The sequence below is a fragment of the Pseudomonas sp. FSL W5-0203 genome (assembly GCF_001896155.1).
Taxonomy (GTDB): Bacteria; Pseudomonadota; Gammaproteobacteria; order Pseudomonadales; family Pseudomonadaceae; genus Aquipseudomonas; species Aquipseudomonas paracarnis.
In genome coordinates this window covers 1-54,632 of the sequence record NZ_MPOR01000037.1, presented here as the reverse complement: position 1 = coordinate 54,632, position 54,632 = coordinate 1, and the positions used below count along the sequence as shown (strand labels likewise).

Annotated in this window: 48 protein-coding genes and 2 tRNA genes; 32 read left to right on the top strand and 18 right to left on the bottom strand. The window is 59.3% G+C overall.

The features are described from left to right. Positions 1-460, top strand: a 460-nt coding sequence (gene greA / locus BOP96_RS24065; RefSeq protein ID WP_073454207.1) for a transcription elongation factor GreA, incomplete at its 5' end; no start/stop codon positions are given. Positions 461-488: 28 nt separating this feature from the next. Continuing rightward, positions 489-893 (top strand): hypothetical protein, encoded by a 405-nt coding sequence (locus BOP96_RS24060; RefSeq protein WP_060768035.1) that lies wholly within the window; start codon positions 489-491, stop codon positions 891-893. 9 nt (positions 894-902) lie between these two features. On the opposite strand, the gene BOP96_RS24055 is transcribed toward BOP96_RS24060, so the two are convergent. Continuing rightward, complete coding sequence (locus BOP96_RS24055; protein WP_003176146.1) at positions 903-1,211, bottom strand: YhbY family RNA-binding protein; 309 nt, start codon at positions 1,209-1,211, stop codon at positions 903-905. A 107-nt stretch (positions 1,212-1,318) separates the two neighbouring features. Here BOP96_RS24055 and rlmE point away from each other — a divergent pair, with 107 nt between their 5' ends. The 16 genes from rlmE (at position 1,319) to BOP96_RS23975 (ending at position 17,534) form a co-directional block, all read left to right on the top strand. Continuing rightward, the gene (rlmE, locus tag BOP96_RS24050; RefSeq protein WP_014719954.1) at positions 1,319-1,969 is read left to right on the top strand and encodes a 23S rRNA (uridine(2552)-2'-O)-methyltransferase RlmE; all 651 of its coding nucleotides are present in this window, start codon (positions 1,319-1,321) and stop codon (positions 1,967-1,969) included. Positions 1,970-2,169: 200 nt separating this feature from the next. Continuing rightward, positions 2,170-4,080: an ATP-dependent zinc metalloprotease FtsH gene (ftsH, locus tag BOP96_RS24045; protein ID WP_019817951.1), complete on the top strand. Its 1,911-nt coding sequence runs from the start codon at positions 2,170-2,172 to the stop codon at positions 4,078-4,080. Between the two features lie 8 nt (positions 4,081-4,088). Beyond that, positions 4,089-4,940 carry a dihydropteroate synthase gene (gene folP / locus BOP96_RS24040; RefSeq protein ID WP_014719952.1) on the top strand — a complete coding sequence of 284 codons (852 nt, stop codon included), beginning with the start codon at positions 4,089-4,091 and terminating at the stop codon, positions 4,938-4,940. A gap of 16 nt (positions 4,941-4,956) precedes the next feature. Continuing rightward, entirely contained in the window at positions 4,957-6,294 is a 1,338-nt protein-coding gene (glmM, locus tag BOP96_RS24035; RefSeq protein WP_073454205.1) for a phosphoglucosamine mutase, read from the top strand. Positions 6,295-6,360: 66 nt separating this feature from the next. Continuing rightward, entirely contained in the window at positions 6,361-7,116 is a 756-nt protein-coding gene (tpiA, locus tag BOP96_RS24030; protein WP_003194193.1) for a triose-phosphate isomerase, read from the top strand. Between the two features lie 4 nt (positions 7,117-7,120). Further along, the gene (gene secG / locus BOP96_RS24025; RefSeq protein WP_003194191.1) at positions 7,121-7,504 is read left to right on the top strand and encodes a preprotein translocase subunit SecG; all 384 of its coding nucleotides are present in this window, start codon (positions 7,121-7,123) and stop codon (positions 7,502-7,504) included. 22 nt (positions 7,505-7,526) lie between these two features. Further along, positions 7,527-7,612 (top strand) — tRNA-Leu (locus BOP96_RS24020). 96 nt (positions 7,613-7,708) lie between these two features. Further along, positions 7,709-7,785 (top strand) — tRNA-Met (locus tag BOP96_RS24015). A 140-nt stretch (positions 7,786-7,925) separates the two neighbouring features. Further along, positions 7,926-8,384, top strand: coding sequence for a ribosome maturation factor RimP (rimP, locus tag BOP96_RS24010; RefSeq protein WP_032873230.1), 459 nt, complete (start codon positions 7,926-7,928; stop codon positions 8,382-8,384). A gap of 47 nt (positions 8,385-8,431) precedes the next feature. After that, entirely contained in the window at positions 8,432-9,913 is a 1,482-nt protein-coding gene (gene nusA, locus BOP96_RS24005) for a transcription termination factor NusA (RefSeq protein WP_003194187.1), read from the top strand. 27 nt (positions 9,914-9,940) lie between these two features. After that, positions 9,941-12,457, top strand: a complete 2,517-nt coding sequence (infB, locus tag BOP96_RS24000) for a translation initiation factor IF-2 (RefSeq protein WP_003194185.1) — start codon at positions 9,941-9,943, stop codon at positions 12,455-12,457. 159 nt (positions 12,458-12,616) lie between these two features. Continuing rightward, positions 12,617-13,012 carry a 30S ribosome-binding factor RbfA gene (gene rbfA, locus BOP96_RS23995; RefSeq protein ID WP_003176137.1) on the top strand — a complete coding sequence of 132 codons (396 nt, stop codon included), beginning with the start codon at positions 12,617-12,619 and terminating at the stop codon, positions 13,010-13,012. A gap of 3 nt (positions 13,013-13,015) precedes the next feature. Then, positions 13,016-13,933 carry a tRNA pseudouridine(55) synthase TruB gene (gene truB / locus BOP96_RS23990; RefSeq protein WP_014719950.1) on the top strand — a complete coding sequence of 306 codons (918 nt, stop codon included), beginning with the start codon at positions 13,016-13,018 and terminating at the stop codon, positions 13,931-13,933. 115 nt (positions 13,934-14,048) lie between these two features. Beyond that, complete coding sequence (gene rpsO, locus BOP96_RS23985; RefSeq protein WP_003177875.1) at positions 14,049-14,318, top strand: 30S ribosomal protein S15; 270 nt, start codon at positions 14,049-14,051, stop codon at positions 14,316-14,318. Positions 14,319-14,513: 195 nt separating this feature from the next. Further along, positions 14,514-16,619 (top strand): polyribonucleotide nucleotidyltransferase, encoded by a 2,106-nt coding sequence (pnp, locus tag BOP96_RS23980; protein ID WP_003194180.1) that lies wholly within the window; start codon positions 14,514-14,516, stop codon positions 16,617-16,619. Between the two features lie 294 nt (positions 16,620-16,913). Further along, a complete protein-coding gene (locus BOP96_RS23975) occupies positions 16,914-17,534 on the top strand; it encodes a BON domain-containing protein (protein ID WP_014719949.1) in 621 nt (206 codons plus the stop codon). Positions 17,535-17,818: 284 nt separating this feature from the next. Here the strand turns inward: BOP96_RS23975 and BOP96_RS23970 are convergent, their stop codons facing one another. The 13 genes from BOP96_RS23970 to dksA form a co-directional block, all read right to left on the bottom strand. Beyond that, positions 17,819-20,740, bottom strand: a complete 2,922-nt coding sequence (locus tag BOP96_RS23970; RefSeq protein WP_073454203.1) for a DUF748 domain-containing protein — start codon at positions 20,738-20,740, stop codon at positions 17,819-17,821. Positions 20,741-20,828: 88 nt separating this feature from the next. Beyond that, the gene (locus BOP96_RS23965) at positions 20,829-21,845 is read right to left on the bottom strand and encodes a class I SAM-dependent rRNA methyltransferase (RefSeq protein WP_014719947.1); all 1,017 of its coding nucleotides are present in this window, start codon (positions 21,843-21,845) and stop codon (positions 20,829-20,831) included. 92 nt (positions 21,846-21,937) lie between these two features. Continuing rightward, positions 21,938-23,875 (bottom strand): acetate--CoA ligase, encoded by a 1,938-nt coding sequence (gene acs, locus BOP96_RS23960; protein ID WP_073454201.1) that lies wholly within the window; start codon positions 23,873-23,875, stop codon positions 21,938-21,940. 105 nt (positions 23,876-23,980) lie between these two features. After that, positions 23,981-25,645, bottom strand: coding sequence for a glucose-6-phosphate isomerase (gene pgi, locus BOP96_RS23955; RefSeq protein ID WP_003194166.1), 1,665 nt, complete (start codon positions 25,643-25,645; stop codon positions 23,981-23,983). 223 nt (positions 25,646-25,868) lie between these two features. Next, positions 25,869-26,720 carry a pantoate--beta-alanine ligase gene (gene panC, locus BOP96_RS23950; RefSeq protein ID WP_014719945.1) on the bottom strand — a complete coding sequence of 284 codons (852 nt, stop codon included), beginning with the start codon at positions 26,718-26,720 and terminating at the stop codon, positions 25,869-25,871. After that, entirely contained in the window at positions 26,717-27,517 is an 801-nt protein-coding gene (panB, locus tag BOP96_RS23945; RefSeq protein WP_073454199.1) for a 3-methyl-2-oxobutanoate hydroxymethyltransferase, read from the bottom strand. The genes panC and panB overlap by 4 nt, the downstream gene beginning before the upstream one ends. A gap of 364 nt (positions 27,518-27,881) precedes the next feature. Continuing rightward, positions 27,882-28,367: a 2-amino-4-hydroxy-6-hydroxymethyldihydropteridine diphosphokinase gene (folK, locus tag BOP96_RS23940; RefSeq protein WP_014719943.1), complete on the bottom strand. Its 486-nt coding sequence runs from the start codon at positions 28,365-28,367 to the stop codon at positions 27,882-27,884. A 2-nt stretch (positions 28,368-28,369) separates the two neighbouring features. Then, entirely contained in the window at positions 28,370-29,773 is a 1,404-nt protein-coding gene (locus tag BOP96_RS23935) for a polynucleotide adenylyltransferase PcnB (protein ID WP_003194157.1), read from the bottom strand. 697 nt (positions 29,774-30,470) lie between these two features. Next, positions 30,471-31,907, bottom strand: a complete 1,437-nt coding sequence (locus BOP96_RS23930; protein WP_014719942.1) for a sigma-54-dependent transcriptional regulator — start codon at positions 31,905-31,907, stop codon at positions 30,471-30,473. A gap of 22 nt (positions 31,908-31,929) precedes the next feature. After that, the gene (locus BOP96_RS23925; RefSeq protein WP_003194154.1) at positions 31,930-34,884 is read right to left on the bottom strand and encodes a sensor histidine kinase; all 2,955 of its coding nucleotides are present in this window, start codon (positions 34,882-34,884) and stop codon (positions 31,930-31,932) included. After that, positions 34,868-35,044 carry a hypothetical protein gene (locus tag BOP96_RS29835; RefSeq protein ID WP_003176118.1) on the bottom strand — a complete coding sequence of 59 codons (177 nt, stop codon included), beginning with the start codon at positions 35,042-35,044 and terminating at the stop codon, positions 34,868-34,870. The genes BOP96_RS23925 and BOP96_RS29835 overlap by 17 nt, the downstream gene beginning before the upstream one ends. Positions 35,045-35,106: 62 nt before the next feature. After that, positions 35,107-35,994 (bottom strand): tRNA glutamyl-Q(34) synthetase GluQRS, encoded by an 888-nt coding sequence (gene gluQRS / locus BOP96_RS23920; RefSeq protein WP_073454197.1) that lies wholly within the window; start codon positions 35,992-35,994, stop codon positions 35,107-35,109. Between the two features lie 83 nt (positions 35,995-36,077). After that, positions 36,078-36,521, bottom strand: coding sequence for an RNA polymerase-binding protein DksA (gene dksA / locus BOP96_RS23915; RefSeq protein ID WP_003194150.1), 444 nt, complete (start codon positions 36,519-36,521; stop codon positions 36,078-36,080). 320 nt (positions 36,522-36,841) lie between these two features. On the opposite strand from dksA, the gene BOP96_RS23910 reads away from it, so the two are divergent. Together BOP96_RS23910 and sfsA are read left to right on the top strand one after the other, a co-directional pair. Continuing rightward, positions 36,842-38,014: a pyridoxal phosphate-dependent aminotransferase gene (locus tag BOP96_RS23910; protein WP_014719940.1), complete on the top strand. Its 1,173-nt coding sequence runs from the start codon at positions 36,842-36,844 to the stop codon at positions 38,012-38,014. After that, positions 38,014-38,727: a DNA/RNA nuclease SfsA gene (sfsA, locus tag BOP96_RS23905; protein WP_014719939.1), complete on the top strand. Its 714-nt coding sequence runs from the start codon at positions 38,014-38,016 to the stop codon at positions 38,725-38,727. Before BOP96_RS23910 ends, sfsA begins: the two co-directional genes overlap by 1 nt. Here the strand turns inward: sfsA and BOP96_RS23900 are convergent. After that, complete coding sequence (locus BOP96_RS23900; protein WP_014719938.1) at positions 38,724-39,041, bottom strand: Rieske (2Fe-2S) protein; 318 nt, start codon at positions 39,039-39,041, stop codon at positions 38,724-38,726. The genes sfsA and BOP96_RS23900 overlap by 4 nt on opposite strands. Before the next feature lie 156 nt (positions 39,042-39,197). On the opposite strand from BOP96_RS23900, the gene BOP96_RS23895 reads away from it, so the two are divergent. Genes BOP96_RS23895 through BOP96_RS23885 form a run of 3 tightly spaced genes read left to right on the top strand, consistent with a single transcriptional unit; the run spans position 39,198 to position 41,877 of the window. Beyond that, on the top strand, positions 39,198-40,076 hold the full coding sequence (locus BOP96_RS23895) for a heme/hemin ABC transporter substrate-binding protein (RefSeq protein WP_014719937.1): 879 nt from the start codon (positions 39,198-39,200) through the stop codon (positions 40,074-40,076). Next, positions 40,073-41,110 (top strand): FecCD family ABC transporter permease, encoded by a 1,038-nt coding sequence (locus BOP96_RS23890; protein WP_054898032.1) that lies wholly within the window; start codon positions 40,073-40,075, stop codon positions 41,108-41,110. Before BOP96_RS23895 ends, BOP96_RS23890 begins: the two co-directional genes overlap by 4 nt. Further along, positions 41,110-41,877 (top strand): heme ABC transporter ATP-binding protein, encoded by a 768-nt coding sequence (locus BOP96_RS23885; protein WP_073454195.1) that lies wholly within the window; start codon positions 41,110-41,112, stop codon positions 41,875-41,877. The genes BOP96_RS23890 and BOP96_RS23885 overlap by 1 nt, the downstream gene beginning before the upstream one ends. 243 nt (positions 41,878-42,120) lie before the next feature. On the opposite strand, the gene BOP96_RS23880 is transcribed toward BOP96_RS23885, so the two are convergent. The 3 genes from BOP96_RS23880 to BOP96_RS23870 form a co-directional block, all read right to left on the bottom strand. Then, the gene (locus tag BOP96_RS23880) at positions 42,121-42,393 is read right to left on the bottom strand and encodes a TfoX/Sxy family protein (protein WP_019817941.1); all 273 of its coding nucleotides are present in this window, start codon (positions 42,391-42,393) and stop codon (positions 42,121-42,123) included. Positions 42,394-42,597: 204 nt separating this feature from the next. Further along, entirely contained in the window at positions 42,598-42,942 is a 345-nt protein-coding gene (locus BOP96_RS23875; RefSeq protein WP_014719933.1) for a pentapeptide repeat-containing protein, read from the bottom strand. 92 nt (positions 42,943-43,034) lie between these two features. Continuing rightward, entirely contained in the window at positions 43,035-44,591 is a 1,557-nt protein-coding gene (locus tag BOP96_RS23870) for a bifunctional aminoglycoside phosphotransferase/ATP-binding protein (RefSeq protein WP_073454194.1), read from the bottom strand. A gap of 118 nt (positions 44,592-44,709) precedes the next feature. Here BOP96_RS23870 and mrcB point away from each other — a divergent pair, with 118 nt between their 5' ends. The 9 genes from mrcB to msrQ all read left to right on the top strand — a co-directional run bounded on the left by mrcB (position 44,710) and on the right by msrQ (position 54,528). After that, entirely contained in the window at positions 44,710-47,034 is a 2,325-nt protein-coding gene (gene mrcB, locus BOP96_RS23865) for a penicillin-binding protein 1B (protein WP_014719931.1), read from the top strand. A gap of 16 nt (positions 47,035-47,050) precedes the next feature. Then, positions 47,051-47,785 (top strand): tetratricopeptide repeat protein, encoded by a 735-nt coding sequence (locus BOP96_RS23860; RefSeq protein WP_032902681.1) that lies wholly within the window; start codon positions 47,051-47,053, stop codon positions 47,783-47,785. Continuing rightward, on the top strand, positions 47,785-48,114 hold the full coding sequence (locus BOP96_RS23855) for a YqcC family protein (RefSeq protein WP_014719929.1): 330 nt from the start codon (positions 47,785-47,787) through the stop codon (positions 48,112-48,114). Before BOP96_RS23860 ends, BOP96_RS23855 begins: the two co-directional genes overlap by 1 nt. A 432-nt stretch (positions 48,115-48,546) precedes the next feature. Then, positions 48,547-50,271, top strand: coding sequence for an acetolactate synthase 3 large subunit (locus BOP96_RS23850; RefSeq protein ID WP_014719928.1), 1,725 nt, complete (start codon positions 48,547-48,549; stop codon positions 50,269-50,271). Between the two features lie 2 nt (positions 50,272-50,273). Then, positions 50,274-50,765 (top strand): acetolactate synthase small subunit, encoded by a 492-nt coding sequence (gene ilvN / locus BOP96_RS23845; protein ID WP_003176102.1) that lies wholly within the window; start codon positions 50,274-50,276, stop codon positions 50,763-50,765. 47 nt (positions 50,766-50,812) lie between these two features. Beyond that, positions 50,813-51,829, top strand: a complete 1,017-nt coding sequence (gene ilvC, locus BOP96_RS23840) for a ketol-acid reductoisomerase (RefSeq protein WP_003194132.1) — start codon at positions 50,813-50,815, stop codon at positions 51,827-51,829. Positions 51,830-51,973: 144 nt separating this feature from the next. Next, complete coding sequence (pssA, locus tag BOP96_RS23835; protein ID WP_073454192.1) at positions 51,974-52,831, top strand: CDP-diacylglycerol--serine O-phosphatidyltransferase; 858 nt, start codon at positions 51,974-51,976, stop codon at positions 52,829-52,831. A 63-nt stretch (positions 52,832-52,894) separates the two neighbouring features. Then, the gene (msrP, locus tag BOP96_RS23830; RefSeq protein WP_014719926.1) at positions 52,895-53,908 is read left to right on the top strand and encodes a protein-methionine-sulfoxide reductase catalytic subunit MsrP; all 1,014 of its coding nucleotides are present in this window, start codon (positions 52,895-52,897) and stop codon (positions 53,906-53,908) included. Further along, entirely contained in the window at positions 53,908-54,528 is a 621-nt protein-coding gene (gene msrQ / locus BOP96_RS23825) for a protein-methionine-sulfoxide reductase heme-binding subunit MsrQ (RefSeq protein WP_073454190.1), read from the top strand. Before msrP ends, msrQ begins: the two co-directional genes overlap by 1 nt. Positions 54,529-54,632 lie beyond the last annotated feature (104 nt).

The following is a 54,632-nucleotide window of genomic DNA, read 5'->3' as shown; positions in this document are numbered from 1 at the left end:
CCTCTTCCAGGGCGCGCGCGCCCTGGAAGAGGAGCACGCCCATCTGACCAAGGTCGTACGTCCAAAGCTGAGCCAGGACATCGGTACGGCCCGCGAGCTGGGTGACTTGAAGGAAAACGCCGAATACCACGCTGCTCGCGAGCAGCAGGGTATGGTCGAGGCGCGGATTCGTGACATCGAAGGCCGTATGCAGAATGCGGTGATCATCGATGTCACCACCATCCCGCATACCGGCAAGGTAATTTTCGGCACGACCGTGGAAATCGCCAACGTCGAGACCGACGAAAGCGTGACTTACCAGATCGTGGGTGAGGATGAGGCTGACTTCAAGCAAGGCAAGATCTCTGTCGGCTCGCCGATTGCTCGCGCCTTGATTGCCAAGGAAGAAGGCGACGTGGTTGCCGTGAAAACGCCGAGCGGCGTCATTGAGTACGAGATTGTCGAAGTTCGTCACATCTGAAAGACGGCGCCCGCTGCGTGCGGGCGCCATGCTTTGGCAGCTCTCTCAGATGCTTTGGGTGGGCGGCCTATGGCTGTTACATATTGGTATGTTGCCGGCGTTGGGCCTGATTGGCCTGGCGCCGCTGCTGATCGATGAGATCGACGGATTGCTGAGTGCGCTGCTGGTGGGTTTTGCGGCGGCGTGCGTGACGCTTCAGGTGTTGGTGCTGATCAAGGCCGAAGGCCTGAAGAGTTTGTGGCGGGATATTCGCGGGCAACTGCTGTTGATGGCGCTGTATGCATGCGCAATGTTTTGCGTGGTGCATGTGTGGCTGCCGCAAGCGTTGCGCTGGCAGTTATTCAGCTATCTTGTGCTAGGGTTCTCTGGCCTGGTGCTGGTTATGCAGCCTGCGCCGGGATGGAGTGGCGGGGCGCGCGAAGCACGCCCTTGACCCTTTTCATCATTTGAAGCGATGAACGTTCGACAGTTGCTTGTTGACGCTGAAGTTCTTGCGATACAGCAGCGCCATCTTGCCGATGACCTGAACCAGGTCCGCTTTGCCGACCTTGCACAGTTCTGCAACGGCGGCCAGGCGCGCTTCGCGATCAAGGATGTTGACCTTGATCTTGATCAGTTCGTGATCGTTCAGTGCGCGCTCGAATTCGGCTAGCACACCCTCAGTCAAACCGTTGTCTGCCACAATCAGAACTGGTTTCAGATGGTGGCCAATGGATTTGTACTGTTTCTTCTGCTCTTGAGTGAGCGGCATAATCTGACCCCTGCGTCTGATCTTGTAAAAAGCGGCGGCCAGTTTACCCGAGCGAGTCCGGGACCGCCCAGTTAATCACGACCCGTTTTATTTTTTCGAGGTGGCCCGTGGCCCGTTCCAAAACCAGCCTTAAGTGGCTACAAGAACATTTCAATGATCCTTACGTCAAAAAGGCGCAAAAGGACGGCTACCGTTCCCGGGCCAGCTACAAGTTGCTGGAGATCCAGGACAAGGACAAATTGATTCGTCCAGGCATGAGCGTTATCGATCTCGGCGCGGCCCCCGGTGGCTGGTCCCAGGTGACCAGTCGTCTGATTGGTGGGCAAGGTCGATTGATCGCTTCGGACATCCTCGAGATGGACAGCATCCCGGACGTGACCTTTGTTCACGGCGATTTCACCGAGGACAAGGTATTGGCCGAGATCCTGGAGGCTGTGGGAAATTCGCAGGTAGACCTTGTGATTTCCGACATGGCCCCCAATATGAGTGGATTACCGGCTGTTGATATGCCGCGTGCCATGTTCCTGTGTGAACTGGCGCTGGATCTGGCAGGTCGGGTGTTGCGTCCGGGTGGCGATTTCCTGGTGAAGGTCTTCCAGGGCGAAGGTTTCGACGAGTACCACAAGAACATTCGCAAGTTGTTCGACAAGGTACAGACACGCAAGCCGGACTCATCCCGTGACCGGTCCAGGGAGCAGTATCTGCTGTGCCGTGGCTTCCGCGGTGTCGAAGGCGCTGCGAGCGAAGAGCGTTTTTGAGAAATTCGAGGAGGGCGATAGGTTTTTTTATATCGCTTTCGTCACGAAGCTTTACGAATATTGCGTAGTCAAAGTTTCACAAAGGGTTACAGACGGCGCCTGCCAGAGTTGTAGGTAATGTAGTAAGTTAGGCCGGTGAATATCATGCGAAGCGCGCGCCAGTAGCGGAGCTTGCTTCAGAGGGTAGTTAATTGAACGATATGGCAAAGAATCTGATCCTGTGGTTGATCATCGCGGCTGTCCTGGTGACGGTGATGAACAACTTCTCCAGCCCTAACGAGCCGCAGACCCTCAACTATTCCGACTTCATCCAGCAAGTTAAGGATGGCAAGGTCGAGCGCGTAGCGGTTGATGGCTACGTGATTACCGGTAAGCGCAACGATGGCGACAGCTTCAAGACCATTCGTCCTGCCATTCAGGACAACGGTCTCATCGGTGACCTGGTGGATAACAAGGTCGTTGTGGAAGGCAAGCAGCCTGAACAGCAAAGCATCTGGACCCAGCTCCTGGTTGCCAGCTTCCCGATCCTGGTGATTATCGCCGTGTTCATGTTCTTCATGCGCCAGATGCAAGGCGGTGCGGGAGGCAAGGGCGGGCCGATGAGCTTCGGCAAAAGCAAGGCGCGCCTGCTCTCCGAAGACCAGGTGAAGACCACCCTGGCTGACGTCGCAGGTTGCGACGAAGCCAAGGAAGAAGTCGGTGAGTTGGTCGAGTTCCTGCGTGATCCGGGCAAGTTCCAGCGCCTGGGTGGCCGTATTCCTCGCGGTGTGCTGATGGTGGGGCCTCCGGGTACCGGTAAAACCTTGCTGGCCAAGGCGATTGCCGGCGAAGCCAAGGTGCCTTTCTTCACGATTTCCGGTTCTGACTTCGTCGAGATGTTTGTCGGCGTCGGCGCCAGCCGTGTTCGCGATATGTTCGAGCAGGCCAAGAAGCACGCGCCATGCATCATCTTCATCGACGAAATCGATGCCGTCGGTCGCCATCGTGGCGCGGGCATGGGGGGTGGTCACGATGAGCGTGAGCAGACCCTCAACCAGTTGCTGGTAGAGATGGATGGTTTCGAGATGAATGACGGCATTATCGTCATCGCCGCAACCAACCGTCCCGACGTTCTCGACCCTGCGTTGCTGCGTCCGGGCCGTTTCGACCGCCAGGTTGTGGTCGGCCTGCCGGACATTCGTGGTCGTGAGCAGATCCTGAAAGTACACATGCGCAAGGTGCCAATGGGTGACGACGTGGCTCCGGCTGTGATCGCCCGTGGTACTCCCGGTTTCTCCGGTGCTGATCTGGCGAACCTGGTGAACGAGGCTTCGCTGTTCGCTGCCCGTACTGGCAAGCGCATCGTTGAGATGAAAGAGTTCGAATTGGCGAAAGACAAGATCATGATGGGCGCCGAGCGCAAATCCATGGTCATGTCCGAGAAAGAGAAGCAGAACACCGCTTATCACGAGGCAGGTCACGCCATTGTAGGTCGCGTTGTGCCTGAGCATGACCCCGTCTACAAAGTGTCGATCATTCCTCGTGGTCGGGCACTGGGTGTGACCATGTTCCTGCCGGAAGAAGATCGCTACAGCCTCTCCAAGCGTGCGCTGATCAGCCAGATCTGCTCGCTGTATGGTGGCCGTATTGCTGAAGAAATGACCCTTGGCTTCGACGGTGTGACCACTGGCGCCTCCAACGACATCATGCGTGCCAGCCAGATTGCGCGAAACATGGTGACCAAGTGGGGCTTGTCGGAAAAACTCGGCCCATTGATGTACGCCGAAGAAGAAGGCGAAGTGTTCCTGGGCCGTGGCGGCGGTGGGCAAAGCGCCAGCTTCTCGGGTGAGACAGCCAAGCTGATCGACTCCGAGGTTCGCAGCATCATTGACCAGTGCTACGGCACGGCCAAGCAGATCCTCACTGACAACCGTGACAAGCTGGACGCCATGGCTGATGCGTTGATGAAGTACGAAACCATCGATGCCGACCAGATCGACGACATCATGTCGGGCCGCACGCCGCGTGAGCCGCGCGACTGGGAAGGTGGTTCGGGTACTTCGGGCACTCCGCCTGTGGTGCAGAATGAGCGCCCTGAAACGCCTATCGGCGGCCCGGCAGCTGATCACTAAGGTTTGAAATGACTTCTGCTTTGTCCTCTACCCGGTTGCCTTGCGGCAACCGGGTTCTTGATTTGGCCCGGACGCATGTCATGGGCATCCTCAATGTAACCCCTGACTCCTTTTCCGATGGTGGCCGCTTCAGTCAGTTGGACGCCGCGTTGCGCCATGCCGAGGCGATGGTGGCTGCCGGTGCGACGCTGATTGATGTGGGTGGGGAATCGACCCGCCCCGGCGCCCGCGTTGTTTCTCCATTGGAGGAGCTGGAGCGGGTGGCACCGGTGGTTGAGCGCATAGCCCGCGAGCTGGATGTCATCATCTCGGTAGACACCTCCACCCCGGCAGTGATGCGCGAAACCGCGCGTCTGGGGGCTGGGTTGATCAACGACGTGCGCTCGCTTCAGCGCGACGGTGCTCTTGATGCGGCCGCTGCGACCGGCTTGCCCGTCTGCCTGATGCATATGTTGGGTGAGCCCGGCAACATGCAGGACAATCCGCATTACGACGACCTGGTTGGCGAGGTGGGTGGGTTTCTTGCTGAGAGGGTTGCCCAGTGTGTGGCTGTGGGTATTGCGCCCGAACAGATCATCCTCGATCCGGGGTTTGGCTTTGCCAAGACCCTGCAGCACAATCTAAGCCTGTTCAAACACATGGAAGCGCTGCACGCCCTTGGTCGCCCGCTGTTGGTCGGCGTTTCGCGCAAGAGCATGATAGGGCTCGCCTTGAATCGCCCCGTCGGCGAACGCCTGTATGGCGGCCTGGCGCTTGCGGCACTAGCCGTGACCAAGGGCGCACGTATTTTGCGTGTGCATGATGTCGCCGAAACGGTCGATGTGGTGCGCATGCTCGCTGCTGTAGAATCAGCCGAATAAGAATGATGGAGTACTTATGACTAAAAAATATTTTGGCACCGACGGCATTCGTGGTCGGGTCGGCGAATTCCCGATCACCCCTGATTTCATGCTCAAGCTGGGTTGGGCGGCAGGCATGGCGTTCCGCAGCATGGGCGCCTGTCGCATCCTGGTAGGCAAGGACACCCGTATTTCGGGTTACATGTTTGAGTCTGCGCTGGAGGCCGGATTGTCCGCCGCCGGGGCCGATGTGATGCTGTTGGGGCCTATGCCCACGCCGGCAATCGCTTACCTGACGCGTACCTTCCACGCTGAAGCCGGTATTGTGATCAGCGCCTCCCACAATCCTCATGATGACAATGGCATCAAGTTTTTCTCGGGGCAGGGCACCAAGCTGCCTGACGAGATCGAGTTGATGATCGAAGAGCTGCTGGACGCGCCGATGACGGTGGTCGAGTCCAGCAAGCTGGGCAAGGTGTCGCGCATTAACGACGCGTCAGGCCGCTATATCGAATTCTGTAAAAGCAGCGTCCCGAGCAGCACCAATTTTGCAGGCTTGAAGATTGTTGTCGATTGCGCCCATGGGGCGACCTACAAGGTGGCGCCGAGCGTCTTCAAGGAACTGGGCGCACAGGTTACCGTGCTGTCGGCTCAGCCCAACGGCTTGAACATCAACTACAACTGCGGTTCCACCCACATGGAGCAACTGCAGGCTGCTGTGCTGGCTGAGCATGCGGACCTGGGCATCGCTTTTGATGGCGATGGCGACCGCGTGCTGATGGTGGATCACACTGGCACGATCGTGGATGGTGATGACCTGTTGTTCATCATTGCCCGTGACCTGCATGAGCGTAACAAGCTGCAAGGTGGCGTGGTCGGCACTCTGATGAGTAATCTCGGGCTGGAATTGGCGTTGGCAGAACTGGGGATTCCCTTTATTCGCGCCAATGTCGGTGACCGCTACGTGATCGCCGAGCTGCTGGAGCGTAACTGGTTGGTCGGCGGCGAGAACTCCGGGCACGTGGTCTGCTTCCAGCACACCACCACGGGTGACGCGATCATCGCCGCGCTACAGGTGCTGTTGGCCCTGCGTCGCCGCGAGGAGAGCCTGGCCCAGGCGCGTCAAGCCCTGCGCAAGTGCCCGCAAGTGCTGCTCAATGTGCGTTTTGCCGGTGGCGAAAACCCCATCGAGCACCCTGCTGTCAAAGAGGCTTGCGAGCGCGTGACCCAGGCAATGGCGGGGCGCGGGCGTGTGTTGCTGCGCAAGTCCGGCACAGAGCCGCTGGTGCGTGTGATGGTCGAAGGCGAGGACGAAACACAGGTTCGCGGCCATGCCGAAGACCTGGCAAAACTGGTAACTGAAGTTTGCGCCTGAATTCGGCTTGCCAGTGATGATGTGGTTGGGTAACATCTGCGCCCACTTTGACCGACGGGGTACAGCATGCGTCGCACTATGGTAGCTGGTAACTGGAAGATGCACGGTACCCGCGCCAGTGTCGCTGAGCTGATCAACGGCCTTCGTCACTTGGCCTTGCCTAGCGGTGTTGACGTCGCGGTGTTCCCGCCTTGCTTGCATATCAACCAAGTGGTTGATGGCTTGAAGGGCAAGTCGATTCAGGTCGGCGCGCAGAACTCTGCGGTAGAGCCGATGCAAGGTGCGTTGACCGGCGAGATTTCGCCGAGTCAGCTGGTTGATGCGGGTTGTTCCTATGTGCTTGTCGGGCACTCCGAGCGTCGCCAGATGATGGGCGAGCGGGATGGGACGCTCAACCGCAAGTTCGCCGCAGCACAGGCTTGTGGCTTGATTCCGGTGCTGTGCATAGGGGAGACCCTTGAGCAGCGCGAATCGGGCAAGACTCTTGAAGTTGTCTCGCGTCAGCTGGGCAGCATCATCGAGGAGCTGGGTGTTGGTGCATTTGCAAAGGCAGTTATTGCTTACGAGCCGGTCTGGGCCATTGGCACCGGGCTGACTGCTACACCGCAACAGGCGCAGGATGTGCACGCAGCCATCCGCGCGCAGTTGGCGGCAGAGAATTCTGAAGTCGCACAAGGTGTGCGGCTTCTATACGGCGGCAGCGTGAAGGCGGCCAATGCGGTCGAACTGTTCGGCATGCCGGATATCGATGGGGGGCTCATTGGTGGAGCTTCCCTGAATGCAGATGAGTTCGGTGCGATCTGTCGCGCCGCGGGAAACTGAAAAAATGCTGGAAACAGTCGTAGTCGTTTTTCATCTGTTGGCTGCCCTGAGCGTAGTTGCTCTGGTTTTGTTGCAACAGGGTAAAGGTGCGGATGCTGGTGCGTCTTTCGGTGCAGGTGCTTCAAATACTGTGTTCGGAAGCCAAGGTTCCTCTACCTTTCTTAGTAAGTTTACTGCTATACTTGCCGCAGGTTTCTTCATAACCAGCTTAGGGTTAGGTTACTTTGCTAAAGAGAAAGCTCATGTGCTGACTCAAGTAGGTTTGCCAAACCCGGCAGTGTTGGAAGTTCCAAAAGCAAAACCGGCTTCTGATGATGTCCCGGTGCTTCAAGAGCAAAAGTCGGCTACTCCAGCGACTGACGTACCTCCAGCTCAAGAGCAGAAGTAAGAAGGGTTGTAAACGCTGTATTGCCGAGGTGGTGGAATTGGTAGACACGCAACCTTGAGGTGGTTGTGCCCATAGGGTGTAGGGGTTCGAGTCCCCTTCTCGGTACCAATTATCAGGAGAGCCCGCTGTTGCGGGCTTTCTTGTAGGTGGAAGGTTACATTGACCCTGTAAGGGATCGGTCGTATACTTCCGCCCCAGCTTTGTCGCGGGGTGGAGCAGTCTGGTAGCTCGTCGGGCTCATAACCCGAAGGTCGTCGGTTCAAATCCGGCCCCCGCAACCAGTTTTAGCGGAGCCCCTTTTAAGGGGCTTTTTGTTAGCTGGACACTTTCAACGCCGCTGTTCGACGGCGTTTCAAGGATGGGCGTTTCGCCCATTTTTTTATTTTGCACAGCATGCACATACATGCACGAGGGGGTTCAGGTGTCGAGCAAGCTAGAAGAGTTGCAGGCCTTGTTGGCCCCGGTGGTCGTGGCCCTAGGCTATGAATGCTGGGGTATTGAGTTTTCGGCTCAAGGTCGCCACTCAATGTTGCGCGTTTATATCGATAAAGAGGGCGGCGTGCTGGTGGACGATTGTGCCATTGTCAGCCGTCAGATCAGCGGTGTGCTGGATGTTGAAGATCCAATCTCCGTTGAATACACCCTTGAAGTTTCCTCGCCAGGCATGGAACGCCCACTGTTCACTATCGAGCAGTTTGCTAAATATGCCGGTGAACAAGTGAAGATCAAGCTGCGCTCCCCCTTTGAAGGGCGACGCAACTTTCAGGGCCTTCTGCGCGGTGTAGAAGAGCAGGATGTCGTGGTGCAGGTAGAAGACCACGAGTTCCTGTTGCCGATCGATATGATCGACAAGGCCAACATTATTCCCAGTTTTGACTGAGACGCGGATCCCGCGGATCCAATGGCTTGCGAAAGGCGAGGCGTACGATGAGCAAAGAAGTACTGCTGGTTGTTGAGTCGGTATCCAATGAAAAGGGTGTACCGGCAAGCGTGATTTTTGAAGCGTTGGAGCTGGCCCTGGCCACTGCTACCAAGAAACGTTTTGAAGACGAAGTAGATCTGCGTGTGGAAATCAACCGCCACACCGGTGCCTATGAGACTTTCCGTCGCTGGACGGTGGTCGAAGAGGACGATCTTGATGATCCGGCCATCGAAACCTGGCCAAGCAAGGTTGCGCAAACGCATCCGGGCGCTCAGGTTGGCGATGTTGTCGAAGAAAAGATCGAGTCGATCGAATTCGGCCGTATTGCTGCACAGACCGCCAAGCAGGTCATTGTGCAGAAGGTTCGCGAAGCCGAGCGCGCTCAAGTCGTTGACGCCTATCGCGAACGCCTGGGTGAAATCATCTCTGGCACCGTGAAAAAAGTTACCCGCGACAACGTGATCGTCGACCTGGGCAACAACGCCGAAGCGTTGCTGGCCCGCGAAGACATCATCTCTCGCGAAACCTTCCGTGTCGGCGTGCGTCTGCGTGCGCTGCTCAAGGAAATCCGCACCGAGAACCGCGGCCCGCAGTTGATCCTGTCGCGTACCGCGCCGGAAATGCTGATCGAGCTGTTCCGTATCGAAGTGCCGGAAATCGCCGAAGGCCTGATCGAAGTGATGGCTGCGTCCCGTGACCCGGGTTCGCGTGCCAAGATCGCGGTCCGCTCCAAGGACAAACGCATCGACCCGCAAGGCGCTTGCATCGGTATGCGCGGTTCGCGCGTCCAGGCAGTGTCGGGCGAATTGGGCGGTGAGCGTGTGGACATCGTCCTGTGGGACGATAACCCGGCGCAGTTCGTGATCAACGCCATGTCGCCAGCTGAAGTGGCGGCAATTATCGTTGACGAAGATGCCCATGCAATGGACATCGCCGTTGGCGCAGACAATCTGGCTCAGGCCATTGGTCGTGGTGGTCAGAACGTGCGTCTGGCCAGCCAACTGACCGGCTGGACCCTGAACGTGATGACCGAATCGGACATCCAGGCTAAGCAGCAAGCTGAAACCGGTGACATCCTGCGCAACTTCATCGAAGAGTTGGAAGTCGATGAAGAACTGGCACAGGTGCTGGTAGATGAAGGCTTCACCAGCCTGGAAGAGATTGCCTACGTACCGTTGGAAGAAATGCTCAACATCGACGGCTTTGACGAGGATATCGTCAACGAGCTCCGCGCTCGGGCCAAGGATCGTTTGTTGACTAAAGCCATCGCTACTGAGGAAAAGCTGGCAGACGCCCATCCGGCCGAAGACCTGCTCTCGCTTGAGGGTATGGACAAGGATTTGGCGATGGAACTGGCGGTGCGCGGCGTAATTACCCGCGAAGACCTGGCCGAGCAGTCTATTGACGATCTGCTCGACATCGACGGCATTGACGAAGATCGTGCCGGCAAGTTGATCATGGCCGCCCGAGCCCATTGGTTCGAGTAATTAGGCGCGGCCTGAGGAGAGAAGTGCATGACGCAAGTCACGGTGAAACAACTGGCCGATGAGGTCAAAACACCGGTAGAGCGCCTGTTGCAGCAGATGCGTGAGGCAGGTCTGCCGCACACCGCCGCCGATGAAGGTGTGAGCGATAGTGAGAAGCAGTCTTTGCTGACTCACTTGAAGAGCAGCCACAAGGCGAAAGTGGAAGAACCGCGCAAGATTACATTGCAGCGCAAAACCACCAGCACCCTGCGGGTTGCAGGTAGCAAGAGCATCAGCGTTGAAGTACGCAAGAAGAAAGTCTTCGTACAGCGCAGCCCGGAAGAAATCGAAGCCGAGCGCAAACGCGAGCTGGAAGAACGTCGCGCAGTAGAAAATGCTGCACGTCAGAAGGCTGAAGAAGAAGCCAAGCGTCGCGCCGAAGAAGAAGCGCGTCGCCAGCCTGCTGCTGCGCAACCTGCTGCCACTGACGCGGTCGCCGCCCCTGTTGAAGCTGTGCGTGAGGCTGCCCCGGCTGCCGCCGCACCTGCTCCTGCAGCAGACGCCCGCAAGCGCGACGAGCCTCGTCGTCCGGACAAACCACGTGCTGACGACAACAATCGTCGCGGTGGTGGTGGCGATGGTGAGCGTAAAAACGCTCCGCACCGCGCCTCGGTCAAAGAGAAAGCGCCTGCGCCACGCGTTGCCCCACGTACCACCGACGAAGAAAGCGATGGCTTCCGTCGTGGTGGTCGCGGCAAGGCCAAGCTGAAGAAGCGCAACGCCCACGGTTTCCAGAGCCCAACCGGCCCTGTCGTGCGTGAAGTGAAGATCGGCGAGACCATCACTGTGGGCGATCTGGCCCAGCAGATGTCGGTCAAGGCTGCTGAAATCATCAAGTTCATGTTCAAGCTGGGCACTCCGGCCACCATCAACCAGGTACTGGACCAGGAAACTGCCCAGTTGGTTGCTGAAGAGCTGGGCCACAAAGTGACCCTGGTCAGCGACACCGCCCTGGAAGATTCCCTGGCCGAGTCCCTGAAGTTTGAAGGCGAGGCAGTTTCCCGTGCGCCGGTTGTGACCGTAATGGGCCACGTTGACCACGGTAAGACTTCCCTGCTCGACTACATCCGTCGTGCCAAGGTTGCCGCAGGCGAAGCCGGTGGTATTACCCAGCACATCGGTGCATACCACGTTGAAACCGAACGCGGCATGGTCACCTTCCTCGACACCCCAGGTCACGCCGCGTTTACCGCAATGCGTGCCCGTGGTGCCAAGGCGACCGACATCGTGATCTTGGTGGTTGCAGCGGACGACGGCGTAATGCCGCAGACCATTGAAGCCGTCCAGCACGCCAAGGCTGCCGGTGTTCCTCTGGTCGTTGCCGTGAACAAAATCGACAAGCCGGGCGCCGATCTCGATCGCATCCGTAGCGAACTGTCGGTTCACGGCGTGACGTCCGAGGAATGGGGTGGCGAGACGCCATTCGTATCGGTCTCGGCGAAAATGGGTACCGGCGTTGACGAACTGCTCGAAGCGGTCCTGTTGCAAGCCGAAGTCCTGGAACTGACCGCTACTCCATCGGCTCCTGGCCGTGGCGTCGTGGTGGAGTCCCGTCTCGACAAGGGCCGTGGCCCGGTTGCCACCGTGCTGGTCCAAGACGGTACCCTGCGCCAAGGCGACATGGTACTGGTCGGTTCGAACTACGGCCGTGTACGTGCCATGCTCGACGAGAACGGCAAGCCAATCAAGGAAGCAGGCCCTGCTATCCCAGTCGAGATTCTCGGCCTGGACGGTACGCCGGACGCTGGCGACGAGATGAGCGTAGTGGCTGATGAGAAGAAAGCCCGTGAAGTGGCTCTGTTCCGTCAAGGCAAGTTCCGCGAGGTCAAGCTGGCCCGTGCTCACGCCGGCAAGCTGGAAAACATCTTCGAGAACATGGGCCAGGAAGAGAAGAAGACGCTTAACATCGTCCTCAAGTCTGACGTTCGTGGTTCCCTCGAAGCGTTGAACGGCGCCTTGAACGGCCTGGGTAACGACGAAGTGCAAGTGCGCGTTGTCGGTGGCGGTGTCGGTGGTATCACCGAATCCGACGCCAACCTGGCACTGGCTTCCAACGCTGTACTGTTCGGCTTCAACGTGCGTGCCGATGCTGGCGCTCGCAAGATCGTCGAGCAGGAAGGCCTGGACATGCGTTACTACAACGTCATCTACGACATCATCGAAGACGTCAAGAAAGCCCTTACCGGTATGCTTGGCAGCGACGTCCGGGAGAACATCCTGGGTATCGCCGAGGTGCGTGACGTGTTCCGCTCGCCGAAATTCGGTGCGATCGCCGGCTGTATGGTGGTTGAAGGCACTGTGTACCGTAACCGTCCAATCCGTGTACTGCGTGAAGACATCGTTATCTTCGAAGGCGAGCTGGAATCCCTGCGCCGCTTCAAGGATGACGCTGCCGAAGTACGTGCCGGCATGGAATGCGGTATCGGCGTCAAGAGCTACAACGACGTCAAGGTTGGCGACAAGATCGAAGTCTTCGAGAAGGTTCAGGTTGCTCGCAGCCTCTAACTCGCGCACTTCAGGAGCCGCGCAGCGTGTGGGCATGCAGATGCCCCGTGTAGCGTCAGGACTCTAAACGCAACGCCCGGTCTGGCTTTTGTCAGGCCGGGCGTTTGCCGCTTTCAGACCCCACGGGTTTCACCGTGTGGCAGTAACAGGTAACAAGACATGGCAAAAGAATACAGCCGTACCCAGCGTATTGGCGATCAGATGCAGCGTGAGCTGGCCCAACTGATCCGCCGCGAAGTCAAAGACCCACGCGTTGGCCTGGTCACCATTACCGCTGTTGAAGTGAGCCGTGACGTGGGTCACGCCAAAATCTTCATCACCGTAATGGGTCAGGACAACAGCGAAGAAATTGCGCAAAGCATCAAGGTGCTCAACTCTGCTGCAGGTTTCCTGCGTATGCAGTTGGCCCGTGAAATGAAGCTGCGCAGCGTTCCACAGTTGCACTTCCACTACGACGAAAGCGTCGTGCGTGGCGCGCACCTGTCGGCCCTGATCGAGCGCGCCGTGGCTGAAGACAGCCAGCATCCGTCCACACCTGAAGACGCCAAGGAGTAAGCGGTGGCTCAGGTCAAACGTATTCGTCGCAACGTCAGTGGCATCATTCTGCTCGACAAACCCATTGGCTTTACCTCCAATGCCGCGTTGCAGAAGGTTCGCTGGCTGCTCAACGCCGAGAAGGCCGGGCACACCGGCAGCCTTGATCCATTGGCCACCGGTGTATTGCCGTTGTGCTTTGGCGAGGCCACCAAGTTTTCGCAATACCTGCTTGATTCCGACAAGGGTTACGAAACCCTGATGCAACTGGGCAAGACCACCACCACGGCAGATGCCGAAGGTGATGTTTTGCAGGTTCGCGACGTGACCGTTGGTCGTGCGGATATCGAAGCTGCTTTACCCGCTTTTCGTGGGCAAATCAGTCAGATACCGCCGATGTACTCGGCACTCAAGCGCGATGGCCAGCCACTTTACAAGCTGGCACGTGCGGGCGAAGTAGTGGAGCGCGAACCGCGTTCTGTTACTATTGCGCGCTTGGAATTGCTCGCTTGTGAGGGCGACACTGCCCGTTTGGCCGTGGACTGCAGCAAAGGCACCTATATCCGTACCCTGGTGGAAGATATTGGTGAAAAGCTCGGTTGCGGCGCGTACGTTGCAGAACTGCGACGCACCCAGGCCGGGCCTTTCAGCCTGGCCCAGACGGTCACGCTGGAAGAGTTGGAAGCGGTACACGCCGAGGGCGGCAATGAAGCGGTTGATCGCTTCCTCATGCCATCGGACAGCGGTTTGCTCGATTGGCCGCTGCTGCACTTCTCGGAGCACAGCGCGTTCTACTGGCTCAACGGCCAGCCGGTACGCGCCCCGGATGCCCCGAAGTTCGGCATGGTGCGAGTACAGGATCATAACGGTCGCTTTATCGGTATCGGTGAAGTGAGCGAAGACGGGCGCATCGCGCCGCGTCGGCTGATTCGGTCAGAATGACCGAACGAGTGTGGCTGTTAACAGGCATGGTCAACACTCATTTTTAGATACAGGGATTTGTCCCTGGCCTGTTGAAACTGCCCTTTGGGTGGTTTCCTGAAAAAAGGATTGCCTCATGGCTCTCGACGTTCAAGAAAAAGCACAAATCGTAGCTGACTATCAGCAAGCTGTTGGTGACACTGGTTCGCCAGAAGTGCAAGTTGCACTGCTGACCCACAACATCAACAAACTGCAAGGTCACTTCAAGGCCAACGGTAAAGACCACCACTCCCGTCGTGGTCTGATCCGCATGGTAAACCAGCGCCGTAAGCTGCTGGACTACCTGAAAGGCAAGGATCTGGGTCGTTATCAGACTCTGATCGGTCGCCTGGGTCTGCGTCGCTAATAAGCGATTGCGCTAGAGGTTGGTTGTCTGCCGCGTGTCATCGGGATTCCCGTTGGCCCGTGGTAGGCTCCCAGCCTCAAGTTTTATCTGGATACACGTTTTACCCTGGACGAGCGTCGGGCCGATTCCCGGCATTGCCCAAGAATTTCGCAAGAAGACAAGTTCCCCCAAGAGCCACAAAGAAGGTAGGACACCGTGAACCCGGTTATCAAAAAATTCCAGTTCGGTCAGTCGACCGTTACCCTCGAGACAGGCCGTATCGCCCGTCAAGCCTCCGGCGCAGTGCTGGTTACCGTTGACGACGACGTGACCGTACTGGTGACCGTTGTTGGCGCCAAGACCGCTGACCCGAGCAAGGGCTTCTTCCCTCTGTCCGTTCACTACCAGGAAAAGACTTACGCTGCCGGTAAGATCCCTGGCGGTTTCTTCAAGCGCGAAGGCCGTCCTTCCGAGAAAGAAACCCTGACTTCCCGACTGATCGACCGTCCGATCCGTCCGCTGTTCCCAGAAGGCTTCATGAACGAAGTGCAGGTTGTCTGCACCGTCGTTTCCACCAGCAAGAAGACCGATCCGGACATCGCTGCGATGATCGGTACCTCGGCTGCCCTGGCCATCTCCGGTATTCCTTTCGATGGCCCGATCGGCGCTGCCCGCGTTGCGTTCCACGAAAGCACCGGCTACCTGCTGAACCCGACTTACGAGCAACAGAAAGCCTCGAGCCTGGACATGGTCGTTGCCGGTACGTCCGAAGCCGTATTGATGGTTGAATCGGAAGCCAAAGAGCTGACCGAAGACCAGATGCTGGGTGCCGTACTGTTTGCTCACGACGAGTTCCAGGTTGTGATCAACGCGGTTAAAGAACTGGCTGCCGAAGCTGCCAAGCCGACCTGGACCTGGGCTGCTGCCCCGGAAGCCACCGAACTGTTGGGCGCTATCCGCTCCGAGTTCGGCGCTGCCATCTCCGACGCCTACACCATCACCGTCAAGGCCGACCGCTACGCTCGCCTGGGTGAGCTGAAGGACCAGGTCGTCGCCAAGCTGTCCGGTGAAGAAGGCCAGCCTTCCTCCAGCGAAGTCAAAGCTGCTTTCGGTGAGATCGAATACCGCACCGTTCGCGAAAACATCGTTAACGGCAAGCCACGTATCGACGGTCGCGACACCCGCACCGTGCGTCCGCTGAACATCGAAGTCGGCGTACTGCCGAAGACTCACGGTTCGGCGCTGTTCACCCGTGGCGAAACCCAGGCCCTGGTCGTTGCGACCCTGGGTACTGCCCGCGACGCACAACTGCTGGACACCCTGGAAGGCGAGAAAAAAGACCCCTTCATGCTGCACTACAACTTCCCTCCGTTCTCGGTGGGCGAGTGTGGTCGTATGGGCGGTGCAGGTCGTCGTGAAATCGGTCACGGCCGTCTGGCTCGTCGTTCGGTTCAGGCCATGCTGCCTGCCGCTGACGTGTTCCCGTACACCATCCGTGTTGTATCGGAAATCACCGAGTCCAACGGTTCCAGCTCCATGGCTTCGGTCTGCGGTGCTTCCCTGGCGCTGATGGACGCCGGTGTGCCAATGAAGGCACCGGTTGCCGGTATCGCCATGGGCCTGGTTAAAGAAGGCGAGAAGTTCGCCATCCTGACCGACATCCTGGGTGACGAAGACCACCTGGGCGACATGGACTTCAAAGTAGCCGGTACCGCCAAAGGTGTGACCGCGCTGCAGATGGACATCAAGATCAAGGGCATCACCGAAGAGATCATGGAAATCGCCCTGGGCCAAGCCCTGGAAGCGCGCCTGAACATCCTCGGCCAGATGAACCAGATCATTGGTCAGTCCCGCACCGAGCTGTCGGAAAATGCTCCGACCATGATCGCGATGAAAATCGACACCGACAAAATCCGTGATGTTATCGGTAAAGGCGGCGCGACCATCCGTGCGATCTGTGAAGAGACCAAGGCTTCGATCGACATCGAAGACGACGGTTCGATCAAGATCTTCGGCGAAACCAAGGAAGCAGCTGAAGCAGCACGCCAGCGCGTACTGGGTATCACTGCTGAGGCCGAGATCGGCAAGATCTACGTCGGCAAGGTTGAGCGCATCGTCGACTTCGGCGCGTTCGTCAACATCCTCCCGGGCAAAGACGGTCTGGTTCACATCTCCATGCTGAGCGATGCTCGCGTTGAGAAAGTGACCGACATTCTGAAAGAAGGCCAGGAAGTGGAAGTGCTGGTACTGGACGTGGACAACCGCGGCCGTATCAAGCTGTCCATCAAGGACGTAGCAGCAGCCAAGGCTTCGGGCGTTTAATCACCCGCAGGCTTCACGCTGAAAAAAGGACTCCTCGGAGTCCTTTTTTTATGGGCGCGAGAAAATGAAGCAGAATCAGCTGTTTAGCGCCGCCCAAAAGCCGCAACTTGCATGCAGGCACGATGAGCTTCATGCAAGTTGCACGATTTCGAAAATTTGTGCTTTTCATAAGTCATTGTTTAATAAGGGATTTAATCTGTTCGGCGAGTTGGCACACTGCCTGCAATATCCCTGGTAGCGCTGCAGCATGAAGGTTTACGCCTGCAGACTTTTAATAAAACAGGAGTTACTCGTATGAAGAAGTTCGCTCTCGCTACTGCTACCGCTCTGACCCTGGCCATGGGTGCTAACGTAGCCTTTGCTCAGACTTCCCAAGCCCCTATGACTTTGGCGGCCGGTGAAGCGACCAAGGCTAAGGAAAGCGTTTCGGATACTTGGATCACCACTAAAGTCAAAGCTGACCTGCTGACCGAAAAAGGCATTCCAGGTTCGGACATCAAGGTTGAGACCAACAAAGGTGTGGTTTCCCTGTCCTCCGACGTAGCAGTCTCGGATTCGCAGAAAGCTACTGCTGTAGCCATCACCAAGAAAATCAAAGGTGTGACTGCGGTTTCTGCTGACGGCCTGCTGGCTGGCGGTGCTACCAAAGCTGACGGCATCGACAAAACCAAAGGCGCTGCCCACGACGCTAAAGAGACCACCAGCGATACCTGGATCACTACCAAAGTGAAGGCTGACCTGGTCACTGAAAAAGGCATTCCTGGCACCGACATCAAGGTTGAAACCAACAAAGGTGTTGTATCCCTGTCGTCGCCTACCGCTGTGACCGCTTCGCAGAAAGAAACGGCTGTAGCGATCACCAAGAAGATCAAAGGCGTTAAAGCTGTCTCGGCCGATGGCCTGAAAGCAGAGTAACGTTGACGTTTCGTCTGGACTGAATAGCGGCGGCTTAGGGTGAGTTAGATATCCACCTGACGCACCTCTGGAGTTCATGCGACCGACCACACGGATGTGGTCATTACAGGCCCCGGCACTTGTGTCGGGGCCTGTTCTATTTCAGGCTGAAACAGAATGATCAGGTCAAAAAAATGTGGGAGCTGGCTTGCCTGCGATGCTGGCACCTCGGTCATTCAGTTGCACCGAGGTGATGCTATCGCAGGCAAGCCAGCTCCCACATTAGGATGGGTAGTGCTTAGAAGTTACTCAGCATCCAGATGCATTGGAGTGATCACCCGGCCATCCTTCTCGGCCTGCCCCAGCTGCGCATCGATGAAGTACACGCGGTCATCTTCCAACTGGCCCTTGTCTACCAGGTAATCCTTGATAGTGCTGGCTCGGTCCTGCCCCAACTGGCGCAGCAGTACATCACTGCCACTCCAGAACTTGATCACACCGTCCTTGAGCTTCACCGAGCGCTCATCGCTGCCCAGGTCTTTCCATTCGGCCGGGGGTTGCTGTTTGAGGCGGGTGCGGTAGATGCCTTCCAGCAATGGTGCTTTTTCCTTCTCTGGCACTTCAAGCAGGGAGGCTTGGGCCGGGACCTTGTCGCCACGGCGCTGGAGGATCTTGTAGTAGTTATATTGGTATTCACGCTCCAGTCGCTGTGCGGCCAGGAACGGCCCGTCGCTGCTGGCAGCGGCGGTGCCTTCAATTTCCAGGCGCAGGGCAGGGCGTTCTTTCAGCGCCTTGGCCAGGGTGTTCAGAGCGCCTTCGGCGTCTTTGTTCAGCTCACTGGAGCCTGCGGCGAACGACACATTGCCCAGGTCTTCAGAGCCACCACCGGTGACCAGCCCGCCAATGAACTTGAAGGGCGCGGTTGCCGCACGCACCACGAGGTTGCGCAGGGTCTGCCACACAATCGGCATCACGCTGAATTGCGGGTTGTTCAGGTCGCCGCTTACTGGCAGCTCGATGGAGATCTTGCCGTCGGAGTCCTTGAGCAGGGCGACAGCCAGGCGAATCGGTAAGTCCACGGCATCGGAGCTGTCGACTTTTTCACCCAACTGCAGTTGCTTGACCACCACTTTGTTTTCAGCCTTCAACTGGCCTTTGGTGATCACGTAGTGCAGATCGAGATTCAGGCGACCCTTGCGGATACGGAAGCCTGCGAATTTACCTGAGTAAGGTGTCAGGTTGGTCAGCTCGACACGCTTGAAGCTGGTGGCGATGTCCAGCGCGGCCATCGGGTCAAACGGGTTCACGCTGCCTTTGATCGTCACTGGTGCGTATCGGTCCACCTTGCCCTTGATGTCGACGCTGGCCGGTTTGGCCTGGCGACTGTCGATGGTGCCAATCTGGCCGTTGAGCTGTTGAATCGCGGTGGCAAAGTTGGGCGTGAGGCTGAAGTCGGCAAAGTTGGCCGAACCGTCGTTGATCGCGATCTGCCCGATATGAATGCCCAGGGGTTTGTCGTTACTGGCGGCAGGTTTGGCGGCCGACTTGCTGCCACTGTCGGCCGGCTGCGGAATCAGCAGGTCGTCGATGTTGGTGGTGCGATCTTCGTTGATCATGAAGCGCGCATACGGCTGCAACAGGTTGACCTTGTCGATCGACAGGCTTTGGCCGTGCTGGTAGTTCACGCCCTCTAGCACCAGGCGCTGCCACTTGAGGAAGTCGCGGGTCTTCAGGGTGTCCAGGGTATGCAACTGGTCAACCTGGGCGCGGCCGGTGACCTGGAGGGCCAGTGGCTCGGTGCTTTTGAGGTTTACGTCCAGGTTGCTGCCGAGCATGCCGCTGCGCAATTCCAGGCGAATAAACGGGCTGATATAGGCCTGGGCGACCCGCAGGTCGATGTCCTGGGTGTTCACTTTCAGCTTGGCACTGACCGGGTTGAGGTTAACCTCGCCGGTTGCCTGGATCTTGCCTTGCTTACCCAGGCCGGTGTCGACCTTCAAGGCGAAGGGGCTCTGGTTGAGGCTGTCGAAGTTCTGTACGTCGACATTCAACGGGCCCAGTTCCAGCGCGACCGCAGGTTTAGCCTGGCGGTCGGCCAGGTGCACCTGATAGTTACGCAGTTGCACATCCTTGAGCAGCACTTGCCACGGTTTGCTCGGGGCCGCCGGTTGCGCCGACGGCGCGTCGGAAGCGGTTGGTTCCGGTGCCTTGGCCGGTTTGCTCGGTTGGCTGGCGAACAGCTTCTGCCAGTCCAATTGACCATCGGCCTCACGGGCGGCCCAGGTTTCCAGCTTGTTGCTGCGGATCTTGCCGATAATGACCTGCTGCTTGGCCAGGTCTACCGTGGTTTCGCTGACGTCCAGGCGTTCCAGGCGTGCCAGTGGCCGGCCATCGGGGGCCTTTATAGCAAAGGGGGCGATGCTGGCGGCGGTGTTGGTCAGGTTCAGCTCGGTTTCTTTGGCCAGGCTGAATTTGTAGTCAGTGCTGAAGTTGAGCACCCCGTCTTCCAGCACCAGTGGCAGGGCGTCACGTACATACGGCCACCAGGCTTTCATCTTGCCGTCGGTCACCTTCAAGGTGCCTTCGGAGGTGATCGGTACCAGACTGAAGTTGCCTTTCCAGTCGATTTGCCCACCTTCGGGGCCGGCGGCGACCAGGGTCATGTCGGCATTGTCGTCGGGCAAAGTGCTAAGGTTTTTCAGCTCGAAGTCGAGTTCGTCGTAGAGGAATTCGATGGGCTCGCTGGGGCGCAGGTCCTGGAAATGCAGGTTACCACCGGCCAGCTTGATGCTGTCGATACGCAGTGGGAACGGCTTGGCATCAGGATCGGCCGGGGTTGGCTCGCTCGGCGGCAGTTTGAACAACTGCGCCAGGTTCAGTTGGCCGGACTTGTCGAACAGCAGTTCGGTCTTGGGCTTGTCCAGTTGCACATCAGCCAGGTGCAGGGCGCGGGTCCAGAGGCTGTCGATCTGCAGGTTGGCGTAGAGGCGTTCGAAACCTACTTGCTCTTTGCCTGGCTCACCGATCTTCAGGCCCCACAGCGTCAGTTCCAGGCTGAAGGGGTTGAGCTCGATGCGCTCGATTCGCGACGGCACCGTGGCGTAATTGGCCAACTGTTGGTTGGCAATGCGAAGGGCGATGCCGGGTAATATCAGAAAGCCCAGCAAGCTGTACAAAGCAAGGGCGGTCAACAAGGCGCCTACGGCGCGGATCAATCCTTTGGGCATGGGTGAACGCCATCTATGTCGAACGAGAGTGCCTTGGAGTATGGCACGGGAATTCGGTTCCGAAGAACCGTGGGCGCTGGGAAACTTCCTACAAATGCAGGATCAGGGTCTTCAACGGGGGCTGTTGATCCCTGGAAGGAAAGTCGGCCCCAGGTGTCATCACTTGCCACTCGCGTACCGGGCGCCCGGCTTTTTCCGCGCAGCGCAGCACCTGCTCACGCCAGTCCTCCATGCTGACTTTTGCCAGGTTGTTGCAGCAAATCAGCACGCCATTGTCGGCGGTGGCCAGCAGTGCGGGTTTGAGCAGGCTTTGATAGTCGCGCAACAAATCGACGGTGCCGAAAGCGCTCTTGGCCCAGGCGGGAGGATCGAGCAGTACCAGGTCGTACTGGCGCTGTTCCAGGCGTGGATAGCTCGGCAGCTTCTGCCCGCGACGCTGGGTGATCGGCAGGCCCGCCAGTTGGCGAATCGCCGGGAAGTAATCGGACTGTACAAACTCCATGCTAGGCAACTGCGGGTTGAGCTGGCCGTTTTCACGCCCCACCGCCAGGTTGCCCTCGGCAAAATCCAGGTTGCACACTTCCCGTGCGCCCCCCGCCGCTGCGCTCAAACCTACCCCACAGGTGTAGGCGAACAGGTTCAGCACGCTTTTGCCGGCGCTGTGGTCCTTGACCCAGCCCCGGGTGTTGCGCAGGTCGAGGAACAGCAGTGGGTCTTGCCCGGCGTGGCGCCCACGCACACGGTAATTGAGGCCCCACTCGTGGCCGACCAGGTCTTCCAATGCGCCAGGCTCGGCGCGGTACACCGTGTCTTCGCGGTCGATGCGCGAGTTGCCGCGGGCACGGTCGTTGTACACCAGCAACAATTCCAGGCCCATGTATTGGTTGATCAGTTGGTGCAGGTCCAGCAGGTCTGCGGTTTCCAGGGACTGGTGGAAGCTTTGTACCAGCAATTGCGGGCCGTAGCGGTCGATGGTCAAGCCGCCGGCGCCTTCCTGGCTGCCGTGAAACAGCCGATAGCAGTCCGTACCCTGGGCGTGCAGCGTGTTGATCAGGTCTTGGCGGTGATCGAGGGCGGCGCGCAGCGCCTGATTCAAGGGAGTCATGGAGCGCGCCTTGCTTGCAGATGAATAAGAAAAAGGGGGCGCGAAGTTTAACAGCTAACCCCGGCCTGCACAGGCCGGGGATTATCCTGGCCCTACCGGTTGAGGCGTTTGTCGATCAAACCGTCCACCACGCTGGGGTCGGCCAGGGTCGAGGTGTCGCCCAGGCTGTCCAGTTCGTTACAGGCGATCTTGCGCAAGATGCGTCGCATGATCTTGCCGGAGCGGGTTTTCGGCAGGGCAGGGGCCCATTGGATCAATTCCGGTTTGGCGAAGCTGCCAATCTCCTTGCTGACCAACTCCAGCAGGTGCTTTTTCAACGCGTCGCTGGGTTCGACGCCATTCATGGGGGTGACAAAGGCGTAGATGCCCTGGCCTTTGACGTCGTGGGGGTAGCCCACCACCGCGGCTTCGGCGACCTGATCATGCAGCACCAGCGCATTTTCCACCTCGGCGGTGCCGATGCGATGGCCGGACACGTTGATCACATCGTCGATCCGCCCGGTGATCCAGTAGTCGCCGTCTTCATCGCGCCGTGCGCCATCCCCGGTGAAGTAGTAGCCGGGGTAGGGCTTGAAGTAGGTGTCGATCATGCGCTGCGGGTCGCCGTAGACGCTGCGAATCTGCCCCGGCCAGCTTGATTTGATGGCGAGTACACCGCTGCCGGCGCCGCTGATTTCCTTGCCTTGTTCATCAAGCAACACCGGTTGTACGCCGAACATGGGCTGTGTCGCGCAGCCCGGTTTGATGCGCTGGGCGCTGACCAGCGGGCTGAGCATGATGCCGCCGGTTTCGGTCTGCCACCAGGTATCAACAATCGGGCAGCGCTGTTCGCCGACGGCGTTGAAATACCAGTCCCAGGCTTCCGGGTTGATCGGCTCACCTACGCTGCCCAGCAGGCGCAGGCTGGCGCGCGATGTACTCTGCAGCGGGCCGTGGCCTTCGCGCATCAGGGCGCGCAGGGCGGTGGGCGCTGTGTAGAAGATATTCACCTGGTGTTTATCGATGACCTGCCAGAAGCGCGAACTGTCCGGATAACTCGGCACGCCTTCGAACATCAGCGAGGTGGCGCCATTGGCCAGCGGGCCATAAACGATATAGCTGTGGCCGGTGACCCAGCCCACGTCGGCGGTGCACCAGAACACTTCGCCTTCTTGGTAATCGAGCACGTACTTGAAGGTCATCGCCGCTTGCAGCAGGTAGCCAGCGGTGGTGTGCAACACGCCTTTGGGTTTGCCGGTGCTGCCGGAGGTATACAGGATAAACAGCGGGTCTTCGGCGTCCATCGGCTCGGGTGGGCAGTTGTCGCTGGCGGCGTCCAGGGCGGCTTGGTATTTGAGGTCGCGGCCCTCGTGCCAATTCACGCCCGCCCCGGTGCGCTCCACCACCAGTACCGTGCTGACATTCGGGCAACTGGCCAGGGCCTTGTCGACGTTCTGTTTCAGCGCCACGGGCTTGCCACCGCGTATGCCTTCGTCGGCGGTGATCACGGTGCGGCAATCGGCGTCGAGGATGCGGTCGCGCAGGGCGTCAGGAGAGAAACCACCAAACACCACCGAGTGCACTGCGCCAATTCGCGTGCAGGCCAGCATGGCGTACGCCGCCTCGGGGATCATCGGCATATAGATGCACACGCGATCACCTTTGTTCACGCCACGGCTTTTCAACACATTGGCCAGGCGGCTGACGTTTTGGTGCAGTTGACGGTAAGTAATCGTGCAGGATGTTGACGGGTCATCGCCTTCCCAGATGAAAGCCGGCTGATCGGCGCGTTGCGCCAGATGGCGGTCGATGCAGTTGTAGCTGACGTTCAACTGGCCACCGGCAAACCATTGGGCGGCACCGGTGTGGATGTCTGACTGCTGGACGCTGTGCCAGGGTTTTATCCAGTCGAGAAAGCCCTTGGCCTGTTCGGCCCAGAAGGTGTCTGGCTGGTCGATGGATTGGCGATAGAGGCGCTGGTAGTCCTCTTGACTGAGCTGCGCAGCCCGGCGGACGGCATCGGCGGTGGGAAAGGTGCTGATATCGAACATGAGCGCTCCTTATTCTTGTTTTTGCGACAAGTCATAAAGATGCACCCTGGGGCGGGAGGGTTCAAGGCCAACGTCCAAACGGACGTTGGCCTTGAATGAACGGCTTCAGCCGCGGTGGCGACCCCGGAAGTAGTTGATCAGGCCCTGGGTCGAAGCATCTTCGGCCAAGGTTTCTTCGGCGCCGGTCAGGCGGTTGTACACGCCTTTGCCCAGCTCCTTGCCCAGTTCAACGCCCCATTGGTCGAAGGCATTGATGCCCCACACCACGCTCTGCACGAACACCTTGTGCTCATACATCGCCACCAGCGCACCCAGGCGGCGTGGGCTGATGCGCTCGACCACCAGGGTGTTGCTCGGACGGTTGCCCGGGATCACCTTGTGCGGTGCCAGCTTCTGTACTTCGGCTTCCGGCAAGCCCTTCTCACGCAGCTCGGCTTCGGCCTCGCTGCGGGTCTTACCGAGCATCAGCGCCTGGCTCTGGGACAGGCAGTTGGCGTACAGCCACTGATGGTGGTCGGACACAGGGTTGAAACTGACGATCGGCACGATGAAGTCGGCCGGGATCAATTGAGTCCCTTGGTGCAGCAACTGGTGGTAAGCGTGCTGGCCGTTGCAGCCTACGCCGCCCCAGATCACCGGGCCGGTATCGGTGGACACTGGCGTACCGTCCTGGCGCACGCTCTTGCCATTGGATTCCATGTCCAACTGCTGCAAATGCTTGGTGATGTTACGCAGGTAATGGTCGTACGGCAGGATCGCATGGCTCTGCGCACCCCAGAAGTTGCCGTACCACACCCCCAGCAAGCCCAGCAGCACGGGCATGTTGGCTTCGAACGGCGCGTTCAGGAAGTGCTGGTCCATGGTGTAGGCACCCGACAACAGTTCCTTGAAGTTGGACATGCCGATAGCCAGGGCAATTGGCAAGCCGATGGCAGACCACAGCGAGTAGCGCCCACCGACCCAGTCCCACATGGGGAAGATGTTTTCTTCGCGGATACCGAAGGCCACGGCTGCGGCATTGTTGCTCGAGACGGCGATGAAGTGGCGATACAGTTCGGCTTCCGAGCCTCCCTGGGCCAGGTACCAGGCGCGGGCGGCCTGGGCGTTTTTCAGGGTTTCCAGGGTGTTGAAGGATTTGGACGAGACGATAAACAGCGTGGTCTCGGCGCGCAGCTTCATGGTCAGTTCGTGGAACTCGCTGCCGTCGATGTTCGCCAGGTAGTGGCAACGCACACCTTTATGGGCGTAGGACAGCAAGGCCTCCGAGACCAATTCCGGGCCGAGGAACGAGCCACCGATGCCGATGTTCACCACGTCGGTGATCGGCTTCTCGGTGTAGCCACGCCACAGGCCGTCGTGGATACGGCCGACCAGGTCAGTGATCTGGTTCAGCACCTTGTGCACGTCCGGCATGATGTTCACGCCGTTGACCGACAGCTTATCGCCCACCGGGCGGCGCAGGGCGGTGTGCAGGGCAGGGCGGCCCTCGGAGGAGTTGACCGGTTCGCCAGCGTACTGCGCGTCGATCGCCGCCTTGAGATTGACTTCCTTGGCCAGGCCCACCAACAGGTCGCGGGTTTCGCTGGTGATCAGGTTTTTCGAGTAATCGAGGAAAAGTCCGCAGCTGCTCAAGGTGAACTGGGAAAAACGCTGAGGATCGGCATTGAACGCCTCGCGCATGCTGAAATCCTGCATGGCTTGGCGATGTTGAACAAGCGCTTGCCAGGCGGGCAGCGCGGTAACGTCATGAGGGGTGCGGTAGTACGCCATCGCTGCGGGTTTCCTTTTATTACGGGGACTGCCTTTAGGACACTTCAAAGCCCGGAACATCCAGTCTTATCGCAAGGATTGGGTTCCAGACAGCGCTAACCATAGCGCAGGGCAGTTACATTAAACCTAGCGTGTGGATATGTCTTGGCTTTGTCTGCGCTGTGGCCGGTACTTTTTTATACCGGCACAGCCGTCGGGGCAACAGGTTGAGGTAAAGCGGGGGTCAGGCGAGGTTCAGGTGCAGGTTATCGATGAGGCGTGTTGCCCCCAGATAGGCGGCGACCAGAATCACCACATCACGATCTTCAGCCGTGGCCGGGCGCAGATGTACGCCTTGGCGCACTTCCAGGTAGTCCATGCGCAGCCCTGCGGCTTCAATCTGCTGAATGTGCTCGGCGCGAAGCCTGGCAAAATCATGATCGCCGCCTTGGATGGCCGTGGCGATCTGGCTGAGCGCGCGGTACAGCACTGGTGCGACCGCACGTTGCTCCTCGGTGAGATAACCGTTGCGTGATGACAGCGCGAGGCCGTCCTCGGCGCGCACGGTAGGCTCGCCGATGATCTGGATCGGCATGTTCAGGTCGCGGACCATGGCGCGGATCACCGCCAACTGCTGGTAGTCCTTCTGGCCGAATACGGCCATGTCCGGCTGGACCATGTTGAACAGCTTGCTGACCACCGTGGCCACGCCTTCGAAGTGCCCTGGGCGGCTGGCGCCGCACAAGCCTTCGGACAGCTGTGGCACGCTGACTCGGGTCTGGCCGTTCATGCCATCGGGGTACATTTCCTCGACCGTGGGCGCAAACAGCAGGTTGCAGCCCGCCTGCAGGAGTTTTTCCTGGTCGGCGGCCAACGTGCGCGGGTATTTGTCCAGGTCTTCGCCAGCGCCGAATTGCAGCGGGTTGACGAAAATACTCGCCACTACGAAATCCGCTTGCTGCGCGGCCTTGGTCACCAGGGTGGCGTGGCCGCTGTGCAGGTTACCCATGGTGGGCACAAAGCCGATGCGTTTGCCGGCGCTGCGGGCGTGGGTTACGGCAGCCCGCAGTTCGCGGACGGTTTTAACGGTGTTCATGCCGAGAACCCGTGTTCAGTACCTGGGAAAGTTACATTCTTGACTTCGCTGACGTAGGCGCTCAGGGCCGCGTGGATGCTGTCCTGGCCGGCCATGAAGTTCTTTACGAACTTCGGTACGTGGCCAGTGATCGACAGGCCGAGCATGTCGTGCAATACCAGCACTTGGCCGTCGGTGGCGGAACCTGCGCCAATCCCGATCACGGGCACTTTGACGGCCTGGGTGATTTCGGCGGCCAGTTCGCTCGGCACGCACTCCAGCAGAATCATCGCAGCACCGGCTTGTTCCAGTGCAATAGCATCGGCGCGCATCTGGCGGGCCTGGGCTTCATTGCGGCCCTGGACCTTGTAACCACCGAGGATATTGACCGACTGCGGTGTCAGGCCCATGTGCGCGCACACTGGCACGCCGCGCTCGGCCAGCAACCGGATCGACTCGGCCAGCCACACGGCACCTTCGACTTTGATCATATGCGCGCCCGCCTGCATCAGCTTGCCGGCGTTCAGGAAGGTTTGCTCAAGGGTGGCGTAACCCATGAACGGCAGGTCCGCGATGATCAAGGCGCCATCGTTGCCACGCTTGACGCTGGCGGTGTGGTAGGCGAGCTCATCGGTGGTCACGGGCAGCGTGCTGTCATTCCCTTGAAGAACCATGCCCAGGGAGTCGCCCACCAGCAGCACTTCGACGCCAGCCTGGCAGCTGGCGTGGGCGAAGGTGGCGTCATAGCAGGTCAGCATGGTGATTTTTTCACCTTTGAGCTTGAGGCTCTGCAAGGTGGTCAGGGTAATGTCTGGCATGAAAGGGTCCTCGTTCAGGCGCTTGGAAACAGCGAGTAACGCGCGTGAGTCTTCGTTTATACAGGCGCACTGTCTTGAAAGCAGTGCTTATAAGGCCTGGATTGCGCCCTGTCGCGCCGGGTTGGCGGCAGCGGGACGCCTATAGTCGTGAGGAGGACACGGGAAGTCAATTGGATGTGTTACCGCATTGTTACGATGGCGGTGTTACCGCTGTTACTGACGCGATTCAGCAAGATGGGCACAGGCTTGGGGCGCACTGAATATCCAATGTGGGAGCTGGCTTGCCTGCGATGGCATCACCTCGGTGTGGCTGATACACCGTGTCGCTTGCATCGCAGGCAAGCCAGCTCCCACATTGACCGGGTCATTCTTGAGGGAGGCGTTCCAGGCCGACGAACGGGCAGGCGGTGAGCAGGTGGCTTAAACGCTGGCCGTCAGGCAGCTGCAGGTCGGCTGGCGCCAACTCAGCCAACGGATACAGCACAAACGCGCGCAGATGCATCTGGTAGTGCGGCACCTTGAGGCGCGGCTCATCGATCAGGCGATCACCGAACAGCAGGATATCCAGGTCCAAGGTGCGCGGGCCCCAGCGTTCCAGGCGTTCGCGGCCCTGATCGTTTTCGATGGCTTGCAGCGCATCGAGCAGGTCCAATGGCGCCAGGTGACTGTCCAGCGCCGCAACGGCGTTGGTGTAGGGCGGCTGGCCGGGCAGCAGTGAATCGCTTTGATAGAAGGCGGACACACCGGCGAGCTGAGTGCCAGGCAATTGCGCCAGCGCCTCGATCGCGCTGCGCAATTGTTGCTCCGGGGCAGCCAGGTTGCTGCCCATGCCGATGTAGATACGTTCCACGTTTATTCGCCCGCAGCGCCCGAGGCATCGGCACTGCTGCGTTTACGCTTGGTGCCGCTGCGGCGACGCTTTTTCGGGCCTTCGCCGGCGCTATCACCTTTGCTGCCCAGTTCACGAATCATTTCGCGGCGCTGGCTGTCATTGGCGTCCTGATAATCGGTCCACCATTCGCCCAGGCCATCGGTCTGCTCGCCCGCGCTTTCGCGTAGCAGCAGGAAGTCGTAGCCGGCACGGAAGCGCGGGTTGTCCAGCAACAGATCGGCGCGCTTGCCGCTGCGGCGTGGCAGGCGCTCCTGCATGTCCCAGATTTCGCGGATCGGCATGGTGAAACGTTTGGGGATGGCGATGCGTTGGCACTGTTCGGCGATCAGCTCGTGAGCCGCTTCCTGCATGGCCGGGATCGGCGGCATGCCACGGTCCTGCAGGCGCAGTACGCGTTTGGGCAGGGCCGGCCACAACAAGGCGGCAAACAGGAACGCCGGGGTCACCGGTTTGTTCTGCTTGATGCGCAGGTCGGTGTTGATCAAGGCTTCGCTGATCAAGGTGTGGGTGTACGTCGGGTTGTACTCCAAGGCCTCGGCGCTGGCCGGGAACAGGGGGTCGAACAACTGCAGGTCCACCAGCATTTCAAAGGTGTCGGCGGCGTAGCCCGAAAGGAACAGCTTGAGCACTTCCTCAAACAGGCGTGCCGAGGGGATTTCCCGCAGCATCGGCGCCAGTTCGCGAATCGGTGCGGCGGTGTGTTTTTCGATGCCAAAGTTGAGCTTGGCGGCGAATCGCACGGCACGCAGCATGCGCACCGGATCTTCCTGGTAGCGCTGCGTCGGGTCGCCGATCAGCCGGATCAGGTTGTTGCGAATGTCGTGTACGCCGTTGGCGTAATCGAGGATGCGCTCGCTGACCGGGTCGTAATACAAGGCGTTGATGGTGAAGTCGCGACGTTGCGCGTCCTCTTCCAGGGTGCCATAGACGTTATCGCGCAGAATGCGCCCGCTCTCGTTGCGGGAAGACTGGTTGGTGTCCTCCTCTTCATCGTTTTGCGGGTGACCGGCGCGGAACGTTGCGACCTCGATGATTTCGCGACCAAAGTGGATATGCACCAGCTTGAAGCGCCGGCCGATGATTCGTGCATTACGAAACTCGGCGCGCACTTGTTCAGGCGTGGCACTGGTGGCGACGTCGAAATCCTTGGGCGTGATGTTGAGCAACATGTCGCGTACGCAGCCACCCACCAGGTAGGCCTGGTAGCCGGCGTTCTGCAAACGTTCGACGATGTTCACTGCATAACGGCTGAATTGAGCGCGCTGCAGCGAATGCTGGCTGCTATTGAGCACTTCAGGCGTGCTGCGTTTGTGTTGCGTTCGACGCAAGGGAGAACGGAATGACTGGAACAACTTCTTCAGCATGGGATGCACTGTTTGAAGGAATGTTCGGCCATAACGAAGAATGACCGCATGATGGGCGGGGATTCTAGCATTTAGTCAGGGGATGGTGTAGGAACAAGCTAAAGGCATTGCGCCATAAGCGTTTGCAGGTCAAATCCCGGAAACTACAAGGGGAGCCGAAGCTCCCCCAGAAGTAGTTGCGTGCTCTATTTTTATTATTGATGTCGGGCTTCTTGTTTTTGTTGATCGCCCTCGCCACGAAGTTTCACCTTCATGACACTCCCAATCGGGAGTCAAGAGCAAACGGATTGCTTTGGTCGCTGTGTTGCTGATCTACGATCCAACCAGTTCAGGCTCTGCCTTAGGGCAGTTTTTGTTGTTCTCGGCCTGGTTGCGGGGCAAGCCCCAAATGCAACGCCTCTCCAAAAGAATCAGTTAGCTGCGCCTCCGCCGTGTTGTTTTTGTTATGCGTGAGTCGATTCGTCTTATTTTTATTGTCTTGTACAAAGCTTGTTATTGTTTTTGTACTAAGCATATAGCAGGGTGCGTGCCAACTTTTGCGCCGTCCAGCAAAACCGGGGGTTTGGGCTGGTTTCGCCAGATTGAGGGCCAAAAAAAAGCCGGGGCTTCGTTACCGTAAGCCCCGGCTTTTGTTACGTGAAAAGTCAGCGGTAACAGTTTTTTCACATCAACAGGTGTTACCTGTGGGGCTGCGCTCTCAGCTTTCGCTGGCCACCCCGGTCTTGCGCCGTGGAATGCCCAGGCGCTGACGCCGTTCCCACAAACACTTGCGACTTACACCCAGTTTGCGGGCCAGTTCGGTCTCGGTCATATGGTCCTGATGCTCGAGCACGAAGTGCTGGAAGTAGTCTTCCAGTGACAAATCTTCCGTCGGCTCATGGCTGGTATTGCTACCGCCGCCCTGCTGCGGGGCCAGGCCGATGAAGTCATCGTCATCCAGGTCGCTGAGCTCAATGTCGATGCCCAGCAACTCGGCAGAAATCTCCGGGCTCTCCGACAGAATCACGGCGCGCTCGACGGCGTTCTCCAGCTCACGCACGTTCCCTGGCCACGAGTAGTGACGGATCGCCTGCTCGGCGTCCGCGGCAAACTTCAGGTCGGTGCGGTCAATGCGTGCGCCTTGACGCAACAGGAACGCGTTGGCGATTTCGTTGACGTCGGCGCCGCGCTCGCGCAGGGCCGGCAATTTGAGCGCGATGACATGCAGGCGGTAATACAAGTCCTCACGGAACTGGCCGATCTTGGCCAGGCTCTTCAGGTCTCGGTGTGTCGCCGCGATCAATCGAACATCGACCTTCTGCGATTGCACCGAACCCACGCGACGAATTTCGCCTTCCTGCAGCACGCGCAGCAAACGCGCTTGGGCTTCCAGGGGCAGCTCGCCAATTTCATCAAGGAACAAGGTGCCGCCGTCCGCGGCCTCCACCAGGCCCGCACGCCCGGCGCTGGCGCCAGTGAACGCACCTTTCTCGTGGCCGAACAGCTCGGACTCGATCAGGGATTCGGGGATCGCCGCGCAGTTCACCGAGATCATCGGCGCCTTGGCGCGCTTGGACAGGTTGTGCAGGGCGCGGGCCACCAGCTCTTTGCCGGTGCCCGACTCGCCCTGGATCAACACATTGGAGTCAGTCGGCGCCACCTTGCGGATCTTGCTGTACAAGTCCTGCATCGGAGGGCAGGAGCCGATGATGCCGATCTCGCCATTGCTGTTGTTGGCACCTGGTTTTTCGGCGCCGCTGGTCTTGCCGGTGGGGCGTGGCTCGGCAGGCGCACTGCTGGCCGACACACGGTCACGCAGGATGCGGGCCACGGCCTGGAGCATCTCGTCGTGGTCGAAAGGCTTGGCGATGTAGTCCACCGCGCCCATCTTCATCGAGTCCACCGCCGAGCGCAGGCTGGCGTAGCTGGTCATGATCAGCACCGGGGTGCCCTGGCCCAGCTTGATCAGCTCGGTGCCCGGGGCGCCTGGCAGGCGCAGGTCACTGACAATCAGGTCGAACGTGGGAATGCTGAATCGCTCTTGGGCTTCCTGCACCGAGCCGGCTTCGCTGACCTGGTACTGATTACGTTCAAGCAGGCGACGCAAGGCAGAGCGGATAATGGTTTCGTCTTCGACGATCAAAATGTGCGGCATTGATTCAATTCTCTCGACGGTCTCAGTTCACAGCGGACGTCGCTTCGACATGACGCGGCAAGGTCACCCGGATACGGGTGCCGCGTTGGCTTTGTGTGTCAGCCGGGCTGTCGATGGTGATTTGTCCATAATGCTCTTCAACGATGGAATAGACCAGTGCAAGGCCCAGACCGGTACCTTCACCGGGGTCCTTGGTGGTGAAGAAGGGTTCGAACAATCGGTCCATGATGTTCTGTGGAATGCCGCTGCCTTCGTCTTCCACGATCAGGTCGACCGTGTGCTCGAAAGCCTCGCTCTTGACGCGTACAGCACTGCCGGCCGGCGACGCGTCGCGGGCGTTGGACAGCAGGTTGATCAGCACCTGGGCCAGGCGTTGCGAGTCGCCATCGACCCAATGGTCCGGATCGCACAGGTTAAAGAACTGTACTTCGAAATTGCGCCGGTTCAAGGCCAACAGCCCAATGGCATCCTGCGCGACTTCGGCCAGGCACACCGCTTCGTCCTGATTCTGATGGGCGCCGGAGTGGGCAAAGCTCATCAGCGACTGGACGATGCGTGAAACCCGCTTGGTCTGTTCAAGGATCTGCCCGCTGATTTCGGTGATTTCCCCGTCTTCTTCGCGCTCTTCCCGCAGGTTTTGCGCCAGGCAGGCGATACCGGTGATCGGGTTGCCGATTTCATGAGCCACGCCGGCCGCCAGGCGCCCAATGCTGGCCAGGCGTTCGGAGTGCACCAGCTTGTCTTCGAGCATCTGTGTATCGGTCAAATCTTCTACCAGCAGCACCAGGCCGCTGTTACCCGGCGCCAGAGGTTCGTCGATGGCCGCTTTGTGCAAGTTGAGCCAGCGGGTCTGGCCGTCGAGGGCCAAGTGCTGTTTGTGCAAGTGCTCGTCCGGCAGGTTGATGAAACCCTGCAGCAGCTCTTTCCAGGGATCGCCCAGTGTATTGAGGCGCGAACCCACCACCCGCTGGGCGGCGATGCCGGTGAGTTCTTCCATGGCTTTGTTCCACATCAGGATTTCCTGGTCCTTGGCCAGGGAACACACGCCCATCGGCAGTTCCTGCAGGGTCTGGCGGTGGTAACGGCGCAGGGCGTCGAGTTCGGCGGCCAGGCCTGTGAGGCGCGAGTGGTAGTCCTCCAGCCGGCTTTCGATGAAGTGGATGTCTTCGGTGACGTAGTTTTCGCCACCGGCCTTGTAGGGCAAGAAGGTTTCCACCATGTCCTGGGACACGCTCGGCCCCATCAAACCGGACAGGTTGGCTTCGATACGGTCACGCAGGCGGCGCAGGGCATAGGGGCGGCGCTCGTCAAATGGCAGGTAGAGGTCGCGCAGCGCCTGTTCGACTTCCTTTTGTGCGGCCTTGGCGCCCAGGGGCTTGGCCAGTTGCGTGGCGAACTCTTGGGGTGATGCCGCATGCAGTTCGCGGCGTTGCGGGCGGCGTACGTTGTCTACCGCACAGGCTTCTGCGGCGCTGGTTTCTTCGGCGCTGGCGTTAGTGAACAGCGAGATCAGGGTGAACATCAGTACGTTGGCGGCCAGCGAGGCGATGGCCGCCATGTGCCAACTGGTGTCGTCCAGCACGTAAATCATGTTCAGCAACGGGATATAGAAGCCCTGCAGATTGCCGACCAGCGGTAGCAGCATGGTCACGGTCCACACCAGGATCCCGGCCAGCAGCCCTGCAATAAAGCCACGGCGATTGGCGGTCGGCCAGTACAGCACCGACAACACGCCCGGCAGAAATTGCAAGGTGGCGACAAACGCGACGATGCCGAGGTTGGCCAGGTCTTGCCCGGCGCCCAGCAGCAGATAAAACGCGTAACCGGCCATGATGATCGCGACGATCAGCGCGCGTCGGGTCCATTTCAACCAACGGTAGATATTGCCCTCGGCCGGCGGCTGGTACAGCGGCAGTACCAAGTGGTTGAGCGCCATGCCCGAGAGTGCCAGGGTGGTGACGATGATCAACCCGCTGGCGGCCGATAACCCCCCGACATACGCCAGTAGCGCCAGGGCCGGGCTGTTGGCAGCAATACCGATGCCCAGGGTGAAATACTCGGGGTTGGTGGTGGCACCCAGTTTCAGGCCAGCCCACAGGATCAGCGGCACCGCCAGGCTCATCAGCAACAGGAACAGCGGCAAGCCCCAGCTGGCGCTGACCAGCGAGCGCGGGTTGAGGTTCTCGGTGAAGGTCATGTGGTACATGTGCGGCATCACGATCGCCGAGGCGAAGAACACCAGCAGCAGCGTACGCCATGGTCCCTCCTGCAAGGGGGTATGCAAGGCGGCGAGGGCGGTCTGGTTTTGCAGCAGCCACAGCTCCAGCTGTTGCGGCCCGTCGAACACGCCGTAAAGCGCATAAAGGCCGACGCCGCCGATGGCGATCAGCTTGATGACCGACTCAAAGGCAATCGCAAATACCAGGCCCTGGTGTTTCTCGCGGGTGGCGATATGGCGAGAGCCAAAGAAGATGGTGAACAAGGTGATCAGCGCGCAAAACGCCAGGGCAACCCGATGTTGCACGGGCTCTCGGGTCAGGATGCTGATGGAGTCGGCCACCGCCTGGATCTGCAGGGCCAGCAACGGCAGCACGCCGATCAACATGAAGATGGTGGTCAGCGCGCCGGCCCAGGTGCTGCGAAAGCGAAAGGCAAACAGGTCCGCCAGGGAAGACAGCTGGTACGTCCGGGTGATTTTCAGGATCGGGTACAGCAGCACCGGCGCCAGCAGGAACGCGCCGGACACCCCCAGGTAACTGGAGAGAAAGCCGTAGCCGTACTGATAGGCCAGCCCCACCGTGCCGTAGAACGCCCAGGCACTGGCGTAGACGCCCAGGGACAAGGTGTAGGTCAACGGATGGCGAATGATCGCCCGCGGAATCATTCCGCGCTCACTGATCCAGGCCACGCCGAATAACGCAGCCAGGTAGGCGGCGCTGATCAGCAGCATCTGGGTGAGACTAAAGCTCATCGGCATCTTTTTGGCTCTGCAGGATGAAGGTCACGACGATCAGGATCAGCCATAGCAGATAAGGGCGATACCAGGCGCCCGTGGCGTCGATCCACCAATCCATGATGGCGGGGGAGAACAGGTAGATCCCGACGACCAGCAGCAGGACCAAACGATAGATGTACATGTTGGCCTCTGATTAAAAATCTGCCGCGATGTTAACGGATGGCTGGCAACCTGCAAGCGCCTTCAACTCAATTGCGCTTCGGCCAGGGTCAGCGTGCGCGGGATGCGGGTGGCGTCCCAGTGTGCAATGCCCCAATCCAGCAGTTCTCGTGGGCTGGCGTACAGCAGTTGCGCGTCGGGCGGTTGGCCAAGGGCGCGCAGTGCTCTGAGCAGCAAAGGCGTGGCCTGGTCGGCTGTCAACGGTGGAGAGCGGTAGGACTTGCCCAGCTTGTTGCCGTCTGGCTGCACGATCAGCGGTACATGCAAGTAACGTGGCTGGCGCAGGCCAAGCAGCTCTTGCAGGTACAGCTGGCGCGGTGTGGAGTCGAGCAGGTCGGCGCCGCGCACGATATCGGTTATCCCTTGCCAGGCGTCGTCGAGCACCACCGCCAGTTGGTAGGCGTAGAGGCCGTCGCGGCGACGGATGATGAAGTCGCCGGCATCGCGGCCCAGATGCTGCCGGAACTCGCCCTGCACACGGTCGGTAAAGTGGTATTCCAGCTCGGGCACGCGCAGGCGGATGGCGGCGTCTTGCTGGTCGTGGCCGGCATTGCGGCACAAGCCTGGGTAAACCCCGTTGTAGGGCTCCAACTGCTTGCGCGAGCAGGTGCAGGCGTAGGCCAGGCCGTGGTTGAACATATCGTTCAGTACTTTGGCGTAGGCATCATGCCGCTCGCTCTGGCGAACCAGTTCGCCATCCCATTCAAAGCCGTAGCTTTCCAGCGCATGCAGAATCGCCGCCTGGGCGCCGGGCTCTTCACGCGGAGGGTCAAGGTCTTCCATGCGCATCAACCAACGGCCCTGGTGGGCGCGCGCATCGAGGTAGGAGGCAAGGGCGGCAACCAGGGAGCCGAAGTGCAAATGGCCGCTGGGTGTGGGGGCGAAACGCCCAATATAGGTAGAGGCTGTCATGGCCCGGATACTACTGCATAACCGATAAACGCCAGAAACAAAAATGGAGCGTTCGCACGCTCCATTCGTTCAACTCGGCAACGTTACTTGCCGACCTGTTTTTCCTTGATTTCAGCCAAGGTCTTGCAGTCTACGCACAGGTCTGCGGTTGGGCGGGCTTCCAGTCGGCGAATACCGATTTCGACGCCGCAGGATTCGCACCAGCCGTATTCTTCGTCTTTGATCAGTTGCAGGGTCTTGTCGATCTTCTTGATCAACTTGCGCTCGCGATCGCGGGCGCGCAGTTCGAGGGCGAACTCTTCTTCCTGGCTGGCACGATCGGCCGGGTCAGGGAAGTTGGCCGCTTCATCCTTCATATGGTCAACCGTACGGTCGACTTCCTGCATCAAGTCCTGTTTCCACTTGTTGAGGATCTTGGTGAAGTGCTCGCGCATGGGCTCGCCCATGTACTCCTCGCCCTTTTTTTCGACATAGGGTTCGAAGCCGCCGAGGCCTTGAGTCTGCTGTTGCTTTGCTTGGGTGGACATGAATAGACCGCCTCTCACTCTTCTAATCCATTGCGCAGGATTGCAACGTCACCGACACCTGCCGGCCCTGCGGCTGCAAGCGGGCGAACTTACCAGATAGATTCAGGGTGCGCTACTCCCGGTTGTCGAGGCCCAGGGCAAAGGGGTTGCAAACCGCAGCAGCCCGCCATGACTGGGTATGTATCGCCTCGAATATTGATTTTAGCTGTTTTACGAGCGTGCGCAGGGTGCACTTGCAGCCCCAATCAGGCAATAGAGCATGTTTTACCGTGAGGGTTCGGTAGAATCCAGATTTTGTCCTCACCGTCTAAGGAAGGCTAATGGCTCAGCCCTACAGTGCGCGTAGTCGCGCCATCGAACCCTTTCATGTCATGGCGTTACTGGCGCGTGCCAATGAGCTGCAGGCCGCCGGTCACGACGTGATCCACCTGGAAATCGGCGAGCCGGATTTCACCACCGCCGAGCCGATCATCCAGGCCGGCCAAGCCGCGTTGGCAAACGGTAAGACGCGCTACACCGCCGCCCGCGGCTTGCCCGAATTGCGCGAAGCCATCAGTGGTTTCTACCAGCAACGCTACGGTTTGAGCATCGACCCGCAACGCATTCTGATCACCCCCGGTGGCTCCGGCGCATTGTTGCTGGCCAGCAGTTTGCTGGTGGATCCGGGTAAACATTGGCTGCTGGCGGACCCAGGCTACCCCTGCAACCGACACTTCCTGCGCCTTGTGGAAGGCGCGGCGCAGTTGGTGCCGGTCGGCCCAGACGTACGCTACCAGTTGACCGCCGATCTGGTGGCCAGGCATTGGGACCAGGACAGTGTCGGCGCACTGGTGGCATCGCCCGCCAACCCCACCGGCACGATCCTCACCCGGGACGAGCTGGCTGGGCTGTCGGGCGCCATCAAGGCGCGCAACGGTCATTTGGTGGTCGACGAGATTTATCACGGCCTCACCTACGGCACCGACGCGGCCAGCGTGCTGGAAGTCGATGATGACGCCTTTGTTCTGAATAGTTTTTCGAAGTATTTCGGCATGACCGGCTGGCGCCTCGGTTGGCTGGTGGCGCCCCCTGAAGCGGTGGGTGAACTGGAGAAATTGGCGCAGAACCTCTACATCAGTGCGCCAAGCATGGCTCAGCATGCCGCGTTAGCCTGTTTCACCCCGCAAACCCTGGAGATTCTGGAGCAGCGCCGTGCCGAATTTGGCCGCCGCCGTGACTTCCTGCTGCCGGCCCTGCGTGAGCTGGGGTTCGGTATCGCCGTGGAGCCCGAAGGTGCTTTTTATCTGTATGCCGATATCAGCGCGTTCGGCGGCGATGCCTTCGCGTTTTGCCGGCATTTCCTCGAAACCGAACATGTGGCCTTTACGCCCGGGTTGGATTTCGGTCGCTACCAGGCGGGGCACCATGTGCGCTTTGCCTACACGCAAAACCTTGATCGGCTGCAAGAAGCGGTGGAGCGGATTGCCCGTGGTTTGCGGAGTTGGCAAGGCTGATGCGTTTTAATCCTCCTCTTGAAGAAGGGCGGCTGATCCGCCGCTACAAGCGCTTTCTCACCGATATCGAAACCGTTACCGGCGAGTTGCTCACCATTCACTGCCCTAACACCGGTTCGATGCTCAACTGCATGGTCGAAGGTGGCCAGGTCTGGTTCAGCCGTTCTACGGATCCCAAGCGCAAGCTGCCGGGCACGTGGGAAATTGCCGAAACGCCCCAGGGCCGGCTGGCGTGCGTCAACACCGCGCGTGCCAATCAATTGGTGGAAGAAGCCCTGCTGGCCGGTGTGATCACTGAACTCAACGGCTTTACCGCGTTGAAGCGTGAGGTGCCTTATGGCCAGGAGAAAAGCCGCATCGACTTTCGCCTGGATTACCCCCAGGGTGCTGCGTTTGTCGAGGTCAAAAGCGTCACCCTGGGCTTTGATGGCAGCTCAGTGGCGGCTTTCCCCGATGCGGTGACGCAGCGCGGTGCCAAGCACTTGCGTGAGCTGGCCCACCTGGCGCGCGACGGTATACGGGCGGTGCAGTTGTATTGCGTGAACCTGTCGGGGATCGACGCGGTGCGCCCGGCTGTGGAAATCGACGCCGGTTATGCGGCGGCGCTACGTGAGGCCAAGGCTGCAGGTGTGGAGGTGCTCGCCTACGGCGTACGGGTCACGCCGCAGGAGATTTACGTCGAGCGTCGGTTGAAGGTGCTGCTGGGCGACTAGAGATCGACCCACAATCCCTGTTCGTCTTCGCGACCGGGCAGGGCAGTGAGGTGTTGGCCTGCGCAGGGCCCGGCGATGCACTCGCCGCTTTCAATCAGGAACAACGCGCCATGGGTGGCGCATTGGATCAGGCTGGCGCTGTCGTCGAGGAAGCGATCAGGTTGCCATTCCAGTGGGATCCCACGATGGGGGCAGCGGTTGAGATAGAAGTACGCAGTGCCGTCCCGACGCACCGCCAACAGCCTGTGGCCATCGATATCAAAACCGCGGCTGCTGTTGGGGGTGAGGTCGCCTGAGGCGCAGAGAAACTTCATTTCAATCCTTAAGTGCCTTGACGTTCAAATGCAAACAATTATCAAATGCCTGCTTCGCCCGTCAGCTGACTGGGTGCTCAATACGATGCCTGGCAGGGGTTATCTGTCACATCAATGAGTGCTTGAGTGGCCCTGCCCTAGGAAGGAAACCCTGTTATGCGCCTGAGTACCAGCGCTATTGCGCTTGTTGCTTCACTGCTGGTCAACCCTGGGGTGCACGCCTCTGAACTGCCGCAACGCTGGGTCAGTGCTGGCGGGGCGCTGTCGGAGTGGGTGACGGCTCTGGGCGGTGAATCGAAGTTGGTGGGAGTGGATACCACCAGTCAGCATCCCGCCTCGCTCAAGGCCTTGCCAAGCATTGGTTATCAGCGACAGTTGTCAGCCGAAGGCATTCTCAGCCTGCGCCCGCAAATCCTTGTGGGCACGGAGGAAATGGGACCACCGCCGGTGCTGGCACAGATTCGCAGTGCCGGGGTGCAGGTGGATATGTTCTCGGCCCAGCCGGATTTGCCCACGCTCAAAGGCAACCTCGAACACTTGGGGAAACTGCTCGGCAGTGAGGCCCAGGCTGATGCCCTGTTTGCCGGGTATGAGCAGGCGCTGGCACAGCAAAAAAATTGGGTGGTCAAGGCCCAGGCCACGCAAAAAGCTCCAGGCGTGCTGTTGCTGCTCGGCCATGCCGGTGGCAAGCCGCTGATCGCGGGCAAGGACACGGCCGCTGATTGGATGTTGCAGCAGGCTGGAGGGCGTAATCTGGCCACGCACACCGGCTATAAACCGTTTTCCGTCGAGTCGCTGGCGGGGTTGAGCCCTGAGGTGCTGGTGTTTGCCGATCGCGCCCTGACCGGTGACGCGGCACGTGCTGCCTTGTTCAAGGAAAATCCGATCCTTGCCTCGACGCCGGCAGCCAAGAACGGCCGCGTCTTTGAGCTGGATCCGACCTTGCTGGTAGGTGGCCTTGGGCCCCGATTGCCGCAAAGCCTGGAGAAACTGTCTGCCGGTTTTTATCCGTCCCAGCCTAAGCCTGCTCCATGACCACTCTGGTTAAGCCAAAAACGCTGTTTATTGGGCTGTCGCTGCTGTGTGTATTGGCGATCTGGCTTTCATTGGCACTGGGGCCGGTCAGCCTGCCGTTAGTGGACACGCTCAGGGCTGCGCTAAAACTGATGGGCGTACCGATAGAGGCCCAGGGGTTGGAGCAGGCCGAGTTGATCCTGGGGCAGATTCGCCTGCCGCGGACCCTGTTGGGGCTGGCGGTCGGCGGTGTGCTGGCATTGTCGGGCGTGGCGATGCAGGGGTTGTTCCGCAACCCGCTGGCCGATCCTGGCTTGGTCGGCGTGTCCAGCGGGGCGGCGCTGGGAGCGGCGGTGGCGATTGTCGGTGGCTCGCTATTTGGCGGGCTGCCGGATGCTTTCGGGCCATACCTGTTGTCGCTGTGCGCCTTCCTCGGTGGCCTGGGCGTCACGGCACTGGTCTATCGCCTGGGGCGTCGCAATGGCCAGACCAATGTCGCGACGATGTTGCTTGCCGGTATCGCGCTGACGGCCCTGGCCAGTTCCACCGTAGGCCTGTTTACCTATCTGGCGGACGATGCCACCTTGCGCACCCTCACGTTCTGGAACCTGGGCAGCCTCAATGGTGCAAGTTATTCGCGGTTGTGGCCCTTGTTGCTGGTGAGTGCGGGCGTGGCGCTATGGTTGCCGCGCCGGGCCAAGGCGCTGAACGCGCTGTTGCTGGGTGAGTCCGAGGCCAACCATCTGGGTATTGATGTCGAGGGGCTCAAGCGCGAGTTGGTGTTCTGCACGGCCCTGGGCGTTGGCGCCGCAGTAGCAGCGGCGGGCATGATTGGTTTTGTCGGGTTGGTGGTGCCACATCTGGTGCGGCTGCTGGCTGGGCCGGATCATCGGGTGTTGTTACCGGCCTCGGTGTTGGCGGGTGCGAGCCTGCTGTTGTTTGCGGACCTGGTAGCGCGCCTGGCGTTGGCGCCGGCGGAGCTGCCGATCGGTATTGTCACCGCGTTTATCGGTGCGCCGTTTTTCCTCTATTTATTGTTACGAGGGCGCGCCTGATGTTGCGGGTAGAAGCGTTGCAGATCCGGCGCGGTGGTAAGACCGTGCTCGCCGATATCACCTTGGACCTATTGCCGGGCGAAGTGCTGGGCGTTCTGGGCCCCAATGGCGCCGGTAAAAGTACCTTGCTTGGAGCGCTGTGCGGGGAGTTGCAGCCGGATCAGGGCAAGGTGTGGCTGGATCAGCAGGCGCTCAAGCACATGACAGGTGTGCAACGTGCCCAGCGCCTGGCGGTGCTGCCACAATCCTCCACCCTGGACTTTGCCTTTCGTGTCGAAGAGGTGGTGGGCATGGGCCGCTTGCCTCATCAGACCGGGCGAGTGCGCGACGACGAAATCATCAACGCCGCGCTGCAGGCTGCTGATGTAGGCCACCTGAGTGGGCGCAGTTACCTGGCCTTGTCGGGCGGCGAGCGGCAGCGTGTGCACCTAGCACGGGTATTGGCGCAGTTATGGCCGGGTGAGGCAGGGCAGACGTTGTTGCTGGATGAGCCCACATCGATGCTCGACCCTCTGCACCAACACACCACCTTGCAAGCTATTCGACATTTTGCCGACAGAGGCGCTGCGGTGCTGGTCATCCTGCATGACTTGAACCTGGCGGCGCGTTACTGCGACCGGATCCTGTTGCTGGAAAACGGCCGCCCCCGCGCGCTGGATACGCCCTCTAACGTCCTGCAACCAGAGCCGCTCAAGGCTGTATTCGGTCTGGATGTATTGGTACAGCCGCATCCGGAGCGTGGGCATCCGTTGATCATTGCGCGCTGAGGCCGGTTAATTCGCGGGCAAAAAAAGACCCGGCAAGAGCCGGGTCAAATAACCGTGATTAGCCTGATGAGGAGATAATCTGAGAGTCCGAACCAATGGTCTTTCAGTTATCGGCTGATCTCGCGATCAGTTGTGATAATCATAACGATTCTCATTTGAGAGTCAACATCTGTTTTTCTGCTTCATCCATTTTTCTCAAACGCTCGTTTGTAATGCCCGTAAACGCTGGGTTTGAGTGCCACTCTAGTTCTTCTGATGCGCTGAGATCGCTTCAAGCTGACGGTTCAAGGCCTCCTTGCGCTCGGTGGGTATGTCGTTCCAGTGCACATCCATCAATGCCCCTTCAATGGCATACAGCAGAACCTTCGACGCTCGAAACCCGCGCGTGCGCACGGCTCGGTAAGCGTCGACCGCCCCCAGGCGACGCAAGTCGGACGCGCTGTGGATGCCCACCGCATGCAGCCACTGCGCTGACGTCTTGCCAAGGTTTTTCAGGTGTTGCAGCTCATCGTTCATCAAGCCTCCTTGCGTTGGCCGAATGGTGCGGTGGGTGTCGTGACCAGGCAGCCTGAAAATGAGTGTAGCGTTGAGTAGGAAAAGCGTGGTTCTTTGGTCAGAAAGGGCTGAAAAGATTATAAGGATGGCGCGACGGCGCTTACTCGCAGGCAGGCGCAAAGTGCCCGGCAGGCAGGGGATGTGGCAGGAACTCGGTGTGTGGCGTTACTTGGTGCGGTAGCGCAGGCGAGTACCGAAATTGACCGACATGAGTATTTCGTCAGCCGTGAGTTCGGGCGGGAAATAAGCCCCCGATATCTGCGCATGGGCCAGGCTGGCGCCTTCCAGTGAGCAGCCACGCAAGTCCAGGCCGCGCAGGTCGGCAGAGCGAAAATAGGCGTCGGTGAAGTCAATACCGGTGGCGTTCAGGTCGCGCAGGTCCAGCCCTCGAAAGTCGCCACCGCGCATGTCGATGGGGCCATTTTCAGGGCGCTCCTGGTTGAAGCCGCGGATGTCGTCCTTGTGCAGGAGGGCGTAGAGCGGGGTATCAAGAAGCTTTGGCTGACTCATGATCGCGACTCTGGCTGGCGTTATGGGGCCAGTATAGTGCCACTATCGCTGGGTCGCGCGCCGAAGACGACGACGCGACCAAGAAATATTTCTTACAGGCCCGGCAGGTGTTGACGGATATGCCCGACCAACGCGTCGAGCGTCCCGCTTTCATTGGTCTCCACACGCTTGCTGAGCAGCAGCTCCTCGGTAGTCAGCGGGTCACGACTGGCTTGTTGCTCTTCGATAACGGCCAGTGTGGCGTCAGACGGATCGTTTTTATCCGCCTGGCGTTGTGCCAGCCAACTGGTGATAACGGCTTGCGGGGCGTTGCAGTCGAGGATCAGGAACGGCGCGCCAGTGGCTTCGGCAACCTGGGCGGCGGCGTCACGCTGCGCGCGTTTCAAGAACGTGGCGTCCAGCACCACCGGGTAGCCGGCGCGCAGCACGGTGTCGGCAATCTCGTTCAGGCGTGCGTAGGTGGCAGCGCTGGCGTCCTGATTGTAGATACCGGCCTGCAGGGTGTTCTCTACCTGTTGTTCGCCAAACAGGCGCTTGCGCTCTACGTCCGAACGCAGGCGTACCGCGCCCAGGGCTTCGACCAGGCGCATGGCCACGTGGCTCTTGCCCACGGCTGAAACGCCATGGGTGATTGCCAGGAAGCGCGAAGGGATAGTGCTGTAGCTTTCCGCCAGGTTGGCGTAGTTGCGGTACTGGCGCAGGGTGGTAGCGCGTTGCACCGGGTTGGCTTCGCTGGGCATGCTGAACAGCGCAACCTTGGCGCGTACCAATGCACGGTAGGCTTTATAGAAGTTCAGAAGCTCCAGGCCCTGGTAGTCGCCGGTCAGCTCCAGGTACTGGCTTATGAAGCGCCGTGCCAGGCATTTCAGGCCGCGATCTTCCAGGTCCATCGCCAAAAAAGCGGTGTCGGCGTACACGTCGGTAAAGCGGAAAGGCTCGTTGAACTCGATGCAGTCGAAGATCACCACGCGGCCATCGATCAGCGTGGCGTTGCCCAGGTGGATATCGCCGTGGCATTCACGGGTATAACCGTCGAGCTTGCGCTGCGCAAGCAGAGGCTTGAGGCGTTCGAAGCTGCTTTCAGCCCAGGCTTGCAGAGCCTCCAGCTGAGTCAGGTCGGCCTTGTCGCTGAGGAATGGGCGGATTTGGTCGAAGTTCTGGCGTACCGGAGCCATCACCTCTTCCGGCGTGCCGGCGGGGTGATCTTGCGGGACTTTGGGGGCGCTGAGGTGGAATTGCGCAATCTGCTTGGCCATCTCATCGATGTGCGCGCTGGTCAGTTCGCCGTTGGCTTGCAGGGTGCTGAGCATCTGGCTTTGCGGGAACTGGCGCATTTTCAGCGCGTACTCGATGGCTGGGCCGCCGCCACCCAGTTGCGGCGCCTCGGCAGTGCCGGTAATCGGCAACACTTCAAGATACAAATCTTCGGTCAGGCGCTGGTTGAGGCGCAGTTCCTCGCGGCAGAAATGCCCGCGGTCGTCCAGATTGGTGAAGTCCAGGAAGCCGAAGTTCATCGGTTTCTTCAGCTTATATGCATAGGGGCCCGTCAGTATCACCCAGGAAATATGGGTCTCGATGACTTGAAACGCGTCAACCGGATGAGGGTACAAGGCCGGGTTTTGCAGGGCAGCGATCAGGGTCTGGCTCACGGGCGATCCTTCAAAGTCGGGGGAAAATCATGGGGGGCATTATGGCTGCTGATGCCAGTCGTGCAAACCGCTGTCCGGCTCATGTTGATCATCAATAAAGTGCGTATAATCCGCCGCCATGACTCGAACCCGATCTCCCCGTTCCCGTAAAAAACCTCCTTCCCGCGGCCCGCGCCCTTGGCTGGGCTGGGTGATCAAGCTTGGCCTGGTGGGCCTTGTGGCGGTCGCCGGCCTTGCGGTGTACCTCGATGCCGTGGTGCAGGAAAAATTCTCCGGCAAACGCTGGACGATTCCGGCCAAGGTGTATGCACGCCCGCTGGAGCTGTTCTCTGGCCAGAAGCTGAGCAAGGAAGACTTCCTTACCGAGCTCGATGCGCTGGGCTACCGCCGCGAACCCGTGAGCAATGGCCCTGGCGCTGCGGCGGTCAGCGGTAATACCGTCGACCTGAACACCCGTGGCTTCCAGTTCTACGAAGGCCTGGAAAAAGCCCAGCCGGTGCGCGTGCGTTTCTCTGGCGACTATGTGGCTGAGCTGTCGTCGCTCAATGGCTCCAAGCTGCCGGTGGTGCGTCTTGAACCGTTGCTGATCGGCGGTATTTACCCGAAGAACCTTGAAGATCGCATCCTGATCAAGCTCGATCAGGTACCGCCGTATCTGCTGGAAACCCTGGTCGCTGTCGAAGACCGCGATTTCTATAGCCACTGGGGTGTTTCTCCGAAGTCGATTGCCCGCGCTATCTGGGTCAACACTTCCGGTGGCAAGATGACTCAGGGCGGCAGTACGCTGACGCAGCAACTGGTCAAGAACTTCTACCTGACCAACGAGCGCAGCCTGACCCGTAAACTCACCGAAGCCATGATGGCGATGTTGCTGGAGCTGCATTACAGCAAGCAGGAAATCCTCGAGGCTTACCTCAACGAGGTATTCGTCGGGCAGGATGGCCAGCGCGCCGTGCACGGTTTTGGCCTGGCCAGCCAGTTCTTCTTCGGGCAGCCGTTGTCCGAATTGAAATTGCATCAGGTTGCGTTGCTGGTGGGGATGGTCAAGGGGCCGTCCTATTACAACCCGCGCCGCAACCCGGAGCGTGCGCTTGAACGTCGCAACCTGGTGCTCGATGTACTGGAGCAGCAGGGTGTGGCCACCGCTGAACAAGTGGCCGCTGCGAAAAAAATGCCACTGGGTGTGACAACCCGCGGCAAGCTGGCGGATAGCTCGTTCCCGGGCTTTATCGACCTGGTCAAGCGCCAACTGCGCGAAGACTACCGCGACGAAGACTTGACCGAAGAGGGGCTGCGGATCTTCACCAGCTTCGACCCCATCCTGCAGATGAAGGCCGAAGCATCGGTCAACGACACCTTCAAGCGCCTGACTGGCCGTAAAGGCTCGGATGAAGTCGAAGCCGCCATGGTCGTGACCAACCCGGAAACCGGCGAGGTCCAGGCCATGATCGGCAGCCGCCAGGCCAGTTTTGCAGGCTTCAACCGCGCACTGGATGCCGTGCGGCCGATTGGCTCGCTGGTCAAGCCCGCGGTCTATCTCACGGCACTGGAAAAACCCAGCAAGTACACGCTGACCAGTTGGCTGTCCGATGACCCGCTGTCGATCAAAGGTGCGGATGGCCAGGTATGGACGCCCAAGAACTTCGACCGCCGCTCTCATGGCACGGTGTTCCTGTATCAAGGATTGGCGCATTCCTACAACATCTCGACCTCGCGCCTGGGGCTTGAAGTCGGTGTGCCGAATGTGCTGAAGACCCTGGCGCGACTGGGGATTGAACGTGAGTTTCCGGCGTTCCCGTCCATGCTTCTGGGCGCTGCGGCCATGACGCCGATGGAAGTGACCACCATGTACCAGACCCTGGCCAATGGTGGCTTCAATACGCCGATGCGCGGTATTCGCAGTGTGCTGACCGCCGATGGCGAACCGCTCAAGCGCTACCCGTTCCAGATTCAGCAGCGCTTCGACGCGGGCTCCATCTACCTGATCCAGAACGCCATGCAGCGTGTGATGCGCGAGGGTACAGGGCGTTCGGTCTATAGCGTGCTGCCGTCGAACCTGACCCTGGCGGGCAAGACCGGTACCAGTAACGACTCTCGCGACAGCTGGTTCGCGGGTTTCGGCCAGGATGTACTGGCCGTGGTATGGCTGGGGCGCGACGACAATGGCAAGACGCCGTTCACCGGTGCGACAGGCGCGTTGCAGGTATGGACCAGTTTCATGCGCAAGGCTGACCCGTTGCCGCTCAACATGCCGCAGCCGGACAATATCGTGCAGGCCTGGATTGATCCGCACACCGGCCAAGGCTCCGATGCCAACTGTCCGGGCGCGGTGCAGATGCCGTATATTCGCGGCAGCGAACCACCACCCGGCGCCGCGTGCAGTGGCAGTGCCCCTGCTGACGCGGATTCGGTGATGGATTGGGTCAAGGGCTGGATGAATTAAGCAAAGAGGGTTTCAAGTGAACAAGTTGTGGATTCCAGCCATTACGGCTCTGGCTTTGCTCGGCGGTTGCTCCAGCGTGCAGCGCGGCTCTATCCCTGTGGTGGACTCAAGCACGTCCGTCTCCAATAACGACCGCATTTCGGCCAATGGTGGCTTCCGTCAGACCGTGGTCAAACGGCCTGCCCAAGCTGCAACCCAGGCAATTCCACAGGATTCCGGCGTCGTAGTGATGGTGCCCGGCAGTGGGGCTGCAACCTCGGCGCCTATCAGTGCCGAGCCATGGACCCCAGGCCCGAGCACTTCCGGGCCGGTGAACTCCACGCCGATTCAAACCGCGCCGGTCAACCAGGGCACCTACAACATGCCTTCTACGCCGAGCGGTATTCCGTCATCGTCCAATGCGGGCGGGTTGTCGGCTGACGAACAACTCGATGGCCCGGTGCTGGCGTTGCTCACAACCGCACAGCAGCAGCAGGCGGGTGGCGATTTGAATGGCGCCTCGTCGAGCCTTGAACGTGCCCAGCGCGTGGCGCCGCGTGAGCCACAAGTGCTCTATCGCCTGGCCCAGGTGCGCATGGCCCAGGGCGATGCGCCCCAGGCGGAGCAGTTCGCTCGCCGTGGCCTGAGCCTGGCCAATGGGCGCCCAGACCTGCAAGCCAGCCTGTGGGCCTTGATCGGGGATGCGCGTGCAGCCCAAGGCGATGCAGCGGGTGCTGCGCAGGCACGGCAAAAAGCCAAGGTCAGCCTCTGATGGATGCGCGTTTTCCCGCGATTGCCGAGCAGTTATTGCTGATCGAGCGCGAACTGCGCGTTCAGGGCTGGTGGGATGAAGTCTCCCCCAGTGCTGAAGCGCTCAGCAGTGTCGAGCCCTTTTCCGTCGATACCCTGGACTTCCACCAGTGGCTGCAGTGGATCTTCCTTGCGCGTATGAAGCAGATCCTGGAACAGGACCTGCCCTTGCCGAATGCGTCGGGGATCCTGGAAATGGCCGAGATGGTCTACGCCGACCGGCCGCGGGAGAGCCTCGGCTTGCGTAACGCGCTGAAAAAGTTCGATCAATTGATCGTCGACGCTCGTTAATTGCCTGACTGCCGGTTTTTCCGGCAGTCTTGCGCACATTTCTACCGCTTGACGACATTCAGGCGAGTTTTATCCCTCCTCAAAGCCCTTTCTTCTACGTTCTCATGCGCTTAGTTGGAAAAAAGCGCAATTATTGCTTGACTTGAAGGGCGTGAAACAGAAGAATCCAAAGTCCGCTGTATCGGGACTGCCAGAAGCAGGCCCGCTCAGCAGATCATGAGGCGCACATCCGCGCCGACCTGTAGCACCCGCAACGCGTTACCTCGCGCTGGGTGGGAAAAGCCCGCAACACTTGGGACGATCCCAATACTTGCTCAGTCAGTGCTGACGTAGTCGGCGACCACCGTCGCTCATGCTCTGTTGAGAAGTAAACCTATTAAGACCCGTCGGTTTTTTAACGGACGGTATTCTGGCGTTTTAGAGGTGAACAACGTGGAGCTTTTATCTGGCGGTGAGATGCTCGTCCGCTTTTTGCGTGACGAAGGCGTCGACTATATCTACGGGTACCCAGGTGGTGCTCTGCTGCATGTCTACGACGCACTGTTCAAGGAACCGGCTGTTACCCACATCCTGGTTCGCCACGAACAGGCCGCGACCCATATGGCTGACGGTTACGCCCGTGCCACCGGTAAAGCCGGCGTGGTACTGGTAACGTCCGGCCCAGGCGCAACCAATGCCATTACCGGCATCGCGACTGCGTATATGGACTCCATCCCGATGGTGATCATCTCTGGCCAGGTGCCTAGCACCATGGTCGGCACCGATGCATTCCAGGAAACCGACATGATCGGTATTTCCCGCCCGATCGTGAAACACAGCTTCATGATCAAGCACGCGTCGGAAATCCCGGAAGTCATGAAAAAGGCGTTCTACCTCGCCCAGTCCGGTCGCCCGGGCCCTGTGGTGGTCGATATCCCAAAAGACATGACCAACCCGGCCGAAAAATTCGAATACGTTTTTCCCAAGAAAGCCAAGCTGCGTTCCTACAGCCCGGCCGTCCGCGGGCACTCGGGGCAAATCCGCAAGGCGGCAGAAATGCTCCTGGCGGCCAAGCGCCCCGTGTTGTACTCCGGCGGTGGCGTGATTCTGGGCGGCGGTTCCGCTCCGTTGACCGAACTGGCCAAGTTGCTCAACCTGCCGGTGACCAACACCCTGATGGGCCTCGGCGCATTCCCGGGTTCGGACCGTCAGTTCGTCGGCATGCTCGGTATGCACGGCAGCTACACCGCCAACCTCACCATGCACCACGCCGATGTGATCCTGGCCGTGGGCGCGCGGTTCGATGACCGAGTGATCAACGGCGCGAGCAAATTCTGCCCGAATGCCAAGATCATTCACATCGACATCGACCCTGCGTCCATCTCCAAGACCATCAAGGCCGATGTGCCAATCGTGGGTCCTGTAGAGAGCGTATTGACCGAAATGGTCGCTGCGCTCAAGGACATCGGCGAAACGCCGAACAAGGAATCCGTTGCCAGCTGGTGGAAGCAGATCGACGAATGGCGCGGTGATCGCGGTCTGTTCCCTTATGACAAGGGTGACGGCAGCATCATCAAGCCACAAACCGTGATCGAAACCCTGTGCGAAGTGACCAAGGGCGACGCCTTTGTGACCTCCGACGTGGGCCAGCACCAGATGTTCGCGGCGCAGTACTACAAGTTCGACAAGCCTAACCGCTGGATCAACTCCGGTGGCCTGGGCACGATGGGCTTTGGTTTCCCTGCGGCCATGGGTGTGAAACTGAGCTTCCCGGATGCCGACGTTGCCTGCGTCACCGGCGAAGGCAGCATCCAGATGAACATCCAGGAACTGTCGACGTGCCTGCAATACGGTCTTCCGGTGAAGATCGTCTGCTTGAACAACGGCGTGCTCGGCATGGTTCGTCAATGGCAGGACATGAGCTACGGTAGCCGTCACTCCCATTCCTACATGGAATCGTTGCCGGACTTCATCAAGTTGGTTGAAGCCTATGGCCACGTCGGCATTCGCATCACTGATTTGAAAGATCTGAAGCCGAAGATGGAAGAAGCGTTTGCCATGAAGGACCGTCTGGTGTTCATCGATATTCAGGTCGATACCAGCGAGCACGTCTATCCGATGCAAATCAAAGACGGCTCTATGCGCGACATGTGGCTGAACAAGACGGAGCGTACTTAATCATGCGGCATATTATCTCCCTGCTTCTGGAGAACGAACCCGGCGCCTTGTCCCGTGTTGTCGGCCTGTTTTCGCAACGCAACTACAACATTGAAAGCCTGACCGTGGCCCCGACCGAAGACCCGACCCTGTCGCGCCTGACGTTGACTACTGTGGGCCACGATGAGGTGATCGAGCAGATCACCAAGAACCTCAACAAGCTGATCGAAGTGGTCAAGCTGGTCGACCTGTCGGAAAGCGCCCACATCGAGCGCGAACTGATGCTGGTCAAGGTCAAGGCCACGGGTGCCCAACGTGCCGAGATCAAGCGCACTACCGATATTTATCGCGGGCAGATCGTCGATGTGAGCGCCAGCGTTTATACCGTTCAACTGACCGGTACAAGCGACAAGCTGGACAGCTTCATCCAGTCGATCGGGACGGCCTCGATTCTGGAAACCGTACGCAGTGGTGTCACCGGGATTGCCCGTGGCGACAAAGTACTCAGCATCTAACCCAAATTAGCGAATGGCCTCACGGCCTGGATATATAGAGGAACCTCATGAAAGTTTATTACGATAAAGATTGTGACCTGTCGATCATCCAGGGCAAGAAAGTCGCCATCATCGGCTACGGTTCCCAGGGCCACGCTCAAGCGTGCAACCTGAAAGACTCCGGCGTTGACGTCACCGTTGGCCTGCGCAAAGGTTCGGCCACCGTAGCCAAGGCTGAAGCCCATGGCCTGAAAGTGACCGACGTTGCTTCTGCTGTCGCGGCTGCCGACCTGGTCATGATTCTGACCCCGGACGAGTTCCAGTCCTCGCTGTACAAGAACGAAATCGAGCCGAACATCAAGAAGGGCGCTACCCTGGCCTTCTCCCACGGCTTCGCGATTCACTACAACCAGGTTGTGCCGCGTGCTGACCTCGACGTGATCATGATCGCGCCGAAAGCACCGGGCCACACCGTGCGTTCCGAGTTCGTCAAAGGCGGCGGTATCCCTGACCTGATCGCGATCTACCAGGATGCGTCGGGCAATGCCAAGAACGTTGCACTGTCCTACGCTGCTGGCGTGGGTGGCGGTCGTACCGGCATCATCGAAACCACCTTCAAGGACGAGACCGAAACCGACCTGTTCGGCGAACAAGCCGTTCTGTGCGGCGGTACCGTTGAGCTGGTAAAAGCCGGTTTCGAAACCCTGGTTGAAGCTGGCTACGCGCCGGAAATGGCCTACTTCGAATGCCTGCACGAACTGAAGCTGATCGTTGACCTCATGTACGAAGGCGGCATCGCCAACATGAACTACTCGATCTCCAACAACGCCGAATACGGCGAGTACGTGACGGGCCCTGAAGTGATCAACGCCGAGTCCCGCCAGGCCATGCGCAACGCCCTGAAACGTATTCAGGACGGCGAATACGCCAAAATGTTCATCAGCGAAGGCGCTACCGGCTACCCTTCGATGACCGCCAAGCGTCGTAACAACGCCGCTCACGGTATCGAAGTCATCGGCGAGCAACTGCGCTCCATGATGCCGTGGATCGGTGCCAACAAGATCGTCGACAAAGCCAAGAACTAAGTCGTACGCATCAAGGGAAAACGCGGCTTAGGCCGCGTTTTTTCGTTTGAGGGGTTGGTTCTGGTATAAAGCTGCATCGTTTGCAGGCGAACACTCGCTGCAAGTATCTGTCGAATTTTTTCACACCGTTGCAAGGTAAAGTCCATGAGCGAACGTCCCGAAGAGCCAAACCAGGCTTCCGACGCCGAAAGCATGCTGCCGATCGATGAACATGTCGAAGAAGGGCATGACGCCGAAGGCCGCAAGGTCCGGCATCGTGGCATCTATCTGCTGCCCAACCTATTCACCACGGCGAACCTGTTCGCCGGCTTCTACTCCATCATCAACTCCATGAGTGCCCAGAGCGCGCTGGCGGCGGGTGATGCGGCGAGTGCCAGCAAATACTTTGGCTTTGCTGCTATCGCAATTTTCGTGGCCATGGTGCTCGACGGCCTGGATGGTCGCGTGGCGCGCATGACCAATACTCAAAGCGCTTTTGGCGCCGAGTACGACTCGCTGTCGGACATGGTCGCCTTCGGTGTTGCCCCCGCATTGCTGGCATTTGCCTGGGCATTGGGTGACATGGGCAAGGTTGGCTGGATGGTTGCCTTCATCTATGTCGCGGGTGCCGCTTTGCGCCTGGCGCGCTTCAACACCCAGGTGGGGACTGCCGACAAGCGCTACTTCATCGGCCTTGCCAGCCCGGCAGCGGCGGGTGTTGTCGCGGGGATTGTCTGGGCGTTCAGTGATTACGGGATTCAGGGATCGAAGATGTCGTTCCTGGTTGCCCTGATGGTGGCAGCGGCCGGCATGCTGATGGTCAGCAACATCAAGTACAACAGCTTCAAGGAATTTGACCTCAAAGGGCGCGTGCCTTTCGTGGCCATCCTTGTGGTGGTGCTGGTGTTCGCGGTCGTGTTCAGTGATCCACCGCGTATCCTGCTGCTGGCGTTCCTGGCCTACGCCGCTTCGGGTCCGATTCAGTGCTTGTTGCGTCTGCGTCGGGACAAAACATTGTCTTAATGTAATTTCCCCCATACTCCGCAGTCTATTGGTGCATCAGTTCTCCAACGCTGCGGAGTTACCATGTTAATCAAATTACCCAAAGCGTCCGATTGTCACGAATCGGACGTCACGCCTGAATCCTTCTATCTCTCTCGCCGCAGCCTGCTCGGTGGTGCGCTTGCTGGTATTGCCGCCAGCAGCTTGCCGCGTTGGGCCAGTGCGAGCGATGCTTCGCGGTATGCCGACGTCGAGCCGGGCAGCGCGCCCAACTGGTTTACGGAAAAACTTCCGAACACGAAGTGGCAATCGGTGACGGTCAAAGATGAGGCCATCACGCCATTCAAGGATGCAACTCACTACAACAACTTCTATGAGTTCGGGACAGGCAAGGGCGACCCGGCAACGAATGCGGGCTCGCTCAAGACGCAGCCCTGGAGTGTGGTGATTGATGGTGAAGTCGCAAAACCTGGGCGCTATGCCCTGGAGGACTTCATGAAACCCTATGCGCTGGAAGAGCGCATCTACCGTCTGCGTTGCGTCGAGGCATGGTCCATGGTGATTCCGTGGATAGGCTTTCCCATCTCGGCGTTGCTCAAGCAGGTCGAGCCAACCTCCAAAGCCAAGTACATCCGTTTTGAAACCCTCCAGGATCCCAAGAGCATGCCTGGGCAACGCTCAAGTTTCGGCTTGATCGACTGGCCTTATGTGGAAGGGCTGCGCCTGGATGAGGCGATGAATCCTTTGGCGATCCTCGCTGTGGGCATGTATGGGCGGGAGTTGCCTAACCAGAACGGCGCGCCGTTGCGCTTGGTGGTGCCGTGGAAGTATGGCTTCAAGAGTGTGAAGTCCATCGTACGTATCAGTCTGGTCAGTGAGCAGCCGAAAACGACCTGGCAAAGTATTGCTGCCGATGAGTATGGGTTTTATGCGAATGTGAATCCTACGGTCGATCATCCGCGCTGGACCCAGGCGCGGGAGCGCCGCCTGCCGAGCGGCCTGTTCAGTCCGAATGTGCGCCAGACGCAGATGTTCAATGGCTATTCGGATGAGGTCGCTTCTTTATATACAGGCCTCGATCTGCGGAAGAACTACTGATGCGCTACCCCATCTGGCGCATCGGCGTGTTTGTAGCCGCAGCAGTGTGGCCATTGCTCTGGCTGTATGAAGCGTGGAGCTCTGCGCTGGGGCCTGATCCAGGCAAGGTGCTCGTTGATCGCCTGGGTTTGGGGACGCTCATTTTATTGCTGATCACGCTTGCTATGACGCCGCTGCAGAAATTGAGCGGTTGGGCGGGGTGGATAGCGGTGCGGCGACAGTTGGGGCTGTGGTGCTTTGCTTATGTTGTGCTGCACCTGGCGGCCTATTGTGTGTTTGTCCTGGGGCTGGATTGGTCGCAGCTCGGCGTAGAGTTGAGCAAGCGGCCCTACATCATTGTGGGGGCGCTGGGGTTTGTTGCTCTCCTTATCTTGGCCGTCACGTCGAACCGCTATAGCCAGCGTCGGTTGGGGAGTCGATGGAAGAAACTGCATCGTCTGGTCTATGTGATTCTTGGGCTCGGTTTGCTGCACATGCTATGGATAGTGCGGGCGGACCTGAAGGAGTGGGCCATCTACGCGTCTATAGGTGCGCTACTTCTGTTGATGCGGGTGCCGCCGGTAATGCGTCGAATCCCTCGCCTTAATGCTAAAAAAGCGCCTTCTGCCACAAAAGCGTAATTAAGCCTTGACGGCAGATTCTGGAAGCCTATAATTCGCCCCACTTCCGGCGCAGTCGAAACGGAAAACTCCTTGGTAAACAATGAGTTACGCAGTTCTCGACA

Excerpts from the sequence above, each read along its gene's own strand:
- ftsH (WP_019817951.1), top strand. The coding sequence starts at position 2,170 with ATGGCAAAGAATCTGATCCTGTGGTTGATCATCGCGGCTGTCCTGGTG.
- dksA (WP_003194150.1), bottom strand. The coding sequence starts at position 36,521 with ATGTCCACCCAAGCAAAGCAACAGCAGACTCAAGGCCTCGGCGGCTTC.
- BOP96_RS23925 (WP_003194154.1), bottom strand. The coding sequence starts at position 34,884 with ATGCCGATGAGCTTTAGTCTCACCCAGATGCTGCTGATCAGCGCCGCC.
- BOP96_RS23970 (WP_073454203.1), bottom strand. The coding sequence starts at position 20,740 with ATGCCCAAAGGATTGATCCGCGCCGTAGGCGCCTTGTTGACCGCCCTT.
- panB (WP_073454199.1), bottom strand. The coding sequence starts at position 27,517 with ATGCCAGACATTACCCTGACCACCTTGCAGAGCCTCAAGCTCAAAGGT.
- msrP (WP_014719926.1), top strand. The coding sequence starts at position 52,895 with ATGTTAATCAAATTACCCAAAGCGTCCGATTGTCACGAATCGGACGTC.
- BOP96_RS23855 (WP_014719929.1), top strand. The coding sequence starts at position 47,785 with ATGGATGCGCGTTTTCCCGCGATTGCCGAGCAGTTATTGCTGATCGAG.
- BOP96_RS23965 (WP_014719947.1), bottom strand. The coding sequence starts at position 21,845 with ATGACTCCCTTGAATCAGGCGCTGCGCGCCGCCCTCGATCACCGCCAA.
- BOP96_RS23975 (WP_014719949.1), top strand. The coding sequence starts at position 16,914 with ATGAAGAAGTTCGCTCTCGCTACTGCTACCGCTCTGACCCTGGCCATG.
- BOP96_RS24055 (WP_003176146.1), bottom strand. The coding sequence starts at position 1,211 with ATGCCGCTCACTCAAGAGCAGAAGAAACAGTACAAATCCATTGGCCAC.
- mrcB (WP_014719931.1), top strand. The coding sequence starts at position 44,710 with ATGACTCGAACCCGATCTCCCCGTTCCCGTAAAAAACCTCCTTCCCGC.
- BOP96_RS23890 (WP_054898032.1), top strand. The coding sequence starts at position 40,073 with ATGACCACTCTGGTTAAGCCAAAAACGCTGTTTATTGGGCTGTCGCTG.
- infB (WP_003194185.1), top strand. The coding sequence starts at position 9,941 with ATGACGCAAGTCACGGTGAAACAACTGGCCGATGAGGTCAAAACACCG.
- BOP96_RS23885 (WP_073454195.1), top strand. The coding sequence starts at position 41,110 with ATGTTGCGGGTAGAAGCGTTGCAGATCCGGCGCGGTGGTAAGACCGTG.
- panC (WP_014719945.1), bottom strand. The coding sequence starts at position 26,720 with ATGAACACCGTTAAAACCGTCCGCGAACTGCGGGCTGCCGTAACCCAC.
- BOP96_RS23880 (WP_019817941.1), bottom strand. The coding sequence starts at position 42,393 with ATGAACGATGAGCTGCAACACCTGAAAAACCTTGGCAAGACGTCAGCG.
- ilvC (WP_003194132.1), top strand. The coding sequence starts at position 50,813 with ATGAAAGTTTATTACGATAAAGATTGTGACCTGTCGATCATCCAGGGC.
- BOP96_RS29835 (WP_003176118.1), bottom strand. The coding sequence starts at position 35,044 with ATGTACATCTATCGTTTGGTCCTGCTGCTGGTCGTCGGGATCTACCTG.
- acs (WP_073454201.1), bottom strand. The coding sequence starts at position 23,875 with ATGTTCGATATCAGCACCTTTCCCACCGCCGATGCCGTCCGCCGGGCT.
- tpiA (WP_003194193.1), top strand. The coding sequence starts at position 6,361 with ATGCGTCGCACTATGGTAGCTGGTAACTGGAAGATGCACGGTACCCGC.
- glmM (WP_073454205.1), top strand. The coding sequence starts at position 4,957 with ATGACTAAAAAATATTTTGGCACCGACGGCATTCGTGGTCGGGTCGGC.
- msrQ (WP_073454190.1), top strand. The coding sequence starts at position 53,908 with ATGCGCTACCCCATCTGGCGCATCGGCGTGTTTGTAGCCGCAGCAGTG.
- BOP96_RS23900 (WP_014719938.1), bottom strand. The coding sequence starts at position 39,041 with ATGAAGTTTCTCTGCGCCTCAGGCGACCTCACCCCCAACAGCAGCCGC.
- BOP96_RS23930 (WP_014719942.1), bottom strand. The coding sequence starts at position 31,907 with ATGCCGCACATTTTGATCGTCGAAGACGAAACCATTATCCGCTCTGCC.
- ilvN (WP_003176102.1), top strand. The coding sequence starts at position 50,274 with ATGCGGCATATTATCTCCCTGCTTCTGGAGAACGAACCCGGCGCCTTG.
- folP (WP_014719952.1), top strand. The coding sequence starts at position 4,089 with ATGACTTCTGCTTTGTCCTCTACCCGGTTGCCTTGCGGCAACCGGGTT.
- pssA (WP_073454192.1), top strand. The coding sequence starts at position 51,974 with ATGAGCGAACGTCCCGAAGAGCCAAACCAGGCTTCCGACGCCGAAAGC.
- BOP96_RS24060 (WP_060768035.1), top strand. The coding sequence starts at position 489 with ATGCTTTGGCAGCTCTCTCAGATGCTTTGGGTGGGCGGCCTATGGCTG.
- rbfA (WP_003176137.1), top strand. The coding sequence starts at position 12,617 with ATGGCAAAAGAATACAGCCGTACCCAGCGTATTGGCGATCAGATGCAG.
- sfsA (WP_014719939.1), top strand. The coding sequence starts at position 38,014 with ATGCGTTTTAATCCTCCTCTTGAAGAAGGGCGGCTGATCCGCCGCTAC.
- gluQRS (WP_073454197.1), bottom strand. The coding sequence starts at position 35,994 with ATGACAGCCTCTACCTATATTGGGCGTTTCGCCCCCACACCCAGCGGC.
- BOP96_RS23895 (WP_014719937.1), top strand. The coding sequence starts at position 39,198 with ATGCGCCTGAGTACCAGCGCTATTGCGCTTGTTGCTTCACTGCTGGTC.
- BOP96_RS23935 (WP_003194157.1), bottom strand. The coding sequence starts at position 29,773 with ATGCTGAAGAAGTTGTTCCAGTCATTCCGTTCTCCCTTGCGTCGAACG.
- BOP96_RS23875 (WP_014719933.1), bottom strand. The coding sequence starts at position 42,942 with ATGAGTCAGCCAAAGCTTCTTGATACCCCGCTCTACGCCCTCCTGCAC.
- secG (WP_003194191.1), top strand. The coding sequence starts at position 7,121 with ATGCTGGAAACAGTCGTAGTCGTTTTTCATCTGTTGGCTGCCCTGAGC.
- BOP96_RS23910 (WP_014719940.1), top strand. The coding sequence starts at position 36,842 with ATGGCTCAGCCCTACAGTGCGCGTAGTCGCGCCATCGAACCCTTTCAT.
- pgi (WP_003194166.1), bottom strand. The coding sequence starts at position 25,645 with ATGGCGTACTACCGCACCCCTCATGACGTTACCGCGCTGCCCGCCTGG.
- nusA (WP_003194187.1), top strand. The coding sequence starts at position 8,432 with ATGAGCAAAGAAGTACTGCTGGTTGTTGAGTCGGTATCCAATGAAAAG.
- rpsO (WP_003177875.1), top strand. The coding sequence starts at position 14,049 with ATGGCTCTCGACGTTCAAGAAAAAGCACAAATCGTAGCTGACTATCAG.